The sequence below is a fragment of the Streptomyces sp. NPDC045022 genome, from assembly GCF_056432605.1.
The window spans coordinates 1-57,671 of record NZ_JBWKIR010000017.1 but is presented as its reverse complement, the minus strand read 5'-3'; the positions used below and the strand labels follow the sequence as shown (position 1 = coordinate 57,671).

Here is a 57,671-nt window from a genome sequence, read left to right as displayed (position 1 = left end):
CATACGACGATGATCCGAGCGGGCCCCCCGCACGGTCCGATCGCACGTACGCCGGCACTGCTCCCCGGGGTACGGCACCCGCCCGGCGCCGTACCCACGCCTCAGCGCACCGGCTCCAGGAAGCCCTGCTCGACCAGCAGACGGATCTGAGCGGGCGTCTCGGCGCGGAGCAGCACCGGATCCTCGCCGACGAGCTGGGCGATGGCGTCCAGGATGCGGCCGGCGCTCAGCGTGCCGTCGCAGACACCCGCGAACCCGGCGCCGACGGTGTCCACCTTCGTGGCCCGGCGCATCCCGCGGTGCTGGCGCAGCACCACGTGCTCCGGGTCCTCGGCGCCGGGCAGTCCCACCTGCTCCTGGACCACTTCGGCGGTGAGCCGGAAGCGGCTGTCCAGCAGCGCCGCGTCGTCGTGCTCCCGGAGATAGTCCAGGCGCTCGAAGTGGGCCCGGATCGTCTCCCCGAGGGGCTGCTCGACCGGGTGGGGCCACTCCTCTACGGTGACGGTGGGTTCGGCGGACCCGGTCCTGCGCAGGGTGATCCAGCCGAAGCCGACCGCCCTGACCTTGCGCGCCTCGAACTCGTCGAGCCAGGCGTCGTAGCGCGTCTGGTACTCCGCCGGGTCCCCGTGGTGGTCACCGGAGTCCCTGAGCCACAGTTCGGCGTACTGCGTCACGTCCTGCACCTCGCGCTGCACGATCCAGGCATCGCACCCGCGCGGCACCCACGACCTGAGTCTGTCCTGCCAGTCCTCCCCTGCCACGTGCTGCCAGTTGGCGAGGAACTGCGCGAACCCGCCCTCGTTCAGCCGTTCCCCCGCCTGCTGAACGAGCGAGCGGCACAGATCGTCCCCGCTCATGCCACCGTCCCGATAGGTCAGCCGGGCGCCCGGGGAGATCACGAAGGGCGGGTTGGAGACGATGAGATCGAACGTCTCGTCGTCCGCGACCGGCTCGAACAGCGAGCCCTCGCGCAGATCAGCGGCGGGCACGCCGGAGAGTGCGAGCGTGAGCGCGGTGATGTGCAGCGCGCGCGGGTTGAGATCGGTCGCCGTCACGCGCGTGGCGTGCTGGGCGGCGTGCAGCGCCTGGATACCGGAGCCGGTGCCGAGGTCCAGGGCGGAGTCGACGGGCGTACGGACCGTGATGCCGGCGAGGGTCGTGGAGGCGCCGCCGACGCCGAGGACGACACCTTCGTCGCGCTGTCCGATGCCGCCCGCGCCGCCGACCGCGCAGCCGAGGTCGGAGACGATGAACCAGTCCTCGCCGCCCGGACCGCCGTAGGGCCGTACGTCCACGGTCGCGGCCACCTCGTCGCCGCCCACGCGCGTGAGCCAGCCCGCCTCCAGGGCCTCCTCCACCGGCAGCACGGCCGCCACGCGCGCGTGGAGCACCGGTTGCTGGAGCAGGAACAGCCGCACGAGCGTCTCCAGCGGCGTGTCACCACGGGTCGCCCTGAGGGCGGGCACGGTCTCGCTGCGGGCCAGCGCCGCATACGCGGGAGCGCCGAGCAGGTCGAGCAGCCCGTCGGCGGTGAAGGAGGCGGCCAGCAGCGCGTCCCGTAGACGCGCTGCGGTCTCGGGCCGGTCGGAAGCGGGCAGGGGGGCGGGTCCGGAGTCAGTCACGCCCCCATTGTGGCCCGGGGCGGCTGCCGAGGGCCGACTCCGCGCGGACCGTCAGCCGGCTGTCTCCTGCGCCGACGCGGACGCCGCGGGGACCTTGCAGCTGGGCTGCTTGGCCATCGCCGCCTTGACGTCGCCCTGCTCCAGCCGCTTCAGCGCTTGCGTGCCGCTGCTGCTCTGCTTGCCGACGTCCTGCGCCTGGGTGGCGGCGACGTCCTTCAGGCCCTTGGCGAACTTGCCCTGGTCCTTGGTGTCGAGCCCGTCGACCTTCTTCTTCAGGCCGACGTACGACGCGGAAAGACCGGCGAGGTTCTTGGCTGCGTCCTGCTGCCGCTTGGCGCCGTCGTCGACGCCGGGGGGCGCTCCGGCGTCACCGAGAGCGTCGGCGAGCGCCTTGTAGCCGTCGGCCAGGTCCTGGAAGGCCTGCGCGTAGGTCTTCTGGGCGCTCTTCGGCGGGAGGTTGCTGTTCGTGGCGATGGCCGCGATCGACGCGTTGGCCGACCTGATCTTCGCGTCCTGCGCGGGTATCGCGTCGCACACCTTCTTGGCCCAGTCGACCAGCTTGGGGTCGGGCCCCTTGTCACCGCTGCTGGTGCATCCCGACAGCGCCACCACCAGTACCGCACCGCTGGACAGTGCGGCCGCGAGCTTCTTGTTCACCGGATCGGTCCCTTCCATGGCTCTCGGCCCCCGGAATCTACACGGCGGACGGTCTCCCCCCACCTACCGGATGACCCATGGGTGTGTTTTTGTGACTCTTCGCACCATGGGAGAGAAGGCTCACGGCGTGGCCGGGGCCCGCACGAGGAAGCGGGCGGGCGGCACGTCATCACGCGCCGCCCGCCCGCCCGTTGACCAGGCCGTCTCGCTGTGGCCTAGGAAGCCACCGCCGCGTCCGGCGAGTTGGCGACCCGCTCGGCGCTCTCGTCCTCACCGACGGTGATCCCCCGCCGCTTGGAGATGTACACGGCGACGACGATCACCAGCAGCGAGAGGATCGCGACCCCGATCCGTACGCCGAGGTTCTTGTCGTTGCCGTAGGAAAACTTGATCACCGCGGGGGCGATGAGCAGCGACACCAGGTTCATGACCTTCAGCAGCGGGTTGATCGCCGGTCCGGCGGTGTCCTTGAAGGGGTCGCCGACCGTGTCGCCGATCACCGTGGCGGCGTGGGCCTCGCTGCCCTTGCCGCCGTGGTGGCCGTCCTCCACCAGCTTCTTGGCGTTGTCCCAGGCACCCCCGGAGTTGGCGAGGAACACCGCCATCAGCGTGCCCGCGCCGATCGCGCCGGCGAGGTAGGAGCCGAGTGCGCCGACGCCGAGCGTGAACCCGATGAAGATCGGCGCCATGACGGCGAGGAGACCGGGCGTGGCCAGCTCCCGCAGGGCGTCCCTGGTGCAGATGTCGACGACCTTCCCGTACTCCGGTTTCTCGGTGTAGTCCATGATCCCGGGGTGCTCGCGGAACTGCCGCCGCACCTCGAACACCACGGAACCCGCCGACCGCGACACGGCGTTGATGGCGAGTCCGGAGAAGAGGAAGACGACCGCGGCGCCCGCGATGAGCCCGACGAGGTTGTTGGGCTGCGAGATGTCCATGGACAGGCTCATCGGCGAGCCGGGCCCGCTGAGTGTCGCCCCGACGTCCCGCACGTTGGTGGTGATCGCGTCGCGGTACGACCCGAACAGCGCCGACGCGGCGAGGACGGCGGTGGCGATGGCGATGCCCTTGGTGATGGCCTTCGTGGTGTTGCCGACCGCGTCCAGGTTGGTGAGCACCTGCGCGCCCGCGCCCTGGACGTCGCCGGACATCTCTGCGATGCCCTGCGCGTTGTCGGAGACCGGCCCGAAGGTGTCCATGGCGACGATCACGCCGACCGTGGTGAGCAGGCCGGTGCCGGCCAGCGCCACCGCGAACAGCGCCAGCATGATCGACGTACCGCCGAGCAGGAACGCGCCGTACACGCCGAGCCCGATGAGCAGCGCGGTGTAGACGGCCGACTCCAGACCCACCGAGATGCCGGAGAGGATGACGGTGGCCGGTCCCGTGAGGGAGGTCTTGCCGATGTCCCGGACCGGGCGGCGGTTGGTCTCGGTGAAGTAGCCGGTCAACTGCTGGATGACGGCGGCGAGCAGGATGCCGATGGCCACCGCGACCAGCGCGAGGATCCGCGGGTCGCCGTCCTTGCCCTTGATCGCCGCGTCGGTGACGCCGTCGAGGTCGGAGTACTTCGCCGGCAGATAGACGAAGACAGCGATCGCGACCAGCGCGAGGGAGATCACCGCGGAGATGAAGAAGCCGCGGTTGATCGCCGTCATTCCGCTGCGGTCCGCGCGCCGCGGGGCGACCGAGAAGATGCCGATCATCGCCGTGAGCACACCGATGGCGGGCACCAGCAGCGGGAAGGCCAGTCCCGCGTCGCCGAAGGCGGCCTTGCCGAGGATCAGCGCGGCCACGAGGGTGACGGCGTACGACTCGAACAGGTCGGCCGCCATGCCCGCACAGTCGCCGACGTTGTCGCCCACGTTGTCGGCGATGGTCGCGGCATTGCGCGGGTCGTCCTCCGGAATGCCCTGTTCGACCTTGCCGACCAGGTCGGCGCCGACGTCGGCGGCCTTGGTGAAGATGCCGCCGCCCACCCGCATGAACATCGCGATCAGGGCGGCACCGAGGCCGAAGCCCTCCAGCACCTTCGGCGCGTCGGCCGCGTACACCAGCACGACACAGGAGGCGCCCAGCAGGCCGAGCCCCACCGTGAACATGCCGACGACGCCGCCCGTGCGAAATGCGATCTTCATCGCGGTGTGCGAGACGGTGGTGAGATCCTTTTCGGGTTCGCCCGCGGCGGGAGTGGCTTCCCGGGCCGCGGCGGCGACGCGCACATTGCTGCGCACGGCGAGCCACATGCCGATATAGCCGGTGGCCGCCGAGAACACGGCTCCGATCAGGAAGAACACCGAGCGTCCGGCACGCTGATTCCAGTCGTCCGCGGGCAGCAGCATGAGCAGGAAGAAGACGACAACGGCGAATACGCCGAGCGTGCGCAGCTGCCGGGCGAGATACGCCTTGGCACCTTCCTGGACCGCCTCGGCGATCCGTTTCATGCTGTCGGTGCCCTCGCCCGCTGCCAGCACCTGGCGCACCAGGATGCCCGCGACCACCAGCGCGGCCAGGGCGACCGCCGCGATGACGGCCACCATGATCCGGTTGTCGTCGGTCAGAACCGCGGCTGCGAGGGTTGTGGGATGACCCAACTGATGAGGGGTAGAAAGCCCCGCCATTCGTCCTCCTTGACGCTTGGGCTGAGCTCAAGATGTGGACGGATTGTAGGTACCCGGGAGTGATCTAAACAGGGGACGGTAAACGGAATTGGCCTGCTTGCGCCCTTCAGTAAACGATCGAGGTCACGCCATCCAACCCGAAAGTGGTAATGCCTCAAAGGCATTGACGACCGCATTGGCGCTTGATCAAATTATCGGGGTATCGATCGTGAATTCCTTCACGAATTCCGCAGGGGGCCGGAAAATACGACAAGGGCCCTGCTCAGCAGGGCCCTTGTGAGATGGCGGGACGGCTCAGACAACCACCGCGGCCGGTGGTGTGGTCGGCCAGGTCATGCGGATCAGGCCGCCGTCCTGCCCGGTGGTGACCTCCACGTCGTCGACGAGGCCGCTGATGACCGCGAGGCCCATCTCGTCCTCCTCGACCTCCGCCTCGCTGGGCGCGCCGGGCGTGTCGCCGCCGGAAACGGCGTGCGGGGCCTCGTCACCGACCTCGATGGAGAACTGTTTCTCCTCCTCGATCAGCGACACCTTCACCGGCGCCGTGATGCCGCTGCTCCGGTGGAGACCGACAGCACGGGAGCAGGCCTCGCCCACGGCGAGCCGGACCTCGTCGAGGACGGCCTCGTCCACTCCGGCCCTGCGTGCCACCGCTGCCGCCACCAGCCGGGCGGTCCGGACGTGCTCGGGCAGCGCGCTGAAGCGGAGTTCGACGGTGGCCATGCATCCCCCTCGCGACTACGGGCGTGCGGTCGGGGGCGGGGCGCCGAGGGCCCGCACCCCCTGGTGTGCTTGTGTGCCCCGGGCCGCTTCGTCTTCATCGGCCCAGGACGGGACCGGCCGGCGTCCGGGCTCCCGCAGGAACCCGGCGCCGGCGACCGGTCCAGGGTCAGTCGGTGGCCGCCACCGCTTCCTCGACCGAGGTGTGGATCGGGAACACCTTGGTGAGGCCGGTGATGCGGAAGATCTTGAGAATGCGCTCCTGGTTGCAGACCAGGCGCAGCGAGCCCTCGTGGGCACGCACTCGCTTCAGACCGCCGACCAGCACGCCGAGCCCGGTGGAGTCGAGGAAGTCCACGCCCTCCATGTCGACGACGAGGTGGAAATTGCCGTCGTTCACCAGCTCGACCAGCTGCTCGCGCAGCTTGGGCGCGGTGTATACATCGATTTCGCCACCGACCTCGACGACCGTACGATCGCCGACGGTACGGGTCGACAGGGACAGGTCCACGGATCCTCCAGCACCTTGCTATCGAGCGGTCGCCCCTCGGGCACCCGGCTTGCGGCCCCCGGGACGCATCGCCAGCCGCGATGGCATTCAATCACTTACCGGCAGGCGTGCACGACGCCTTGGCTCCATTGTCCGTCACTCCAGTGACACACTCGGTGCCGATGGCCAAGAATCACCGATCCGATCGAACCCTGGTGGGCCCGACGTCCCGCCCGTCTCCGGGCACGGTCCTGGACCGGCTCGCCTCCGGGCCGAGCCGGTCTGCGCGCATCACTCATACGGAGCACTTGCCCCCGCGCGCGGGCCGCCATGCCGTCTGGCCCGACCGGATTCGCTCAGAGGTGATCGCGGCCGTTCAGGCGTGCGGCATCGAGCATCCCTGGGCCCACCAGGCGCTGGTCGCGGAGCACGCCCTGGAGGGTGACTCGGTGGTCGTCGCGACCGGCACCGCCTCCGGCAAGTCCCTCGCCTACCTCGTACCGGTCCTGTCCACCCTTCTGGACGGCGCCGAGGCCCCGAACGGGCGCGGCGCCACCACCCTGTACCTGGCCCCCACCAAGGCGCTCGCGGCGGACCAGTGCCGAGCGGTGAAGGAACTTTCACAACCTTTGGGCACCGCCGTACGCCCAGCCGTGTACGACGGCGACACCCCGGTCGAGGAACGCGAGTGGATCCGCCAGTACGCGAACTACGTCCTCACCAACCCCGACATGCTGCACCGCGGGATACTCCCGTCCCACCCCCGCTGGTCCTCCTTCCTGAAATCGCTCGAGTACGTCGTCATCGACGAGTGCCACACCTACCGGGGCGTCTTCGGCTCGCACGTCGCCCAGGTGCTGCGCCGGCTACGCCGTCTGTGCGCGCGCTACGGCTCCTCGCCCGTCTTCCTGCTGGCCTCGGCGACCGCCGCCGAACCCGCCGTCGCCGCCCGCCGGCTGACCGGCCTGCCGGTGGTCGAGGTCGCCGACGACGCCTCCCCTCGCGGGGAACTGGTCTTCGCCCTCTGGGAGCCCCCGCTCACCGAGCTGCACGGCGAGAAGGGCGCACCGGTACGGCGTACCGCCACCGCCGAGACCGCCGACCTGCTGACCGACCTCACCGTGCAGGGCGTGCGCTCGGTGGCCTTCGTACGGTCCCGGCGCGGCGCCGAGCTGATCTCGGTGATCGCCCGGGAGAAACTGGCCGAAGTCGACCGGTCCCTCGTTGGGCGTGTCGCGGCCTACCGCGGCGGCTACCTTCCCGAGGAGCGCCGCGCCCTGGAACGCGCCCTGCACTCCGGCGAGCTCCTCGGCCTCGCCGCCACAACCGCCCTTGAGCTGGGCGTGGACGTCTCCGGCCTGGACGCGGTGGTGATCGCCGGCTACCCGGGCACGCGCGCCTCCCTGTGGCAGCAGGCGGGCCGCGCGGGCCGCTCCGGACAGGGCGCCCTGGCGGTCCTCGTCGCCCGGGACGACCCGCTGGACACCTTCCTCGTCCACCATCCCGAGGCCCTGTTCGACCAACCGGTGGAATCGACGGTCCTCGACCCCGACAACCCGTACGTCCTCGCCCCGCACCTGTGCGCCGCCGCCGCGGAGCTCCCGCTGACCGAGGAGGACCTGGACCTCTTCGGTCCCGCCTGCGCGGACGTGCTTCCGCAGCTGGAGGCCGCGAAGCTGCTGCGCCGGCGAACGAAGGCCTGGCACTGGACCCGCCGGGAACGGGCCGCCGACCTCACCGACATCCGTGGCGCGGGCGGCCGTCCCGTGCAGATCGTCGAGGCCGGCACCGGCCGGCTCCTCGGCACGGTCGACGCGGGCGCCGCGCACTCCACGGTCCACGAGGGCGCCGTCCACCTGCACCAGGGCCGCACCTACCTGGTCCGCGCCCTGGACCTGGAGGACTCGGTCGCCCTGGTCGAACAGGCCGACCCGCCGTACTCGACGGTCGCCCGCGACACCACCTCGATCTCCGTCCTCGAGACGGACACCGAGATCCCGTGGGGCGCCGGCCGCCTGTGCTACGGCTCCGTCGAGGTCACCAACCAGGTGGTCTCCTACCTCCGCAGACGCCTCATCACAGGGGAAGTGCTGGGCGAGACGAAACTCGACCTCCCTCCTCGTACGCTGCGCACGCGCGCGGTGTGGTGGACGGTCACCGAGGACCAGCTGGACGAGGCCCGGATCATCCCGGAGATCCTCGGCGGCTCCCTGCACGCCGCCGAGCACGCCTCGATCGGCATGCTGCCCCTCTTCGCGACCTGCGACCGCTGGGACATCGGCGGGGTCTCGGTCCCCCTCCACCCCGACACCCTCCTCCCGACGGTCTTCGTCTACGACGGTCACCCCGGCGGCGCGGGCTTCGCCGAACGTGCCTTCCACACCGCCCGGGCCTGGCTCACCGCCACCCGCGAGGCCATCGCGTCCTGCGAGTGCGAGGCCGGCTGCCCGTCCTGCATCCAGTCCCCCAAGTGCGGCAACGGCAACGACCCGCTGCACAAGAGGGGGGCGGTACGGCTCCTCACCGTGCTGTTGCGAGGTGCGCCGCAGGAGAAGACGGCAGAACAGGCGGAGGACCGGGAAGCCGGCTAGGAGACGAGCCGAGCACCTGCGGAATCGCCTGCGCCTCAGGGGTCAGCGACCGGGCGGCTCGGCATCACCCGGCGCCGCGGTCGGGGGGCCGCCCGGGACGGCTGGTGGGACCGGGCCCACCGGCCCCGCTCTCGCCCTCACCTCCGCCGCGAACGGCCCTCTTCCCGAGGCCGCCGTCACGTCCGAGGTCTCGCCCGCGATCGCGCACCGCACGAGCCGTACCCCCTGTTCCGCCGCCAGCCGCTCGGCCCGGGCGCAGGCCTCCGCACCGCCCTCGGCCCAGTGGTCCGCCGCAGCGAGCGCCGCCAGATCCGCGCCCCCGGCCGCCCGGTGCCGGACGACGACGGCCTGCCCCAGCACGAGCACGGCACCGAACACCACGCACAGCAAGGCGATCACCCCCAGGCTCCAGACGGTGGCCGACCCTCGGTCCGAGCGCGCACGGTCGGAGCGCCCGTGGTTGGAGCGCCCCCGACCGGAGTGCACCCGGACGGGGTTCCGCCGACCGGAGTGTCCTCGGGCGGAGCACTGCCGGCCCGCACACTGCTGACCGGAGCACTGCGGGCCGGAGCACTGCGGGCCGGAACACCGCTGACCGGAACACCACTGGCCGAAACACCGCTGCCCGGAACACTGCTGGCCGGAGTGCCGTCGGTCGTTCGCCTCACCTCCCTTCACGGCCCCTCCCCCGTCGCCGCCCCCACCGTCTCCTCGGCCAGTGCCACGGCCTCCTCGCGCACCTCGAAGGGCAGCCCCCCGAGCACCGGCGGCCTGGCCACCACCGTCACCCGGACCTGGTCGCCCTCGCGCCCCACGGTCACCCGTGCCCCGCGCGGCGCCGCCTCCCGGGTCACCGTCACCACCGCGTCGGCCGGGTCCTGGCGGGCGGCGGCCCGGGCGCCCGTGCGGGCGGCGTCCACGCACTGAATCTGTGCCGCCACCACGAGCAGCCCCCAGACCAGCGCCATGGTGAACGCCACCAGCACGGACAGCACCACGGCCGCCTCCGCGGTCACGAACCCGCGGTCCGTTCCTCGCTCACATCCGCGCACTGAGGGCCTTCTTCACGATGGCCTGCAGCTCCGCCCTGACCTGGCCGCTGGTCACGACCTCGTAGAGCAGCAACGCGAAGCCGACGGCCGCGATGATTCCCATCGCGTACTCGGACGTCACCATCCCGGCGTCCCGACGGCGCCCGCGGCACATCCCCCGAAGCCGTGCCACCGCTTCCTTGATCTTCCTGTGCATCTCAACTCCCCTGACGTCCATGCCTGTTGTCGTTCTCCGTGCTCCGTGTCCCACGCTCAGCCGCTCTCGTACGGCTCACCTCCCTCCCACCACCCCGCCCGCCAGTCCGATCACGACGGGCAGCACGCCGATCGCGATGAACGCGGGCAGGAAGCACAGACCGACCGGCGCGGAGATCAGCACGGCCGCCCGACGCGCCCGAGCCGTCACGGTGCGAGCCCACTCCGCGCGGGCGTCCGAGGCGAGCCGGGTGACCGGGCCGGCCGCGGGCAGCCCGGACTCGTCGGCCCGCTCCAGCAGCCGCGCCAGCGATCCGGCACCAGGCAGCGTGGCCAACCTCCGCCAGGCAGTGGCCGGTTCACCGCCGAGCCGTACCTCCGCCGCGCCGCGCGCCAGCGCTTCCCCGACGGGTCCGCCGAGAGCCTCCCCCACTGCCTGCGCGGCGACCACCGGGCCGGCGCCGGCCGCGATACAGGCCGCCAGCAGATCTGCGGCGAGCGGAAGTTGGCGCGCGGCTCCGTCAGTGTCGGCCGCTTCCACCCGGCCGGCTGCCGCCTGGCGCTCCCGCCACCGCCACAGCACCACCCCCGCGCCGAGCCCCAGCAGAACCCCACCGACCCCGCCGATCAGCACCCAGGCGCCACCGGCCGCCCCGCCCACCGGCAGCCACCGCCGTACCACGCCCGGGACCTCGAACGACGTCTTGGCCATGGGGACTTCCAGGCCGAGCAGCTCGGCCACCCGGCGCCGCGCCCGGTGCCGCCGCCGTGCCCTCTCCAGTCGCCGAACGCCCCAGCCGAGTGCGATCACCGCGACCCCGGCCATCCCCAGCCTGTGGACGACTTCCCCGCTCATACCGTCCGCCCCCTCCTCACGATCCGGTCCGTTCCGCCGATTCCAGCTACTCCGGCCCCCCGTCCCGGCGGCCGCAGCCACCCCTGCCACCACCCCCGCCTGCGACCACCGCAGCCACCACCACCCGGCCACTCCGGCCACCGCCCCAGCGCCCTCACACCGCCTCCGCTCCCCGCACGATCCGCATCGCCCACCACATGCCTGCCGTCTCGAACGCCGCTCCGGCCACCAGGCAGCCGAGTCCGGCTCCGGTGTGCAGGAGCACGTGCAGCGGGTCGGCGCCCATGGCGGCGCCGAGGAGCAGGCCGAGGGCGGGGAGTGCGGCGAGCAGCACCGCGGTAGCCCGGGCACCCGACAACTGAGCGCGAAGATCGGCGCGCTGGTCCCGCTCGGCGCGCAGGGCAGCCTCCAACCGGTCCAGGCCGGCCGCGAGTCCCGCGCCCTGGTCCACGGCCACCCGCCAGCACGCGGCGAGTCCCAGCAGGCCCTCGGCGCCCGGCTGCCGGGCCGCCGCGGCAAGCGCGCCGGGCACGTCCCCGCCGAACCGCGCGGCCGCGACCACGGCCGCCTGCCCGTCGCCGAGTCCGCCGGAGTCGTCTGCGGCGCGCAGCAGCGCCTCACCGGGCTGCCGTCCCGCGCGTACCTCCCCGGCGAGGGCGCCGCACAGGGCGATCACGGTCTTCGCCCGCTGCTCCCGGGTGCGCCTGGCCTGCCGGGCTCGCCGCAGCCGTCGCAGCACCGGCACCCCGGCCGCCCCCGCGACGACCGGAATCACCGAGGTGCCCAGCAGCGCGAGCAGCAGCCCGGCCACGAGCGCCCACCACTCGGCCCCCAACCGGGCTTGCAGCCGCCGTAGTTCACCGATGACCCGCTCACTGGAGGGCGGCCCGGTGGCCACCACTCCGCCGCCCGCGAGCAGCAGCCGCGCCCGCCGCATCCCGTAGTGCCGTCCGCCCAGCAGCCAGACCATCGTGCCCAGGCAGATCAGCGCGGCTCCCATGGACGTCTCACCGATCACTTCCGTCACCTCTCTCGCTCGTTCCCACACCGACCGAACCGCCGAGCAGTTGCTCCAGTCGCTCCCAGCCGCGCTCCCGCCAAAAGGCCCGCTCGCCCCAGCGCAATGCCGGCACCGTCCGCACCAGCCCGGTGGCGTCCCGCTCCAGCACGTGCACCTCGGCGATCCGGCGCCGTCCGGTCCGGTCCCGTGCGAGGTGCAGCACCACGGAGAGAGCGGCCGCCAACTGGCTGTGCAGCGCCGCCCGGTCGAGCCCGGCGGCCGTGGCCAGCGCCTCCAGACGGGCCGGCACGTCCGCGGCGGCATTGGCGTGGACCGTGCAACAGCCGCCCTCATGGCCGGTATTGAGCGCCGCGAGCAGATGCACGACCTCTGGTCCCCGCACCTCTCCGACGACCAGCCGGTCGGGCCGCATCCGCAGCGCCTGCCGGACGAGGTCCTCCAGGGCGACCAGGCCGGCGCCCTCCTGATTGGCGGGCCGCGTCTCCAGCCGGACCACGTGCGGGTGGTCCGGTCGCAGCTCGGCCGAGTCCTCGGCGAGCACCAGCCGTTCGCCCGGCCCGACCAGGCCCAGCAGGGCGCTGAGCAGGGTCGTCTTGCCGCTTCCGGTGCCACCGCTGACGAGGAAGGAGAGCCGGGCCGCCAGCAGAGCCCGCAGGACCCGGTCACCGCCCGGCGGCACCGTGCCGGCCTCCACCAGCTCCTCCAGCGTGAACGCCCGGGGACGTACCACTCGCAGCGACAGGCAGGTGCAGCCGACGGCGACCGGAGGCAGCACCGCGTGCAGCCGGGTTCCGTCGGGCAGCCGGGCGTCCGCCCAGGGCCGGGCGTCGTCCAACCGGCGCCCGGCCACGGCGGCCAGCCGCTGCGCGAGGCGTCGTACGGCCGCCGCGTCCGGGAAGGTCACCGGTGTCAGTTCCAGGCCGCCGCCGCGGTCCACCCACACCCGGTCCGGTGCGGACACCAGGACGTCGGTGACCTGCGGGTCGGCGAGCAGCGGTTCCAAGGGGCCGGTGCCGACGAGTTCGGACCGCAGCTGCCGGGCCGCACCGAGGACTTCGGCGTCACCGAGCACCCGGCCCTGTTCCCGCAGTGCCTGGGCCACGCGCGCGGGGGTGGGTTCGGCCCCGCTCTCGGCGAGCCGGCGCCGCACGCCGTCGAGCAGGGCCGCGCCGTCGGCCCGGCCGAGTCCGGGCAATGTCATCGGGTGCCTCCCGCCTCGACCAGGGCCCGCTCCCAGAAGTTGACGCAGAAGCGGGCGAGCGGACCGCGTCCGGTCGCCGCGGGTGGTTCGGCGCCGCCCTGCGGGCGCAGCAGTACCGGTTCGACGGGCACCTCGCCGGCCAGCGGCAGGCCGAGCAGCCGGGCCACCTCGCGGTCGTCCAGGCCGGGTGCGTACGGCCCGCGGACCGCGACCCGGACATCGCGTACGACCATCCCGACGGCGGACGCGACGCGTCCGGCGGCCGCGACCGCCCGCAGTTCGGCTGGGACGACGAGCAGGGCCAGGTCGAGCTGGGCGAGGGCTTCGGCGACGCCGTCGTCGAGGCGGCGGGGCAGGTCGACCACGACGGTGCCGCCGCGCCGCCGGGCGGCGGCGAGCACCGCGCGCACCGCCTGGGGAGAGATGGCGACGCAGTCACCGCGGTCCCAGCTGAGCACCCGCAGGGCGTGCAGTTCCGGCAACGACTCCTCCAGTGCGCCACCGCCGAGCCGGCCGCGGGAGGCGGCGAAGGCGGGCCAGCGCAGCCCGTCGGCGCTCTCGCCGCCGAGGAGTACGTCGAGTCCGCCGCCGAGCGGATCGGCGTCGACGAGGAGGGTGCGCAGTCCCTCCCGCGCGGAGGTGACGGCGAGGGCGCAGGCGAGTGTGGACGCGCCTGCTCCGCCCCGGCCGCCGATCACCCCGACGGTGAGGGCCGGGCGGCCGACTCCCTCGGCCACGTCGGCGATGCGGTCGACCAGCCACTGCTCGCCGTCGGGGAGCATCAGGACATGGTCGGCACCGATCCGTACGGCTCGTTTCCACACCCCCGAGTCGTCCTGGTCCCGGCCGACCAGCACCACTCCGCGCCGCCGCGTGGTCCCGCGGACCCGGCGGGCGGCATCGTCGCCGACCAGCACGAGCGGGGCCGCTTCCCAGCCGTCGCCGTGTTCCGGTACACCGTGGTGGACCTCGGGCGTGGCGCCGGCGGCGGCGCACAGGCGCAGCAGATCGTCCAGAAGTTCGGCGTCCTCGGTGAGGATGAGCGGCCGTCCGGGCCGGCCTGCGCCGGCGGGCGGCGGGTCGTGGGTGATGGTTCCGGTCACGCGAGTTCCCCCTTCGCTGCGTGTGCCGCGCAGCCCCTGCGGCCACGCGATTCCCAAAGATGTGAAGAACCGGCAAGCGGCCTCCATATGAACGGCCGATAGGAACCGGCCATACGCGCTCCGGCAATCGGAACCGCGGCCATGAACTCGCCGCGGCCGGAGGCGCTGGAATCACGGTGCAGCGATCCTCGAAATCTCGTGGATCTTGGTCAAAAACGGTGGACAACTCGGGGGCTGTGAATATCGCCGTCACCCACACCGGTGATCCCCTCCAGGACCCCTGGACAACTTCCACAGCGCATCCTGATGATTACCGACGGTGACGAATCACGGGCACACGGAAGAAGCGGCCGGAGCGTCGCCGCACCGGCCGCGCGGCCGCGTCAAGAAGGGGGGAGGGATGCGAAAACGCACCGGGACATGCGACGACCCCCGCCGGGGGGGAGAGCGGGGGTCGTCCCCACGGCCGACTCGGGGGGGGGAGGAGTCGGGCCGGGTTAGCACGGTCGCGAACGATCCGTGACTTCCATGGTGTACCCGAGAGCCCTCTCAGGCAAACCCACGCGCCACACCTTACGCCGAATGGTGGGCACATATGCTCAGCGACGTGGAAAACCGCTCCTTGCCCCGCGCAGCAGCCTTCTTCGACCTGGACAAGACGGTCATTGCGAAGTCGAGCACGCTCACCTTCAGCAAGTCCTTCTATCAAGGCGGCCTGATCAACCGCAGGGCCGCACTGCGTACCGCATATGCCCAGTTCGTCTTCCTGGTCGGTGGCCTCGACCACGACCAGATGGAGCGCATGCGCGAGTATCTGTCCACCCTGTGCCGCGGCTGGAACGTCCAGCAGGTACGGGAGATCGTCGCCGAGACGCTGCACGACCTGATCGACCCGATCATCTATGACGAGGCCGCCTCCCTCATCGAGGAACACCACACGGCCGGGCGGGACGTGGTGATCGTGTCCACCTCGGGCGCCGAGGTGGTCGAGCCGATCGGTGACCTGCTGGGCGCGGACCGAGTGGTGGCCACCCGCATGGTCGTCGGCGCGGACGGCTGCTTCACCGGGGAGGTGGAGTACTACGCCTACGGCCCGACCAAGGCCGAGGCGATCAGGGAGCTGGCCGCCTCCGAGGGCTACGACCTCGAGCGCTGCTACGCCTACAGCGACTCCGCGACCGATCTGCCGATGCTCCAGGAGGTCGGGCACCCGCACGCCGTGAATCCGGACCGCACGCTGCGCCGCGAGGCACTCGCGCGAGGGTGGCCGATCCTGGCGTTCCGCCGCCCGGTTCCGCTCAAGAAGCGGCTGCCCACGCTCTCCGTACCACCCCGCCCGGCGCTGGTCGCGGCGGCGGCCGTGGGAGCGGCGGCCGCGACCGCCGGCCTCGTCTGGTACGCCACCCGACGCCGCGGCACCGCCTGACCTGCGTCCGTTTCACCCCTGTTCGAGCCTGAAAGTAAAGAAGTACAGGTAAGGGTTCCGCTTACTCTCGGCTCGCGGTACAAAGAACTCAGGCCCGCGAGACCAGAGGACATCCGAGAGGATCACCTACCACTACGCACTTGGCCCCACGGACCCCGCATGAACACCGGGCACCCACGCGACGTCGACCCGTCGATTACGGGCCAGCCGCACCAGGTGACGGGCAAAGCATCCCGACCTGATGGGCAAATATCGAGGACGCTTGGTAACGCGGTGCGCATGCCAGCGGCGGGTACGAGGACTCGTACCCGCCGCAACCCTGTCCAGCCCCCCGCTGAGGGGCCTTCCCGTTGTCCGCCGCCGCGCTTCTCAGGCCGCGCCGCGCTGCAGCGCCTCGCACACCGCCGTCGACTCACGGGCACCCAGCTCGATCGCCTTGCCGCAGTGAGCGATCCAGGCCGCCACACCCTCGGGGGTGCCGGAGACATATCCGTCCAGTGCGGCCAGATAAGCGGCGCGACCCAGTTCGGCGTGGCCGACCTCGGCCGGGCAGACCGACTTCGGGTCCAGGCCACTGCCGATCAGCACGATCCGCTCGGCCGCGCGCGCGACCAGGCCGTTGTGGGACACGAAGGGGCGTAGCGCCAGCAGCTCGCCGTGCACCACGGCGGCCGTCACCAGCGCGGGCGCGGACGACCCCGCGATGATCAGGTCCGCCAGCCCCTCAAGACGGCCGGAGACCTCCCGGGCGTCCGGCAGCGACAACTCGATCAGCGGCTCGTCCACCGCCTCGCCGGCCTGGCGCGGCCTGCCGACCTGCTCGTCCTTGCTCGCCGCGGCCACCAGGTGCAGCCGGGCCAGCACCCGGAGGGGCGACTGCCGCCAGATGGACAGCAGCTGCCCCGCCTCGGCCGACAGCCGCAGGGCCGCGCCCACGACCCGCGCCTCGGCGTCGGCGCCGAAGTCGGTGCGCCGCCGCACCTCCTCCAGGGCCCAGTCCGCGCCGGACAGCGCCGCCGAGCCGCGGGAACCCCGCAGGGCCGCCTCAGCGGTGATCGCATTGCTGCGGCGCCGCATGATCCGGTGCCCGTAGACCCGGTCCACGGCTTTGCGCACGGACTCCACGGACTCGGCCACGCCGGGCAGCGAGCCCAGGGCCGCGAGCGGATCGGCGGACGCGCCTGTCGTACTCATGAGTACGACAGTACGCACCCCACCGGCCGACCCCACGAAGGAGTGGTCTTCTTCACTTCCCCATGACACACACAGCTAGCATTCGACTACGCTCGGTGAACATGAAAATTGCTTTCGTCGGGAAGGGCGGCAGCGGCAAGACCACGCTGTCCTCCCTCTTCATCCGCCACCTCGCGGCCGCCGGGGCCCCGGTCGTCGCCATCGACGCGGACATCAACCAGCACCTCGGTCCCGCGCTCGGCCTCGACGATGCGGAGGCGGCCGCGCTGCCCGCCATGGGCGAACGGCTGCCACTGATCAAGGACTACCTGCGCGGCGGCAATCCGCGCGTCACCTCCGCCGCGACGATGATCAAGACGACCCCACCCGGGGAGGGCTCGCGCCTGGTCCGGGTGCGGGAGCCCAATCCGATCTACGACGCCTGCGCACGTCCGGTGGAACTCGACGGCGGCGCCGTCCGTTTGATGGTCACCGGCCCCTTTACGGAGGCCGACCTGGGAGTCGCCTGCTACCACTCCAAGACGGGAGCGGTGGAGCTGTTCCTGAACCACCTCGTCGACGGCCCCGACGAGTACGTCGTGGTCGACATGACGGCCGGTTCGGACTCCTTCGCCTCCGGCATGTTCACCCGCTTCGACATGACGTTCGTCGTCGCCGAGCCGACCTGGAAGGGGGTCTCCGTCTACCGCCAGTACAAGGACTACGCCTGCGACTTCGGCGTCGCCCTGAAGGTCGTCGGCAACAAGATCCAGGAACAGGACGACATCGACTTCCTGCGCGCGGAGACCGGTGACGACCTGCTCGTGACGGTCGGGCGCTCGGACTGGGTGCGTGCCATGGAGAAGGGCCGGCCGCCGAGGTTCGACCTGCTCGAAGAGGCCAACTCGCGCGCCCTCAAAACCCTCAGGGCCACCGTGGACGCCACGTACGAGCAGCGCGACTGGGAGCGGTACACACGTCAGATGGTGCACTTCCATCTCAAGAACGCCGAGGCCTGGGGCAACGAGCGCACCGGGGCCGACCTGGCGGCGCAGATCGACCCCGGGTTCGTGCTCGGCGCGGGTGTGGCAACGCCCGCGTGACGCTTACGGCTTGACCGCCGGCGCCCCGGGGACGCCCTTGGGCGCCGGGGCCGGACGGCCGGAGAGGAAGGACGCCCAGCCCTGCCGGGGGGCTTCGCCCACCTGAAGGGTGCGCAGCCTCTTCAGGGTCCCCGGGTCCTGGGCGTCCAGCCAGTCGACCAGCTGGTGGAAGGAGACGCAGCGCACCTCGGGCTTGTTGCACACCTCCTGCACCACCTCGTCGATGGCGCGCATGTAGGTGCCGCCGTTCCAGGACTCGAAGTGGTTGCCGATGATCAGAGGAGCCCGGTTGCCGTCGTAGGCGCGGTAGAAGCCCTTGATCAGGCCGTCGCGCATCTGGTCGCCCCAGTAGTCGAACTTGTCGGGGTCGCCCTGGGTTTCGGTGCCGGACTGGTTGACCATGAAGTTGTAGTCCATGGTCAGCTGCTCATAGGTGTGGCCGGGGAACGGCACCAGCTGCATCGACACGTCCCACAGGCCCTGCTTCTTCTTGGGCCAGACCTGGTCGTTGACGCCGCTGGAGTCGTAGCGGAAGCCCAGCTCGCGAGCGGCCTTCATGAAGTTCTTCTGCCCTTCGAGGCAGGGGGTGCGGGCGCCGATCAGCTCCTTGTCGTAGTCGAAGGGCAGCGGGCCCGCCTTGGTCATGCCGGTGTTGGTCTTCCAGGTCTTCACGAACTGCTTGGCCTGGGCGATCTCGCTCTTCCACTCCTTCACCGACCACTCCCCGACCCCGCCGTCGGGGCCGCAGAAGTGGCCGTTGAAGTGGGTGCCGATCTCGTTGCCCTCGAGCCAGGCCAGCCGCACCTGCTTGAGGGTGTCGGCGATGCCCTGCTCGTCGTTGAAGCCGATCTCCGAGCTGCCCCGTGCGTGCTGCGGCGGTTTGTAGAGGTCGCGCTTCTCCTCCGGCAGCATGTACACGCCGCTGAGGAAGTACGTCATCGTCGCGTTGTTCTCCTTGGCGACCTTACGGAAGTGGGAGAACAGTTTCTGGCTGTCCTCGCCCGCGCCGTCCCAGGAGAACACCACGAACTGGGGGGGCTTCTCACCGGGCTTGAGCCGCTCGGGCGTGGGCAGGTGTGGCTGCCCACCGGTGTACGCGGTGGAGCCGTCTCCGATCAGACGGAGCGCACTGTTGGGCGCCGGCGCCCCCTGGCGCGCGCCGGACGCCCCTTCCTTCGAGCCGGGGGAGTCGGTCGCACAACCGGCGAGCGACGTGGCACAGGCCGCGGCGACCATGGCACCGACGGCGATTCTCTGGGTGGCGGCCATGTTCCGCCCACCTTCTTCCTTCTCTCAGACGAACGCTGACGAGGGACTTTGTGGTGATGTGCCGGGCTTGCACCGACAGCGCCGCCAAGATCGCATGGGACCGCGAGGGAATTAATACGACAAGCCGATGAAATGCTCGCTTCATCCAAGTAGGTGATCGACTAGGCCATTTGCTCTGGAAAGTTATGCATTGTCTTTACTCTGCATTACGGTTCATTTACCGAGCGTTGATTCATCCCGCCACTGCACGCCGTGACCCACGGCCGCGACCGAGCCCGCCCATCGACGCGGGTCCCACCCAGTCCGCGACCGCGCCGCCCCGGAGGAGACGGGAACATGCCGACAACCTGCGCACCCCCGCACGCCAACCACTCCCACCCGCCGCACAGCCCCACATCAGGTCGCCGCCGCCGCTTCCCCGTCGAGGGCGCCGATGTCTCCGCCGCCGTCGCGGTCTTCCTGATCGCTCTGCCGTTGTCCCTGGGCATCGCCCTCGCCACCGGCGCCCCGCTCCAGGCGGGCCTCGTGGCCGCCGCCGTGGGCGGAGTCGTCGCCGGCCGGCTCGGCGGCTGCCCGTTGCAGGTCAGCGGGCCGGCCGCCGGACTCACCGTGATCACCGCCGATTTGATCCACCGTTACGGCTGGCGGGCGACCTGCGCCATCACCGTCCTCGCCGGTCTCGCCCAGCTCGGCCTCGGCTGTCTGCGGGTGGCACGCGGCGCCCTCGCGGTCAGCCCGGCCGTGGTGCACGGCATGCTGGCCGGCATCGGCATCACCATCGCCGTCGCCCAGCTGCACATCGTCCTCGGCGGCAGCCCGGACAGCTCCGTCCTCGCCAATCTGCGTGCTCTACCCGCCCAGTTGGCTCATGTGCACCCGGCCGCCGTGTCCATGAGCACCCTGACCCTGGCCCTGCTGCTGGCCTGGCCGCGTCTCCCGGGCCGTGTCGGCCAGGGACTGCGCAAGGCGCCGGCCGCCCTCGTCGCCGTCGCCGGGGCCACCGCGACCGCCGCCCTGGCCGGGCTGACCCTGCCCCGGGTCGACCTGCCGTCCTGGCGCAGTCATGCGCTGGCCGGACTGCCCGAGGGCCCGGTGCTCGGCGTCGTGGCCGCCGTGCTCACCACCACCCTGGTGTGCAGCGTGCAGTCACTGCTCGGCGCGGTGGCCGTGGACAAGCTGGTCGCCGCACGGCCCGGCACGCAGTCCCGCGTCGGCCGCTCCGGCCTGGACCGGGAACTGCTGGGCCAGGGCGCCGCCAACATCGTCTCCGGAGCGCTCGGCGGTCTGCCCGTGGCCGGCGTGGCCGTGCGCAGCACCGCGAATGTGAACTCGGGTGCCGTGAGCCGGAACTCCACGATGCTGCACGGCGTTCTCGTAGTAGTCGCCGCGTTGCTGATGGTCCCGATCCTGGAGGCGATCCCGCTCGCCTCCCTCGCCGCCCTGGTGATGGCCGTCGGCATCCAGATGGTGTCCCTGCACCACATCCGCACGGTGACACGCCACCGCGAGGTGCTGGTCTACGCCGCGACCACCCTCGGCGTGGTGCTCCTCGGCGTCCTGGAGGGCGTGCTCCTCGGGGTCGCCATGGCGGTGGCCGTCGCCCTGCACCGCCTCACCCGCACCCGCATCACTCATGAGGACAAGGAGGGAGTCCATCACGTACATGTCCGAGGCCAGCTGACGTTTCTCGCGGTGCCCCAGCTCAGCAGAACCCTGCATCTCGTACCCCAAGGCGCCCACGCCGTCGTGGAGTTGGACGGGTCGTTCATGGATCACGCGGCGTACGAGTCGCTGCAGGACTGGCGCAGCTCCCACACCGCCCGGGGCGGCACGGCCGAGCTGTCGGGCCGGCGCGGCGGATCCCGCACCGCCGACCCCGCCGCGCCCACCGCGCCCACCGAGCCCGCCGCGTCCGCCGCGTCCGCAGACTGCCGGTGCCGGCCCTGGACACCCTGGCGCAACCACCAGTCCTGCCTCGCGGGAGTTCCCGCGGCCCCGGCAGGCCGGGAGCCGGCGCAGGAACTGGCCCGTGGCATCAGCTCCTTCCAGCGCAACACCGCGCCGCTGGTGCGGGAAGAGCTGGCACGGCTCGCCCGGGAGGGCCAGCGGCCCTCACAGCTCTTCCTCACCTGTGCCGACTCCCGGCTCGTCACGTCGATGATCACCGCCAGTGGTCCCGGCGACCTGTTCGTCGTCCGCAACGTCGGCAACCTGGTGCCACTGCCGGCCGAGGAGCACGGCGACGACTCGGTGGCGGCCGCCATCGAGTACGCGGTGGACGTGCTCGGGGTGCGCTCCATCACGGTGTGCGGGCACTCCGGGTGCGGGGCGATGCAGGCGCTGCTGGCCGCGGAGGGCACGGGCGGGGACACCCCGTTGCGGCGGTGGCTGCGGCACGGGCTGCCGAGCCTCGCACGGATGGCCGACGCCCGATGCACCTGGCCCCGGCTGTCCGGGCTGGCGCCCGCGGACGCGGTGGAGCAGTTGTGCCTGACCAATGTGGTCCAGCAGCTGGATCACCTGCGGGCGCACGGCTCGGTCGCGCGGTCGCTGGCCAGGGGCGAATTGGAACTGCACGGCATGTACTTCCACGTCGGTGAGGCGCAGGCGTACCTGCTCGCACGAACGGAAGGAGGCGCTGTCTTCGAGGACGTCACGGGGCGCTTCATGGAAGGCGTCACCCAAGAAGAGGGGGCACGCAGTGCGGTATGAACGGTCGACCTTCGAACAGGTCTAAACCAATTTTCGGGTCGACCCTTGTCATCGGCCCCCCGCGTCTGATGAGCTGTGGCCTGGGACACAACGGACACCCTTGGAAAGGGAGATGTCGTGAGCAACGAGAGCCTGGCCAACCTGCTCAAGGAAGAACGCAGGTTCGCGCCCCCCGCCGACCTGGCCGCGCACGCCAATGTCACCGCGGAGGCGTATGAACAGGCCAAGGCTGACCGGCTCGGCTTCTGGGCCGAGCAGGCCCGCCGGCTGAGCTGGGCCAAGGCGCCGACCGAGACGCTGGACTGGTCGAACCCGCCGTTCGCCAAGTGGTTCAAGGACGGCGAGCTGAACGTCGCGTACAACTGCGTGGACCGGCATGTGGAGGCCGGGCACGGGGACCGGGTCGCCATCCACTTCGAGGGTGAGCCCGGCGACAGCCGCTCGATCACCTACGCGGAGCTGAAGGACGAGGTCTCCAGGGCCGCCAACGCCCTGCTGGAGCTGGGTGTCCGCAAGGGCGACCGGGTCGCCATCTACATGCCGATGATCCCGGAGACCGCGATCGCGATGCTGGCCTCGGCCCGGATCGGCGCCGCGCACTCCGTCGTCTTCGGCGGCTTCTCGGCGGACGCGCTCGCGACCCGTATCCAGGACGCGGACGCCAAGGTCGTGATCACGTCCGACGGCGGCTACCGGCGCGGCAAGCCGTCCGCGCTCAAGCCGGCCGTGGACGAGGCGGTCGACAAGGCGGGCAACGTCGAGCACGTGCTCGTGGTGCGCCGTACCGGGCAGGACGTGGCCTGGAGCGGCGAGCGCGACATCTGGTGGCACGAACTGGTCGGGCGGCAGTCCGCCGAGCACACCCCGGAGGCGTTCGAGGCGGAGCACCCGCTGTTCATCCTCTACACCTCGGGGACGACGGGTAAGCCGAAGGGCATCCTGCACACCTCCGGCGGCTACCTCACCCAGTCGGCGTACACCCACTGGGCGGTCTTCGACCTCAAGCCGGAGACGGACGTGTACTGGTGCACGGCCGACGTCGGCTGGGTCACCGGCCACTCGTACATCGTCTACGGCCCGCTGGCCAACGGCGCGACGCAGGTCATGTACGAGGGCACGCCGGACACCCCGCACCAGGGCCGGTTCTGGGAGATCGTGCAGAAGTACAAGGTCACGATCCTCTACACCGCGCCGACCGCGATCCGGACCTTCATGAAGTGGGGCGACGACATCCCCGCCAAGTTCGACCTCAGCAGCCTCAGGGTCCTGGGGTCGGTCGGCGAGCCCATCAACCCCGAGGCGTGGATCTGGTACCGCAAGCACATCGGTGCCGACCGGACCCCCGTCGTGGACACCTGGTGGCAGACCGAGACCGGCGCGATGATGATCTCGCCGCTGCCGGGCGTGACCCAGGCCAAGCCCGGTTCGGCGCAGTGTCCGCTGCCCGGCATCAGCGCGACCGTCGTGGACGACGAGGCGCGCGAGGTACCCGACGGCGGCGGTGGCTACCTGGTGCTGACCGAGCCGTGGCCGTCCATGCTGCGCACCATCTGGGGCGACGACCAGCGGTTCATCGACACCTACTGGTCCCGCTTCGAGGGCAAGTACTTCGCCGGTGACGGCGCCAAGAAGGACGACGACGGGGACATCTGGCTGCTGGGCCGGGTGGACGACGTCATGCTCGTGTCCGGGCACAACATCTCCACCACCGAGGTGGAGTCGGCGCTGGTCTCGCACCCGTCGGTCGCCGAGGCGGCCGTCGTCGGCGCCGCCGACGAGACCACCGGCCAGGCGATCGTCGCCTTCGTGATCCTGCGCGGTACGGCATCGGAGACCGAGGCGCTCATCACCGGGCTGCGCGACCACGTGGGCGCCACGCTCGGCCCGATCGCCAAGCCCAAGCGGATCCTGCCGGTGGCGGAGCTGCCGAAGACCCGCTCCGGCAAGATCATGCGCCGGCTGCTGCGGGACGTGGCCGAGAACCGTCAGCTCGGTGACGTCACCACGCTGACCGACTCCACGGTCATGGACCTCATCCAGACCAAGCTCCCGGCGGCGCCGAGCGAGGACTGACCCGCACGGCAGGACCCGGAGGGGGCACCCGCACGACGACGCGCCGGTGCCCCCTTCTGCGTCTAGCGTGAGGATCACCGGTCCCGGCCGCCCCCGTTGGGTAAGGTAATAAAAGCGTCAAGGACGCGACAAGATCCACAGGTGCGCCGGGAAGTCTGGTCGGCATGTGAGCCGTCCTGTCCAGCCACCGGAGGTCCCGCCGTGACCGCGCCCCGCACCCCGATGTCCCCTCGCCGGATCCTCGGACGCCTGTCCCTGCCCGAGCGGACCTTCGTCGCGGACGCGCTGCGCACCGAGACCGTCGGCGGCGTCCTGCTGCTGATCGCCGCCGTCGCGGCGCTCGCCTGGGCGAACATCCCCGCCCTGCACCACAGCTACGAGACGGTGAGCCACCTCCACTTCGGCCCCAGCGCGCTCGGTCTGCACCTCTCCCTCGCCCACTGGGCCGCCGACGGCCTCCTCGCCGTGTTCTTCTTCGTCGCCGGCATCGAGCTCAAACGAGAGCTGGTCGCCGGCGACCTGCGCGACCCGAAGGCGGCCGCGCTGCCCGTGGTGGCCGCGCTGTGCGGCATGGCCGTACCGGCGCTCGTCTACACCCTGACCAACCTCGCCGGGAACGGCTCCACGCAGGGCTGGGCGGTGCCCACCGCCACCGACATCGCCTTCGCGCTCGCCGTCCTCGCGGTCATCGGCACCGCGCTGCCCAGCGCCCTGCGCGCCTTCCTGCTCACCCTCGCGGTCGTCGACGACCTCTTCGCGATCCTGATCATCGCGGTCTTCTTCACCGACCGGCTGGACTTCGCCGCGCTCGGCGGCGCCGCCGCGGGCCTCGTGGTCTTCTGGCTGCTGCTGCGCAAGGGCGTGCGCGGCTGGTACGTGTACGTGCCGCTCGCCGTGGTGATCTGGGCACTGATGTACAACAGCGGCGTGCACGCCACCATCGCCGGCGTGGCGATGGGCCTGATGCTGCGCTGCACCACCCGGGAGGACGAGGAGCACTCCCCGGGCGAGAGGATCGAGCACCTGGTGCGGCCCCTGTCGGCCGGGCTCGCCGTACCGCTGTTCGCGCTGTTCAGCGCCGGAGTGGCGGTCTCCGGCGGGACGCTCGGGGATGTGTTCACCAAGCCGGAGACGCTCGGCGTCGTCCTCGGCCTGGTCGTCGGCAAGACGCTCGGCATCTTCGGCGGCACCTGGCTGACCGCCCGCTTCACCCGGGCCTCGCTCAGCGACGACCTCGCCTGGGCGGACGTCTTCGCGGTGGCCTCCCTCGCCGGGATCGGATTCACGGTGTCGCTGCTCATCGGCGAACTGGCCTTCGACGGCGATCCCGTCCTCACCGACGAGGTGAAGGCGGCGGTACTCACCGGATCGCTGATCGCGGCGGTGTGCACGACGGTGCTGCTGAAGATCCGCAACGCCAGGTACCGCCGGCTGTGCGAGGAAGAGGAACGCGACGAGGACCTCGACGGCATCCCGGACGTCTACGAGCAGGACGACCCGGCGTACCACCTGCGCATGGCCCGGATCCACGAGCAGAAGGCCGCCGAACACCGGCGGATCGCCGCCGAGCGGGCGGCCGAAGCGCGCCACGGGCTTGCGGAAGTACCGGGTGGGGCAGGCGAGGAGGGCGACCGTCCGGCATGATCTGACGAGACGGTACAAAACAAGACGGCCGTACGAGCACGGCGGCCCCACCGACGGCCACCCGAGCGCGGCGGCCACCCACGGCCGTACGAGCACGGCGGCCGCCCGGCACGGCACACTTGCGACACGAGAAACCTCAGAGGGAGAACGCGATGAGCGCACCCGACGGCAGCCCGGTCGGCACCGAACGCAGCATCGGCCAGCTGTTCGCCTCGGCGACGACCGAAATGTCGGCGCTGGTGCACGACGAGATCGCGCTGGCCAAGGCCCAGCTCAAGCAGGACGTGAAGCGCGGCGCGGTGAGCGGCGGCGCCTTCTCGGTGGCGGGCGCGGTGCTGCTGTTCTCCCTGCCCATGCTCAACTTCGCCCTCGCCTACGGCATCCGTACCTGGACCCACTGGAACCTGGCCATCTGCTTCGTGCTGTCCTTCGCGGCCAACGTGCTGGTCGCCGGCCTCCTCGCGCTGATCGGCACGGCGTTCGCGAAGAAGGCCAAGAAGGGCCAGGGCCCGCAGAAGGTGGCCGCCTCGATGAAGGAGACGGCGGGCGTCCTGCAGAACGCCAAGCCGCACCCGCGCCCCGAACTGCCCGAGGACCGGGCGCCCGCGGCCATCGAGGCTGTGGCACGCTCGTCGTCATGACCGAACCCGCCCCCTCGGCCGTCCGGATCGAACTGCCCCACGGGCAGAAGGTGACGCACCGGGACGTCGCCGCGAACGGCGCCCGGTTCCACATCGCCGAACTCGGCGACGGTCCCCTGGTGCTGCTGTTGCACGGCTTCCCGCAGTTCTGGTGGACCTGGCGGCACCAGCTGGTCGCGCTCGCGGACGCGGGCTACCGGGCGGTGGCGATGGACCTGCGGGGTGTCGGCGGCAGCGACCGCACGCCCCGCGGGTACGACCCCGCCAACCTCGCCCTGGACGTCACCGGGGTGATCCGCTCGCTGGGCGAGCCGGACGCCGCGCTGGTCGGACACGACCTGGGCGGCTACCTGGCGTGGACGGCGGCCGCGATGCGGCCCAAGCTCGTCAGGCGCCTCGCCGTGGTGTCGATGCCGCATCCGCGGCGCTGGCGCGCGGCGATGCTGCGGGACGCCCGGCAGACGGCCGCCAACTCCTACATCTGGGGATTCCAGCGGCCGTGGCTTCCGGAGCGTCAACTCACCGCGGACGGCGGGGCGCTGGTGGGCCGTCTGATCCGGGACTGGTCCGGGCCGCGGCTGCCGGAGGACGACACCGTGGAGACGTACCAGCGGGCCATGTGCATCCCGTCCACGGCACATTGCGCGATCGAGCCGTACCGCTGGCTGGTGCGCTCGCTGGCCCGCCCGGACGGCGTCCAGTTCTACCGCAGGATGAAGCGGCCGGTGCGGGTGCCCACGCTGCATCTGCACGGCTCACTGGATCCGGTGAGCCGCACACGCAGTGCGGCCGGATCGGGCGAGTACGTCGAAGCGCCGTACCGCTGGCGGCTGTTCGACGGGCTCGGGCACTTCCCGCACGAGGAGGATCCGGCGGCGTTCTCCACCGAGCTGGTCAACTGGCTGAAGGATCCCGAGCCCGACCGGTGATCGAGCGAGCCGGGCGGCGACTGCCGGACGAGCCCGGCAGGTGACCGTATTGTGACGGGTTCGACGCGCCGAGTATCCGGATCGTGAACAGTTGTCCTTCGAACGGCCACATGCCTGCCGCATAGGCCAATTGGGGGGCGTGGAGGCGGTTATCGACCTTGGGTCGGGGGCACACGTCGGGGTATGGGCTGGACGCACGACTACAGTGACGCACCCCGCAACCGCCGCTCGGCCGCCGGCCTGAGCACGCCTCAGCGAGGCACCCCGCAACTGGCGGAAGCGGACCTGCGGGTGGGGATTCCGCGCATCCTGCGCCGCCGGGCCCGCTGGGTCTCCGTGCGTCTGCGTCACCCACGCGGCTGAACGCCCGTTCCGGGGATCACAGCGCGCAGCTGTCCGTACCGACCTGCTCGTTGGCCGTACGTCCCTGGTCGATGTCACGCTGGATCTCGTCCGCGGTCAGCGCGTAGCCGGTGTCCGCGTCGTCGAGGGACTTGGCGAAGACCACGCCGTACACCTTGCCGTCGGGCGTGAGCAGCGGGCCGCCGGAGTTGCCCTGGCGGACGGTCGTGTACAGCGAGTAGACGTCACGGCGCACCGTGCCGCGGTGGTAGATGTCCGGACCGTTCGCGGTGATGCGCCCGCGCACGCGCGCGGCGCGCACGTCGTACGCGCCGTTCTCCGGGAAGCCCGCGACGATCGCGCCGTCACCGCCGGACGCGTCCCGCCTGGTGAACTTGAGGGTGGTCGCCTTCAGGTCCGGTACGTCGAGGACGGCGATGTCGCGCTTCCAGTCGTACAGGACGACCTTGGCGTCGTACTTGCGGCCCTCGCCGCCTATCTGCACACTCGGCGCGTCGACTCCGCCGACGACGTGCGCGTTGGTCATGACCCGGCGGTCGGCGAAGACGAAGCCGCTGCCCTCCAGGACCTTGCCGCAGCTCTGCGCGGTGCCGGTGACCTTGACGATGGAGCGCTGGGCACGGGTGGCGGCCGCGCTCCTCGCCAGGGCCGGGTCGGGCGGCTGGACGTCCTTGATCGGTTCGGTGGAGAACGGGCTGAAGACCTGCGGGAAGCCGTTCTGCGCGAGGACGGAGGAGAAGTCCGCGAACCAGGTGTCGGCCTGCGCGGGCAGCGCCCGGGAGACGCCGAGGAGCACCTTGGAGCCGCGCACCTCCTTGCCGAGCGTCGGCAGGGTCGTACCGGCGAGAGCGGAGCCGATCAGCCAGGCGACCAGCAGCATCGCGACGACGTTGACCAGCGCGCCGCCGGTGGCGTCCAGGGCGCGGGCGGGGGACCAGATGATGTGCCGGCGCAGTTTGTTGCCGAGGTGGGTGGTCAGGGCCTGGCCGATCGAGGCGCACACGATGACGACGACCACGGCGACGACGGCGGCGGTGGCGCCGACCTCCGCGTTGTCGGTGACGGCGTCCCAGATGACGGGCAGCGTGTACACGGCGACGAGGCCGCCGCCCAGGAACCCGATCACCGACAGGATGCCGACGACGAAGCCCTGGCGATAGCCCACGACCGCGAACCACACGGACGCGATCAGCAACAGGATGTCCAGCACGTTCACCGCTTCAGGCCTCGCCTCTTCACTCCGCTCCCAGCAGCTCGGCCGGGGGCCGGCCCGCCACGCAGTGGCTGTGGGACACAGCGTCCCCCCGGGGATACAGCACGGGGTTCACCCTGTCATGCGCGCCAGTCGAGGGGGACCTGCTGCTCCCGGTCCCAGGGGCGCTCCCAGCCCGCGTAGTGCAGCAGGCGGTCGATCACTCCGGCCGTGAAACCCCAGACCAGGGCCGATTCGACCAGGAATGCCGGACCTCGGTGTCCACTGGGGTGGACGGCGGTGGCGCGGTTGGCGGGGTCCGTGAGATCGGCCACGGGGACGGTGAAGACGCGGGCGGTCTCGTTCGGGTCGACGACGCCGACCGGGCTGGGCTCGCGCCACCAGCCGAGCACCGGTGTGACGACGAAACCGCTGACCGGGATATAGAGGGCGGGCAGGACGCCGAAGAGCTGGACGCCGGACGGATCGAGGCCGGTCTCCTCCTCGGCCTCGCGCAGCGCGGCCCGCAGCGGGCCGTCGCCCTGCGGATCACCGTCCTCGGGGTCGAGGGCGCCGCCCGGGAAGGACGGCTGCCCGGCGTGCGACCGCAGGGAGCCGGCCCGCTCCATGAGCAGCAGCTCGGGGCCGCGCTCGCCCTCGCCGAACAGGATCAGCACCGCGGACTGCCGTCCCGAGCCGTTCTCCGGCGGCAGGAAGCGGCTGAGCTGGAGCGGCTCGACCGTCTCGGCGGCCCGTACGACCGGGTCGAGCCAGTCCGGCAGCCCTTCCTTGCTGAGCGCCACCGCACCGCCCCGCGTCTCACTGGCCCTCGTCATCGCCACCCCCGTCGCTCTGCCTGTCCAACGCCCGAGGGCCCCGAGATCGTTCCGTCACGCGGCCCCCAGTGGCGGCGCCGGCCTGCCGCCCGCTTCGAGGTAGGCCTGCGGCGGGTTGAGCCGCTGGCCGGGGAAGCCGCCCTTCTCGTACTTCAGGAGCTTCGTCGCCTTCTCCGGGTCGGTCTCGCCCTCGCCGTAGGCCGGGCAGAGCGGGGCGATCGGGCAGGCGCCGCAGGCGGGCTTGCGGGCGTGGCAGATGCGGCGGCCGTGCCAGATGACATGGTGGGACAGATCGGTCCACTCGCTCTTCGGGAACAACGCGCCGACGGCGGCCTCGATCTTGTCCGGGTCGCTCTCCTCGGTCCACCGCCAGCGCCGCACCAGCCGCTGGAAGTGGGTGTCCACGGTGATCCCGGGCCTGCCGAAGGCGTTGCCGAGGACGACGAAGGCGGTCTTGCGGCCGACGCCGGGCAGCTTGACGAGGTCCTCCAGCCTGCCCGGCACGTCACCGCCGAAGCCCTCCACGAGCGCCTTGGACAGCCCTATGACCGACCGGGTCTTGGCCCTGAAGAAGCCGCAGGGGCGCAGGATCTCCTCGACCTCCTCCGGGTTGGCGGCGGCCAGGTCCTCGGGGGCCGGGTACTTGGCGAACAGCGCCGGGGTGGTCTGGTTGACCCGCAGGTCCGTGGTCTGGGCCGACAGCACGGTGGCGACCAGCAGTTGGAAGGGGTTCTCGAAGTCCAGCTCGGGGTGGGCGTACGGGTACACCTCGGCGAGTTCGCGGTTGATCTTGCGTGCCCGTCGAACGAGCCCCGTCCGCGACTCCGGCTTCCATGGCTTCACCGCCTCGGTCACCGCCGTCGCCACCTTGCGCGCCTTGCTCACTGCCATGCACGAAGGCTACGCCGACGCGACTGGCACGGGTGGCCGATCATCGCGACGACCGGCCCTTCGGACGACCGCTCCCCGGGCAGGCGCCGAGCGACCGCAGCCGCGCGTCTGATTCATCCGGTTTGTTGCACCCGCCGGAGACTGTTCGCCCACAGCGGAATCACGAGCCTCGACCACTTGAACAGCCTCCGACAACCCCGTGTGCCGTGCTCTCACCGGCGACTTGGGCACCCGGCCCGCGTCGCGGCCGGGCGGCGGCCACCGCCCCTGATGCGGAAGATCGGCCCCCGATTGGACCCCTGCCGCGTACCTCGGGACACCTGTGCGGCATCCTTGTGACAGATCACACTGTTTGGACCGCCCGGCAAAATGGGGAACACGGTCCCCTGGCAACGGGGGAGCAAGATCCCCTGAGCAGGTCGACAAGGGAGAGAACTCGTGGACGACGTTCTGCGGCGCAACCCGCTCTTCGCGGCGCTCGACGACGAGCAGGCCGCGGAGCTCCGCGCCTCCATGAGTGAGGTGACCCTCGCACGCGGTGACTCGCTGTTCCACGAGGGCGACCCCGGTGACCGGCTGTATGTCGTCACCGAGGGCAAGGTCAAGCTGCACCGCACCTCCCCCGACGGCCGCGAGAACATGCTCGCCGTCGTCGGCCCCAGCGAGCTGATCGGCGAGCTGTCGCTGTTCGACCCGGGCCCGCGTACGGCGACCGCGACCGCGCTGACCGAGGTGAAGCTGCTCGGCCTCGGCCACGGTGACCTACAGCCCTGGCTGAACGTGCGGCCCGAGGTGGCCGGCGCCCTGCTGCGCGCCGTCGCCCGCCGGCTGCGCAAGACCAACGACGCCATGTCGGACCTGGTCTTCTCCGACGTCCCGGGCCGTGTCGCCCGAGCCCTGCTGGACCTCTCGCGCCGCTTCGGCGTGCAGTCCGAGGAGGGCATCCACGTCGTCCACGACCTCACCCAGGAGGAGCTGGCCCAGCTGGTCGGCGCCTCCCGCGAGACCGTGAACAAGGCCCTCGCGGACTTCGCCCAGCGCGGCTGGCTCCGCCTGGAGGCGCGGGCCGTGATCCTGCTGGACGTCGAGCGCCTGGCCAAGCGGTCCCGCTGACGCCGGCCCCGCCCGTACGGCATCGGGGTCCCGCTTCCCGGAAGCAGGGCCCCGCTGTCGCGACCGCCGTTCCCGGGGGCCGCGGCCCGCAGGCTCCTGCTTCCTCCCGAACGGCCTCGAGCGCCGGACGGGCTGTCGTCGCTGCGTCCGTGCTCGAAGATCGGCTGTCCGAGGCAGGCGTGCGCGGCACAGTGAGCACATGACCGAAACGGTTCGCCGTCCCGGACTCGACGCCCAGGGCTATCTCGCCCGCGAAGGCTCCCTCGCGCGCGTGCCCGGCGCCTTCCGCCCGGTCGTGGCCGCCGCCCGCGACCGGCTCGCGGACGCCTTCGGCGCACGCCTGCACAGCGCTTACCTCTACGGCTCGGTCCCGCGCGGCACCGCGCGCGTGGGTCGCAGCGACCTGGATCTGCTCGTCGCCCTCGGCGAGGAGCCGGCCGATGCCGACCGGGAGACGGTCCGGGCCCTCGGCGAGGCCGTCGACAAGGAATTCCCGCAGATCGACGGCGTCGGCACGCTGCTCTACGGCCGGGACCGGCTGCTGAGCGACCTGGAGCGGTACGACCTGGGCTGGTTCGTCGCCTGCCTGTGCACCCCGCTGCTCGGCGACGACCTCGCCGCGTACCTGCCCCGCTACCGCCCCGACTCCCTGCTGGCCCGCGAGACCAACGGCGACCTCGCCCGGTGGCTGCCGCGCTGGCGGGAGCGGATCGAGCACGCCGAGGACACCGAGGAGGCCCGCCGGCCGCTCGTGCGCTTCATGTCCCGGCACCTCGTCCGCACCGGCTTCACGCTCGTCATGCCCCGCTGGCAGGGCTGGACGAGCGAGCTGCGGGAGATGGCCGAGGCGTTCGGCACGTACTATCCCGGGCGGGCCGCGCAGATGCGTACGGCGGCGGATCACGGCTACGAGCCCGTCGGCGACCCGGACACGCTTCGGGCCTACGTCGACGACCTCGGCCGCTGGCTCGCCGACGAGTACACGCGCGTGCACGGCGTCAAGACCGCCCGGCCGGACTGACGAGCGTCTTCCGGATCAGGCCGGCGGATCGGTGCCGGCGTGAACCGGGCCGCCATGGTCCGGGCCGCCATGGTCCGGGCCCGCGTGAGCCGTGCCCGCGTGAGCCGGGCCGACATGGTCCGGGACCGCGTGAGCCGTGGCCGCATGAGCCGTGCCCGCATGAGCCGGACGGCAGCCCCTAGATCAGCCCGTGGTCGCTCAGGTAGTCCATCTGGGCCCGCACCGACAGTTCCGCCGCCGGCCACAGCGAGCGGTCCACGTCGGCGTAGACATGGGCGACGACCTCGGCCGCGGTGCGGTAGCCGTCCTCGACCGCCGTCTCCACCTGGGCGAGCCGGTGGGCGCGGTGGGCCAGGTAGAACTCGACGGCGCCCTGGGCGTCCTCCAGGACCGGCCCGTGGCCCGGCAGGACGGTGTGCACGCCGTCGTCCACCGTGAGGGACCTCAGCCGACGCAGCGAGTCCAGATAGTCGCCGAGCCGCCCGTCGGGATGCGCCACGACCGTCGTCCCGCGCCCGAGGATGGTGTCGCCGGTCAGCACCGCCCGGTCGGCCGGGAGATGGAAGCACAGCGAGTCCGCGGTGTGCCCGGGGGTCGGTACGACCCTCAACTCCAGTCCGCCGACGGCGATCACGTCTCCGGCGGCCAGGCCCTCGTCGCCGAGCCGCAGCGCAGGATCGAGGGCACGCACGCGCGTGCCGGTCAGCTCGGCGAACCGGGCGGCGCCCGCGGCGTGGTCGGGATGGCCGTGGGTGAGCAGGGTCAGGGCTATGCGCTTGCCGGCCTTCTCCGCCGTGGCCACGACGGTGCGCAGGTGACCGTCGTCCATCGGGCCCGGGTCGATCACCACGGCCAGGTCGGAGTCGGGCTCGGCGACGATCCAGGTGTTGGTGCCGTCCAGGGTCATCGCGGAGGCGTTCGGCGCGAGGACGTTGACGGCCCGTTCGGTGGCGGGACCCGAGAGGACGGTGTCCCGGGGCCGGCCCGGCAGGGCTGCTGCGTCGGTCATGCGGGACCTCCACCGGTCGTCGTCGGCGTGGTGGTCCCAGCGGGCGTCACCGTGGTCGTCCCGGCCGTCGGGATGTGCTTGGTGAACTCGTCGTGCCCCGGCCAGGACAGGACGATCTCGCCGTCCTGGAGGCGGGCGCTCGCCAGCACCGCCGTCATGTCGCGCGCGGGGGCGGCCGCCAGCGCCTCGGCCGCCGTGGCGTACGGCAGCAGCTGGCGCAGCGTGGCGATGGTGGGCGGCATCATCAGCAGCTCGCCCTTGTCGTAGCCGCCGGCGGCCTCCTCGGGTCGGATCCACACCGTGCGGTCGGCCTCCGTGGACGCGTTCCGGGTGCGCTGCCCCTCGGGGAGGGCGGCCACGAAGAACCAGGTGTCGTAGCGGCGGGCCTCGAACTCGGGGGTGATCCAGCGGGTCCAGGCGCCCAGCAGGTCCGAGCGCAGCACCAGGCCGCGCCGGTCCAGGAACTCGGCGAAGGACAGCTCACGCGCGACCAGGGCGGCCCGGTCCGCCTCCCAGTCGTCGCCCGTGGTGTCGCCGACGACCGAGTCCGGGTCGGGCCCGGCGAGCAGCACACCGGCCTCCTCGTACGTCTCCCGCACGGCCGCGCAGACGATGGCCTGGGCGCCGCTCTCGTCCACTCCCAGCCGTTCGGCCCACCACGCGCGCGCGGGGCCCGCCCAGCGGACCTGGCGGTCGTCGTCGCGCGGGTCGACACCGCCACCGGGATACGCGTACGCGCCTCCGGCGAAGGCCATGGAGGCGCGTCTGCGCAGCATGTGGACGACCGGGCCGTCGGGGGTGTCCTTCAGGAGCAGCACCGTGGCCGCGCGCCTGGGGGTCACGGGGGTGAGGGTGCCGTCCGCGAGCGCGCGGATGCGGTCCGGCCACTCCGGGGGGTACCACTGACCGTTCGCCATGGCCGGAGGCTATCCCGTATAGGGCGAATGTTCGAGAGGTGCCCGAGGTCAGCGGGGCGGCAGTGGGTTACCGGGTGAGCTCCACCTGGATCTCGACCTCGACCGGCGCGTCGAGCGGCAGCACCGCGACGCCGACCGCGCTGCGGGCGTGCACGCCCTTGTCGCCCAGGACCTCACCGAGCAGTTCACTGGCGCCGTTGACGACACCGGGCTGCCCGGTGAAGTCGGCCGCCGAGGCGACGAAGCCGACCACCTTCACCACGCGCGCGATGCGGTCCAGGTCGCCGGTGACGGACTTCACGGCGGCCAGCGCGTTCAGCGCGCAGACGCGGGCCAGCTCCTTGGCCTCCTCCGGCGTGACCTCCGCGCCCACCTTGCCGGTGACCGGCAGCTTGCCCTGCACCATCGGCAGCTGGCCGGCGGTGTACACATACACACCGGACTGCACGGCCGGCTGGTACGAGGCCAGCGGCGGTACGACCTCCGGCAGGGCCAGGCCCATTTCGGCCAGTTTGGTCTCGACCGCGCTCACGCCTGCTTCTCCCGCTTCAGGTAGGCCACGAGCTGCTCGGGGTTGTTGGGCCCCGGCACGACCTGGACGAGTTCCCAGCCGTCCTCGCCCCAGGTGTCCAGAATCTGCTTCGTGGCATGGACGAGCAGCGGCACGGTCGCGTATTCCCACTTCTTGGTCATGAGGCCGACTGTAGCCGCTGCGGTCACAGGGGCAGATGGCCGACCGCGGCGGCCGCCGTCGACCGAACACGTGGCCGACTATCACCGCCGTTATCCACAGCCTCCCGCGTGACTTTCGCCGGGACTGGTTAGTCTCGAAGGCGTGAGCAGGCTCCAGGTCGTCAGCGGCAAGGGCGGGACCGGAAAGACGACGGTCGCCGCCGCCCTCGCGCTGGCCCTCGCGACCGAGGGGAAGCGGACGCTTCTCGTGGAGGTCGAGGGCCGGCAGGGCATCGCACAGCTCTTCGAAACGGAGGCGTTGCCGTATGAGGAGCGCAAGATCGCGGTGGCTCCGGGGGGCGGTGAGGTGCATGCCCTCGCCATAGATCCGGAACTCGCCCTTCTGGACTACCTCCAGATGTTCTACAAACTGGGCGGGGCGGGCAGAGCCCTGAAGAAGCTCGGCGCCATCGACTTCGCCACCACCATCGCACCCGGCATCAGGGACGTCCTGCTGACCGGCAAGGCGTGCGAGGCGGTGCGCCGCAAGGACAAGAGAGGCCGGTTCGCCTACGACCACGTCGTCATGGACGCCCCGCCGACCGGCCGTATCACCCGCTTCCTGAACGTCAACGACGAGGTGGCGGGCCTCGCGAAGATCGGCCCGATACACAACCAGGCGCAGGCGGTGATGCGGGTGCTCAAGTCGCCGGAGACGGCGGTGCACCTGGTCACACTGCTGGAGGAGATGCCGGTGCAGGAGACCGCCGACGGCATCGCCGAACTCCGCGCGGCAGGGCTGCCGGTGGGCCGGGTCATCGTGAACATGGTCCGGCCGCAGGTGTTGGACGCGGCCGACCTGGAACTCGTACGGACCGTGGAGCGTTCATCGGTCGCACAGGCGCTCTCGACCGCGGGGCTCGGCGGGGCCCGGCGGGGCGGGAACGCCGAGAAGCTGGTGGATCCGCTGCTGGCACAGGCAGCCGAGTACGCCGAGCGGTACGCGCTGGAGCAGGAGCAGCGCGCGGTCCTCGGCGAGCTGAGCCTGCCGTTGAACGAACTGCCGCTGCTCGCCGAGGGCATGGACCTCGCGGGCCTGTACGAACTCGCCACCGAGTTGCGGAAGCAGGGGTTGTCATGAGTCCGGACCCGGCCGAGGCACAGGACACGGCCCGCCCCCTCTCCCCCACGCGTGCGCTCGAGGTCGATCCGCTGCTGGACGACCCCGGGACGCGGATCGTGGTGTGCTGCGGTTCGGGCGGGGTCGGCAAGACGACGACCGCGGCGGCCCTCGGGCTCCGGGCGGCCGAGCGGGGCCGCAAGGTGGTCGTCCTGACCATCGACCCGGCCAAGCGGCTGGCCCAGTCGATGGGCATCGACTCCCTCGACAATGTGCCGCGCCGGGTGAAGGGCACCGAGGGCGACGGCGAACTGCACGCCATGATGCTCGACATGAAGCGCACCTTCGACGAGGTCGTGGAGGCGCACACGGACCCCGGGCGGGCGGCCGTGATCCTGGCGAACCCCTTCTACCAGTCGCTCTCGGCGGGCTTCGCGGGCACGCAGGAGTACATGGCGATGGAGAAGCTGGGCCAGCTGCGGGCGAAGGAGGAGTGGGACCTGATCGTGGTCGACACCCCGCCGTCCCGCTCGGCGCTGGACTTCCTGGACGCGCCCAAGCGGCTCGGCTCGTTCCTGGACGGCCGGCTGATCCGCCTGCTCACCGCGCCGGCCAAGCTGGGCGGCCGCGCGGGGATGGCCTTCCTGAACGTCGGCATGTCGATGATGACCGGCACACTGGGCAAGCTGCTGGGCGGTCAGCTGCTGAAGGACGTGCAGACGTTCGTGGCCGCGATGGACACCACCTTCGGTGGTTTCCGTACGCGCGCGGACGCCACGTACAAGCTGCTCCAGGCGCCCGGCACGGCGTTCCTGGTCGTGGCGGCCCCGGAGCGGGACGCGTTGCGCGAGGCCGCGTACTTCGTGGAGCGGCTGGCCGCGGAGAGCATGCCGCTGGTCGGACTGGTGCTGAACCGGGTCCACGGCAGCGGCGCCGGCCGGCTGTCGGCCGAGCGAGCACTCGCCGCTGCGGAAAATCTTGAGGACCCCCGCATTGTGGATCAGGGGGACGGGAAAGCTGGACTTCGTAACTCTCCCGACACGTACGGCAGTTCACGAACTTCCGCATCCGAGGCCGCAGCCGGTGACACCACTTCCGAGGCCGAGGCCGCAGCCGGAGACACCGCTTCCGAGGAAGGCTCCCCCGCCGACACGGAACGCCCCGTCGACCAGCTCACCGCGGGCCTGTTGAGGCTGCACGCCGAGCGCATGCGGCTGCTCTCGCGCGAGCAGCGCACGCGTGACCGGTTCACCGCCCGCCACCCCGAGGTGGCGGTGGTCGACGTACCCGCGCTGCCCGGTGACGTCCACGACCTCACGGGTCTGCGTGACATCGGCGCCCGGCTGGCCGCGGGTGCGGCAGGGCGGACGGAGCCGACGTAGCGCCCATCCGCGGGCGGCTACGCGGAGTCGTACGCTCCTGAGCACGTACGCGCGTACCGGCGCGAAGTCGGTGCCGACCACGCGCAGGCATGCGCGTGCGGTCGCAGGCGCGGCCGGGGCGGGGCCGTGGGCCGATCGCGGCTTCCCAGGCGTAGGCCCGATCGGTGCCTCTCGCGCCCCATGACAGGCCGACCTCACCCCGGGCATATGCCCTAGCCATGCGTCCCTGGCTCCGCCTGAAGCTTCCCGTGGCGTATGCCGGGTGCGGGTGATGCGCCCCCGGGTGTGCCGGATGGTGATGCCCTCAACTCACCGCCGCGTAGTTCTCGTACACCTCGTCGTCGTCGAGGGGCACGATCCCGATACCGCGCTCGTATTCCGAGCGAGCGGTTTCCAGCAGCCTTCGCCAGGAGGTCACGGTGGGCCGCCGGCGCAGCAGTGCGCGGCGCTCCCGCTCCGTCATGCCTCCCCACACGCCGAATTCGACGCGGTTGTCCAGCGCGTCGGCCAGGCATTCGGTGCGTACCGGGCATCCGGTGCACACCGCCTTGGCCCTGTTCTGCGCTGCTCCCTGAACGAACAGTTCATCCGGATCGGTAGTGCGGCAGGCAGCCTGCGCACTCCAGTCGGTTACCCAGCCCATACCGGCGCCGTCCTCTCCCGAATCGAGGCTCCCCCACGGCGGCAGCGGCATATTCACCGCCGCCAGTTGAGGACGTTACGGAAGGTGGGCACAACGCAACACCCCCTTCGGGCCCAATCTTGAATGGCCCGAACGGACTATGGGTAAGCGGCAGATCACCCGCGGGAGTGAGCTGGCGACGTATGCGACTATCCCGGCAATCCGGGACAGCTGTGGTGCGCCACACCGGGCGCCAGGTGACACACGAGGCGGATTCGGACACGTTCCCTGCAGAAAAACGGGGCACGACCGGAACGATTCGGGGTCGCCGGACGTATTGATACGTGGCCGCACTGCCGTGACAGTCGAGAGCAGCTTAGGCCAAGGCCTGCGCGCCTGTCCGGAAAATGGGAACGTAGGCACCTTGCTTCGTCGCGCCGTGCCGCGGACCGGCGCACTCCGGCGCAGTCCGCCCGTACGTCACGATCCGGCACCCGAACATCCCGACAGGGAGCCGGTCCCTCGGAACGCTCATAGGTACGGATTAGGCTGCCCCCATGCCAAAGAAGCGCTCGGGCGGTGGCCTGTCGACGACGCAGCAGGCCGCCAAGTTCCTCGGTGTCAGTGTGCTCGCGGGAGCCGTCATGGCGGGCATCGCGCTGCCCGCGGCCGGAGCGCTGGGCCTCGCGGCCAAGGGCTCGGTCAAGAGCTTCGACGAGACCCCGGCCAATCTGAAGAGTCCCCAGCTGAGTCAGCGCACGACGATCCTGGACGACCGGGGCCACCAGATCGCGACCGTCTACTCCCGCGACCGTACGGTGGTCGACCTCAAGGACATCTCGCCGTACATGCAGAAGGCGATCGTCGCGATCGAGGACTCGCGCTTCTACAAGCACGGCGCGATCGACCTCAAGGGCGTGCTGCGCGCTGTGAACAAGAACGCGCAGGAGGGCGGGGTCGCCCAGGGCGCCTCCACGCTCACCCAGCAGCTGGTGAAGAACTACTTCATCGAGGAGGCCGGCGACGACCCGACGAAGGTCGCCCAGGCCACCCAGCAGACCCTCGGCCGCAAGATCCGCGAGCTGAAGTACGCGATCCAGATCGAGGAACAGCTCGGCAAGAAGAAGATCCTCGAGAACTACCTGAACATCACCTTCTTCGGTGAGCAGGCCTACGGCGTCGAGGCCGCCGCCCAGCGCTACTTCTCCAAGCACGCCAAGGACCTGAACGTGCAGGAGGCCGCGCTGCTGGCCGGCATCGTGCAGTCCCCGAGCCGCTACGACCCGGTCAACGACGAGGCCGAGGCCACCAAGCGGCGCAACATCGTCCTGCAGCGGATGGCGGAGCTCGGCAACATCTCCCAGAAGGAGGCCGACCAGGCCAAGGAGAAGCCGCTCGGACTGCACCCCAGCCGGGCCAAGAACGGCTGCATCACCGCGGTGAAGGGCGCCGGCTTCTTCTGTGACTACGTGCGCCAGGTCGTCCTGACCGACCCTTCCTTCGGCAAGACCAAGGAGGCCCGGGCGAAGCTCTGGAACCAGGGCGGCCTGACGATCCGTACGACGCTCGACCCGCAGGCGCAGCGGTCCGTGCAGGCCTCCGTCAAGCAGCACGTCTACAAGAGCGACGCCGTCGCCACCGCCGCGACCATCGTCGAGCCCGGCACCGGCAGGATCCTCGCCATGGGGCAGTCCCGCCCCTACGGCGTCAACACCAAGGACCACGAGACGTCGATCAACCTGTCCGTGAACCAGGACATGGGCGGCGGCGCGGGTTACCAGCCCGGTTCGACGTTCAAGCCGATCGTGGCGGCGGCCGCGATCGAGGGCGGCAAGCCCGCGACACAGCAGTACTCGTCGCCGTACGAGATGACGTACCCGAGCCCGGTGGCGAGGTGCGACGGCAAGTTCTGGCGCGACGACCCGCGCAAGCCGACCAAGCTGACCAACGAGAACGAGTCGGAACACGGCCCGTACGGCATGAAGGAGGCGACCGCCAAGTCGGTCAACACCTACTACGTGCAGCTGATCAGCGACATCGGCATCTGCCCCGTCACCGACATGGCCAAGAAGATGGGGGTGGCGCGCGCGGACGGCCGCAAGATCCAGCAGGCCCCCTCCATCGCGCTGGGCACCCAGGAGATGTCCCCGCTGACGATGGCGAGCGCGTACGCCACCTTCGCCTCGCGCGGTATGTACTGCACCCCGGTCGCCATCGAGTCGATCACCCAGAAGCTCGGCAGCGAGCAGAAGTCCCTCCCGGTGCCGAAGTCGACCTGCTCGCGCGCGATGTCCGAGACGACCGCCGACACGGTCAGCACGCTCCTCAAGGGCGTGGTCGAGGACGGTACGGGTCAGGAGGCCGGTCTCGACGGCCGCGCGAGCGCGGGCAAGACGGGTACGACGGACGAGCGCTTCGCGGCCTGGTTCGTCGGCTACACCCCGAACATGGCCGGCGCGGTCTGGGTCGGTGACCCGCAGCACAAGCGCAAGATGATCGACATCACCATCGGCGGCGTCCCGCACGACAAGGTGTTCGGTGGTGAGGTCCCGGGCCCCATCTGGCGCGACATGATGACCGGCGCCCTGGAGGGCAAACCCGCGCCGGACTTCAACCTGGTCGACATCCCCGACGAGGACTCCGGGGACGGCCAGGGAAAAGGCGACAGGGGGGCGGACGAGGGGACCAACGGGGACACGGGACAGGTGATCGGCGGACTGATCGGCGGACTGACGGACGGGGGCACCACTGACGGCGCCACCACGGGTGACACCACCGCCGGCGCCATCGGCGGCACCCTCCCGACCCCCACCTTCTCGCTCCCCGGGAACTTCATCCAGGGCCAGGGCAACGGCGGCCCCAACGGGCACGGCAACGGCGGACAGCGGGGCTAGAGCCACAGGTACGACGGCGGGGCCGCACCCACATGGAGGGTGCGGCCCCGCCGCCGTATCCGCGCTGCCGGTACGTCCGTACGTCCCCGTATCTCCGTACTTGGCGGTGTGCCCGGTCGCTCAGTCGCTCAGCCCTGGAGGAGCTTCTTCACCGCGGCGGCCACACGCCCGCCCTCGGCCTGGCCGGCCACCTTGGGGTTCACGATCTTCATGACGGCGCCCATCGCCCGCGGCCCCTCGGCGCCGGCCGCCTTCGCCTCTTCCACGGCCTGGGCGACGATCGCGTTCAGCTGCTCGTCGGACAGCTGCTTGGGCAGGTACTCGGCGAGCAGCTCACCCTCCGCCTTCTCCCGCTCGGCCTGCTCGGCACGACCACCCTGCGCGAAGGCGTCCGCGGCCTCCCGGCGCTTCTTCGCCTCACGGGTGATCACCTTGAGGACCTCGTCGTCGGAGAGCTCCCGCTTCTCCTTGCCCGCGACCTCCTCCTTGGTGATCGCGGCGAGCGTCAGCCGGAGCGTCGAGGAACGCAGCTCGTCGCGCTCCTTGATCGCGGCGTTGAGGTCGTCGTGCAGCTTCGACTTGAGCGTGGTGGTCATGCGGTCGATTGTCGCAGGTGTGCCGGCCCGAACGCCCGCTGATTTAGCGGCCGCCGGTCTCGTCGTCCTGCCGGGGTCTGACACGATGGTCGTATGCGCGCGCGATACGGAGTACCCCTGGGAATCATGGCGGCAGGCGCCGCCGGACTGGCGTACGCGGCGGGCTTCGAGGCCCGCTCCTTCCGCCTCCGACGAGTGACGGTCCCGGTCCTCCCGCCGGGCATGCGCCCGCTGCGCCTGCTGCAGGTCTCCGACATCCACATGGTGAGCGGCCAGCGCAAGAAGCAGCGCTGGCTGCAGTCGCTGGCAGGCCTGCGTCCGGACTTCGTGATCAACACGGGTGACAACCTGTCGGATCCGCGGGGCGTGCCGGAGGTCATGGACGCGCTCGGCCCCCTGATGGAGTTCCCGGGCGCCTACGTCTTCGGCTCCAACGACTACTACGGCCCCAAACTCCGCAACCCGGCCCGCTACCTGCTGGAGAAGACGAGCGGCCGCCACGGCCTGAACGGCAACCCGCCGGCGGTGGGCGCGATCCACAACCCGTGGGAAGACCTCCGCGACGGCTTCGACGCGGCGGGCTGGCTGAACCTGACAAACACGCGGGGCGTCCTGAAGATCGAGGGCGTGTCGATCGAACTGACCGGCCTGGACGACCCGCACATCAAGCGCGACCGCTACGCACGGGTGGCGGGCGGCCCCTCCGGGACCTACGACTTCTCGATGGGCGTCGTCCACGCCCCGTACCTGCGCACCCTGGACGCCTTCACGGCGGACGGCTACCCCCTGATCCTGGCCGGCCACACACACGGCGGCCAGCTGTGCATCCCCTTCTACGGCGCCCTGGTCACCAACTGCGACCTGGACACGGACCGGGTGAAGGGCCTCTCCACCCACACGGCCGAGGGCCACACCTCCTACCTCCACGTCTCCGCGGGCTGCGGCACCAACCGCTACACCCCGGTCCGCTTCGCGTGCCCGCCGGAGGCGACCCTGCTGACGCTGGTGGGGCGGGACTGACCCGGCTGACGCCGGTGGGGAGGTGAGGGGGAGCAAGGAGGGCCACCGCCCCTCTACCGCTCCCACCTCCCCCTCCCACCTGGGCGTAACCCACCTGGGCTAGCCCGCATGGCCCCGGTCCTCCCCCGCTCCTAGCGTGAGGGCATGACCGCTCCGATACCCAGGGAGATCCCGGACCTGCCCGCGGTCCCGGGCCCACCCCTGCTGCTCCCCGCCCCGGTGCCGGCCACGGCGGTGGTGGCCCCCGCCCACCGCCCCCTGACAGGGATCTTCCGTCTGCTGATCGCCCTGGCGGCCGCCGCGGGCGTCACCCTGCAACTCCTGCTGGGCACCCCCGCCCGCACCCTCAGCTACTTCAGCGTCCAGGCCAATGTGCTGCTGGCGGTGGTCATGCTGCTGTCGGCGAGCAGGGCCTGGCGGGCCCGCCGCCCGCTCCCGTCCGCCGTGACGGGCGCCGCACTCCTCTACGTCCTGATCGCCGCACTGGTCTACCACCTGCTGCTGGCCCACACGACGCCCCCGTTCTCCATGACGGGCGCCACGGCGCCCCCGGAGCGCTGGCACGCCCAGTGGGCGGCACTCCAGAGCCTGCACACCCTGGTCCCGGCGGCGGCCCTGCTGGACTGGCTGCTCCTCACCCCCGCGGCCCGCCTGCGCCTTCGCCAGGCCGCGACCTGGCTCCTCTACCCCCTGGCCTACCTGGCGTTCTCCCTCGCCCGGGCGGCCTTCCTCCCACCCTCCAACCCCTCCCGCTACCTCTACCCCTTCCTGGACGCGGCCGCCCACGGCTACCGCAGCACCCTGGCCAACGCCCTCCTTCTGGGCCTCGCGATCTACGCCCTGGCCGTCCTCCTCGTGGCCCTGGACCACACCCGCCCGACCCCGGTCCGCCATCGCGTCTAAACCGGATTTCGTCTACAGCCAGCAGTGGGCTAAAGTAAACGTCGTCGCCGCGACAAGCAGCGACATCGGGGTGTAGCGCAGCTTGGCAGCGCGCTTCGTTCGGGACGAAGAGGTCGTGGGTTCAAATCCCGCCACCCCGACGCCGTAATACCAGGTCAGGGGCCTGATCCGCATCGCGGGTCGGGCCCCTGAGTGGCTCCGGGGGCCGTTTTGGGAGCGGTTTGGGAGCCAACGTCGGAACCCGGCTCCCCTGGTCGCTCCCCTTCCTCCCCACCATGGCAGCGCCCGACATGTCACGGAGTCCCGTTGATGCGTTCTACCGCGACAGCGGACTCGGGCAGGCTTACGTCTCAGCGTCGTTGGACGACGGGTCCTGCCGCTTCAGTCGCTTCAGCACGCGCGATGTCGCGGGCACGGCAGTCTCAGACCACCAGCGTCGCGTGTGCGGAGCCGCGGAGTTCCCCGGCGACGCGGCCGGCCGGCGCGCACTGTGGCGTCTGGTGTCCGTCACACCGGACGAGGTCTCCAGCACAGTGCTGACCTACGGGCTGCGGCCCGTCGGCAGCGGCTGGCGGGAACGTGCCCTGCGAGAGCGGGCCGACCATCACGCCGAAGCCCATCTCACGCCACGCGATCTGCACGACCTGCAGCTGCGACTACCCGCTGGAACAGTGATCCACATCTGTGAGAATCCGCGTGTAGTGGAAGCTGCAGCGGACGCTGCCTGCATCCACCCCCTGGTGTGCACATCCGGCAGCGCCGCCACGGTGGTCCTCACACTCCTCGACGCCCTCGCCGCCACCGGCTGCCGTTTCGCGTACCACGGAGACTTCGACTGGCCGGGCATCGCTCTGGCGAACCGGATCATCCGCCGTTACGAAGCCCAGCCATGGCGCATGGGCGCCGAGGACTACGAGCACCTGACCGCTCGCAGCCAGGCCGAGGGAACCCCCCAGCTGCCGCTCGACGGCCAGCCCGTCAGCGCGGCCTGGGACCCGGGTCTCGCCCCTGCGATGACCGCTCTCGGGGGCGCGCTCCATGAGAAGGTCACCCTCGACCTTCTGGTGGACGACCTGCCGGGTCAGGCGCAGGAACGTCTTGGGACACGCGGCAGGCGCTCAGGGGGCCGTCCCCGCCGCAACCCGGAGTCGCCATTCGCCGACCGCGGCTACGATCACGACGTCTACCGTGACCAGGCCCGCGAGCGAGGCATCGTGCCTGCGATCGCCCGCCGCGGCGCAGGGCTGGGCACCTACCGGTGAGTGGTCGAGAGGACCTTCGCCTGGCTCCACGGCTTCCGGCGCCTGCGCATCCGCTAGGGAACGGCGGGCCGACATCCACGAAGCGTTCCTCAAACTCGCCTGCTGCCTCATCCCCCACAGGCAGCTCGGTCATTGCGCTAGCCGTTGTTAACCTTGCCGAACTTCATGGTCGCCATCGGATCAGGGCAGGCATGGCGGCATGATCGGTGCCTTCCATTGTCACGATGACCTCCCGGCCCGTCGCCGCTCCCAGCCAGGTCACGAAGGCGCGAACGGGCGCGAAGGTCGCCTCGTCGACCACGTCGGAAGGATCGAAGCTGAACTCGATCTCATCGAGGTCGAAGAAGTAGCAGGTGAACCACACACCATCAACGTCGATGGCCAGGCTCGCCGATTCCTCCGAATCCTCCCCGAGTCGGGACCACACGGCAGATGCGTCCAAGGCGCCGCTCTCCGTCGTACCGGAGAGCGTCCAGGTAAGGACATAGCGCCCCGGGACTGCGCGCAGTCCGTCGAACATGCGCCGCCAGTCGTCGATCGTAGCGTCGAGGACGCAGACGTCCCGCAGTGCTCCGTCTGCGACGAAGTCCGCTTCCCGGTACGTCGGTTCGGTCTCGTGTTGCCTCGCCATCACAGGAATCCTTCGAAAGTGAGCTGGCCCCCACGCCAACTTCAGCGGGCGCCCCAGGCTCCTGTCGGCAGCTTCAGCTCGTGAGCCGCGTCAAGGCATCGTCGTACCCCAGGGCGTTCTCAGGAAGCAGCTCTTTCATCCTTGTGAAGAATTCTGTGCCGGACCGCTGCAAGGCGTCCACGAGTTCCCGTTCCCCGACGGAAACGGTCCGCTTGACGTCATCATAGGTGAGCGACACGAGGACGAGTCCACCACCCAGGCGTTTGAACGACAAGCGGATCGGCTGATCCGGGAAGTAGGTCGACGCTTCGCCCTCGTTCGCGAGTTTCCGGAGCATGTCGCCGATATACGCCCATAGTTCATCGACATAGTCCCAGAGCACCTGGTCCAGGATCCGTACGCCGTTGATGGTCATATCGATAGCCCCCTCGACATACGAAGGATCCGCAGGAGGAGAGCCTGCCTCCGCCACGTCGACGAACGATCCCGACTTGGTGCGCAGGTAGGACGTGATGTCGATCATATAGCCAGCCTACTTGTCGAGGGTTCCGGGATAAAATTGTCCGACGCGGCCATTCTTGATACCGAGGACGTAGTCCACGCCGTTTACTCGACCCTCGATCTGATACATGCCCATCGGACCGCGCGAGACGAGTTTGTCCCGGTTCTGCTTCAGCGTCTCCGTGATGGCATCTTGCACATCCTGGACGGACATTTTTCCGTCGAGGAACGACTGCTTTGCTTTGACAGACCCGTCCCAGTATTCCGGGTGATGCCTTTCCAGGACATGCGCCATGCCCTTCTTGTCGAGCACGAACTCATTGCTACCGAACTGGTATTTCCGGCTCTGCCAGCTCTTGAGCGCGTTCTCGACCTTGCACGTGAACAGGCCCAGCGGATCCGACTCGCTCCCCGGGTTGCCGACATAGGCATGAGGGTTGGGGCCAGGCAGGAGGCCCATTGGGTCCGATGTGAGGTATCCGCCCGTTTCGGGGTCGTAGTAACGCAACAGGTTGTAGTCGAGGCCCGTCTCGCCGTCGGCGTACTGCCCCGGGAACCGAAGCCGGCAGTCCACAGTCTCCTCAGAGTCCGCGGCTGAGGGGAACTTGGTGCCCCAGAGTGTGGTGCGGGACTGCCACGCAAGTTCGGCGGAGAGGGAGACCAGTTCCATGGGCGTGCCGACGGCGTCCGTGATCACGGCGTGGAAACGTGGCCTCATGTCAGGGCTGCTCTCCTCGGCCAGTCGGGCGAGGAAGGAAGTCTCGGCTGACGACGCCCGCCGGTCGGTCTGCGCGACTGGGCGATGGGTCCCTGGCTCATAGTCCCAGGTGGTGATCCTTCCGTCCGTATCGATCTGTTCCGCAAGGCGCGTGTCGTCCCACGAGAAGTCGATGCGATCCGCTGCTGAACCGTCCTCGTCGACACGATGTTTGGAGATGCGCCGACCCATCGGGTCATAGCGGTAGAGCCAGTGGTCACCGTCAGGTGTGACCACCTCTTTCAGCCGGTCCTCGGCATCCCATGCATACATCCAGAGGCGCTTCTGCCCGTTGAGTAGCCTGCGCGTCCGGCGGACCAGGCGCCCCTGTGCGTCGTACTCGAACGTCGTGCGTCCCGCCTGGCGGACGAGTGTGCCCTCGAACTTGCGCCCGCCTTCTGAGGCGTGGCCGGGGGCCGACGCTTGGAGCAGGTTGCCGGCCGCGTCGTAAGCATAGGTTTCGGTCCATCCGTGTGCTCGTACCCCCGTGACCCGGCCCAGGGCGTCCAGGTCGTAGCGACGCGTACCGGAGGTCAGTTCGCGGATCTCCGTGAGATGTCCGTCGGCCCGGTGAGCGTACGTGCGGTGCTGGAGCAGGCGCTCCGGCCCCGCACCTGTCAGAGTCGACACCAATGACTGATCACTCAACCGCCCGGTCGGACTCCAGCTCTGGGTCAGCCTCACCGCCTCACCCAATCGTCGCTCGGTCTCACGCCCCGCCTCGTCGTAGGTGAAAGCGACCGAGCCCGCCTCCGAGCGCAGCATTATTGGGCGTCCAGCCGCGTCGTACGCCCATTCCGATGCCAGACCGGAGGGTGTCACGCGGCGAGTACGACGACCGGCGGCGTCGTACTCGAAGATCGATGGCCGACCGTTGACTGTTTCCAACAGGATTCGCCCCAGCGCGTCCCGCTCGAACGTCACGTCGGCGTCCGCATTGACCGCGCGTCGGAGGCCACCGTCCAGCCCGTATTCGTACGTCGTGATCTCACCGGAGTCGTCTTGCCGAGTGATGACCCGGCCGCACGCGTCCAGCGTGAAGCGCATGACCTCGCCGGTGCCGTTGGTCCGGGCGATCAGTTCTCCCGCAGCGTTGTGCGTGTACGTCAGCGTGCGCCCGTTGAAGTCCGTCTCCGCGATCAGCCGGCCGACCTCGTCGTAGATGTACGACCAGGTCCGCCCATCGGGGTTGGTGACACCGGTCAGGCGCAGTTCGGTGTCGTACGTGAATGCATACCGGGAGCCGTCCGGGTCAGTGCGGGTAGCCGGGAGGTCGAAGGGCGCGGCTGTCTGACGAGTGGTGTTGCCCGCTGGATCAGTGTGGGTGACGAGATTGCCCTCGGCGTCCCATGTCCAGGACTCGCGGGTGCCGTCGGCCAGTTCACGCCAGGACGGCTTGCCCTCCGTGGTCCAGCCCAGGCGGCTGACGTGGCCAAGAGGGTCGGTCACCTCGATGACCCGGCCGAAGGGGTCGCGGCGGATTGTCGTCGTATGGCCCAGTTCGTCTGTCACAGCGATGGGCAGGCCCGCAGCGTCATACGCCACCGTGCGGGTGTGGCCCAGAGCGTTGGTGATCGCCGTCGGACGGCCCTTGTCATCCAGGGCGTACCGTGTCTCAGCCCCGAGCGGGTCGACGGTCTTCAGCAGGTTTCCCCGCTCGTCATAGGTGTGCTGCCAGACAGCGCCGCCCGGTTCGATCACCTCAGTCGGTAGACCGAGCCCGTTGTAAGCAGCCCGGGCCACCTTGCCATCAGGATGGGCGAGTTCAACCAGGTTTCCGGCGCGGTCGTAGGCGTAGCCGGTCCTGCGGCCGACGGGGTCCGTGACCGTCAGTGGCTTGTCGCCGTACTCGTCCCATTCCGTGCGGGTGACGTGCCCGAGCGGATCGGTCTCTTCCACCACCAGGCCCTCGGCGTTGTAGCGGTGGACCGAGACGTGGCCCTGGGAGTTTGTGTACGTCGTCGTGCGTGCGGTGTCGTCGTAGGTCAGGGTGCCGGAGAGGATGCCGTCGACGCCCTCGGTACGGGTCACCCGGCCGCGGTCGTCGTAGACGTAACCGAACCAGGTGTCGTTGCGGTCGGTCCAGCGGGTGACGCGGCCCTCGGTGTCGTAGGTGAAGCGCAGGGGTTCGCCGCTGGAGTTGATGACCTCGGTGAGGTTGCCGGCGGTGTCGTAGGCATAGCGCATCACCACCGTGCCCTCGTCGGTCGCGGGGTTCGGGTGGTAGCGGGAGGGCGGCTCGTCCAGGAGGCGCAGGGCGGTGATGCGGGGGCCCTGGGTGTCGACGGCGACGTAGTAGCCGCCGGAGTGGCGGATGCCGAACGGGATGCCTTCGTCGTCGCGTTCGACGTCGATGCGGTTGCCGTTGAGGTCGGCCCAGGAGTCCAACGCGAGGTGGAAGACGCCGAAGGTGGGTGAGGGGACGGGGGCGGCGAAGGTGCGGGTCACGCCGGTGGCCGGGTCAGTGACCGTCATCGCGCTGTCCGGTTTGCCGTCCCACTCCAGCGGCCAGCGCGGGCCCTTCACCGGCATGGTCGCCACGCCCGGTTCCGGTACCGGGTAGACCAGGCGCATGCCGTCCGCCGCGGCGAAGACGACACCTTCGCCGTCGATCTGGAGGCACTCGTCCAGGGTGGAGATCCAGGTCGGGCCGAAGCAGACGCCTCCCCGGTAGGAGGAGAGGTGGGTGCGGGTGAACTCCAGGGGCAGGCTGCCGGGCAGGGTCAGGTCGGTCTGCGTCATCAGCATGGCGCCGGTCGCCACGTCGATCGGCTCGCCGACACACGGGGTGCGTTCGGCGTTGCGGGCCGCCGGGCCCAGCTCGACCAGGTCGGGGCGGAGGGAGGGCGGGCGCAGCAGCAGGGGGGTGGTGTCGGCGAGGCCACCTTCCATGCTCGCCTTGAGCAGGCCGCCGCCCGCTCCCAGCGCGCCGCCGAAGATCATGCCATCCTTGGCGGCCTGGTTGACCTCGTCCAGGCTGAAGCCCTGCTGGAGGCCAGCGGCCATCTTCAGCGGCTGGGCCACGGCGAGGTCCACGGTGACCGACTCGACCCCGCCGAACGCGGCGGCGACCAGGGTGCCGGCGGCGATCTCGGCCACCGTGGTGGAGACGGCGACGCCCATCGTGGCGCCGAACTCGATGACCGCGTCCGCCGCAGCGACGGCCGCCCCTGAAGCCAGGCCCGCGGTGAAGAAGGCCAGCGCCACCCCGCCCGCGATCACAGCCGCGTCGATGCCGATCTGCGTCCAGAGCTTGTTGATCGCGTCGTCGATGGCGTCGGCGAACTTCTCCAGCGCCTTGGCCATCTCCCGCGAGGACTTGGCGAGGTCGCTCAGCCAGCCGCCATCCTGGTCCTTGGCGTAGCGGCCCCAGAACTTGTCGAACGCCTCGATCGAATCACCGGTGTTGTGGTGGATGACCGAGGACGCGCTGCGGTGCACGGGGGTACGGACGTCGTCCACCGAGTCGGCGAAGGCACTCCAGGCCTTCGCCGCCGCCCGCAGCTTGTCGGCGTCGGCCTCGGGCCACCACATACCCAGCTTGAGAAGAATGTGGCGGGCTTTGTCCTCAACGCTCACCGGCACCGTCGCTCTGCTTGTCGCTCTTCACTTGCGTGAACATCCCGGCGATGAGCTGATCGTTGTCCACGTGCCCGTCCGACAGGTCCACCAACGCCTCGTGAATACTCGTCAGGCCGAGCACCAGCACCCCGGCCGCGCTCTCGATCTTCTTCTGCTGCGGCTTGTAGGCGTTGCCGAACTTGTCGCCCTGCTCGTCGTGGCCCCAGGGCTCACCCAGCCCGTCCAACGTCTGGATCAGCGTGGTCAGCGCCTTGCTCAGATCGATGGCTCCCTGATGGAAGGCCGGAGCCGCTGCCTTGATGTCGGCGGTCTTGATATCCAGGACCTTGCCGGGCACCTTGCCGTCACCCACCGATGAACCCCCGTTCGCAGTCGCGGCTTCCGACCATAGGGCAGACGGGTAAAGGAAGTGTCATGCCGGCAGCCTGCGCGTGTAATGGTGCCCGTCCAGAGTCGTCTCCGAGTCCTCCTGCTGGCTGGCCGTGATGGCGTTCCCAGGAGCGGGTGGGTGATCGCCTCGTTGGCCGGGAGATGACGTCGCGACTCCCTGCCGGCCGAATCTCTGCTGATCGGCTCCGAGGCGGCCTCGGTCGAGCAGATCGCCCCCGGAACGGTTCAAGTCGCCTTCGGCGACACGGTCCTGGACGCCGATCTGGTGGTGGCGGCCGACGGCATCGGCAGCAAAGTGCGCAGCCGTCTCTTCCCCGGCCACCCCGGCCCAGTCCACAGCGGCTCGACGGTGCTGCGCGCCATCACCGAGCATGCGGTCGACCTGCGCACCGACTTCGAGCTGACCTGGGGCCGAGGCGCGGAGTTCGGGCACATCGCCTTCCTGGACGGGCGGGCCGAGTGGCACGCCGTCCTCAACCTCCCTGCCGGAACGCGATTCGCCGACCCACTGGCCGAACTGCGCCGCCGGTTCCACGCCTGGCACGACCCCATCCCCGCCCTGCTCGACGCGACCCGGCCCGACGCTGTTCTCCACCACGACGTCAACGAACTCCACACACCGCTCCCCTCGTATGCGGTCGGACGGATCGCGCTGCTCGGCGACGCGGCACACGCGATGACCCCCAACCTCGGACAGGGCGCCTGCCAGGCACTGGAGGACGCGGTCACCCTGGCCGCCGCCCTCGGCACCGGGCCCACCATCGAAGCCGCGCTCGCCCGCTACAACGCCGAGCGCCGGCCGCGCAGCCAAGCTGTCGCGCAGGCTGCCCGGCAGGCCGGGCGCATGGGCCAGCAGCTCTCCCATCCACTGGCCGTCACGCTGCGGAACACGGCGATGCGGCTGACACCGTCCCGCATGGCAACGCGCATGATCCTTCGACACCACGCCTGGGTCCCGCCACAGCTGAACTGATCCGGTTCGCGCCCTGCCAACTCACCACGGACACCTGCCGGGACAAGTCGAGCTAAGGGTCTTGCCGTCGGCGGTCACGGCGGGCAGGGTGTCCGCGTGCCTGCTCTTGTTCCGGACGACCTCACGCAGGGCCGAATTACCAGCTACCTCGCAGAGACGGCCTAGATCTCGAAGGTGGCCGCGCGGTGGTGGCGCTGGGGCCCCGAAATAGGCGAGGCGGCCGGCGCCCTGAGAGAGGCCGGGCTTCCTGTCGATCTGGCGGAGCATCAGCCACGGTCAGGAGCCGATGGAATGACCTCAGGGACACGTCCTTGAGCATCTCCGACGCGCTCGAACGCCTGCATGGCACCCCGGACGGCGAGCCTGACTAGACCGTCCGCCCGCCCCGCCTGGGGCGAGACGGGCGGCCCGGATCGGTCGGTGCCCGGGTCTGCCGGCTACGGGTTGAAGTTGAACGTGAAGTCCGGGGCGGTCACGGTGAACTCCAGCATGAGGATCGTCCGCGAGCTCGAGTCCGAGACGTTCGAACACCACTCGAAGGCACTGCGCGGGACCGTCTCCTGGTATTTGTCCCGCCACTCGGTGCTGTCGCCCGCGTAGGCGTAGCAGTACCAGACCGGGTTGACGGCTTGTGCGTCACCGCCGTAGACGACGGCGGTCTCCCCGGGGCCGATCCGCCACCAGCCCTCCTTCCGCCAGTTGCTGCTGGCCGAGCAGTTGGGCTGGTACCGCTCGACCATCGCCCAGATTTCGCGCTCGTAATTGTTCTTGAACCTCAGCGCCACGGCGCGCCTCCTACTCCCCGCTCGGCTGCCTGCGGGCAGCCGGGCTTCCGTCGGACCGGGTCAGAGCGTTTTGCGGGATCGGATTGTCGGTCCCACCGGGGGGAGCGCCGGACCGGCCCGCTGCGATGGCACGCTCCAGTGCCTCTTCGTCCGCATCGGTTTTCGGATCGACCGCCTCGGCAGCCTCCTGAGACATGGGATCTCCTATCTCCGTCGGTCAGTGCAGCGGAGAGGTTCCCGGGAGAAGGCGCGGCGTACCGCAGCGGGGTGGGGGGGTGCCTCGTACGGGGCCTCGGCACAGGGCCCGATCAGGCTAAATAGCCTGCCGCCGCCCGCATCATCTTGATGATGGCCTCCGCGACGCCCCGCACCACGACATCGGGCTCACGGGGTCCGTGTACGGCCATGGGCAACCCACGCCGTACGAAGCCCCGCCGCGCCCACTCCTATATCCGTCTCAGCGTTGTCCCCGACCATCCCCCCTCCGGCGCTGAGCCGGACGCCGCACAGCGCGGCGGTAGCCTCGAAGTGCTCGTACGCCGGTTTCCTGGCTCCGATCTCCTCCGAGACACAGATGCCGTCGAAGTGCGACGCAAGCCCGGTCGCGGCGAGATTGGCCCGTTTAATGTCCCCCGCTTCGTTCGTCGCGATGCCGAGCGTCCACCGCGCACCGCACAGCGCTTCGAGTCCTTCCCGCACCTCCGGGAGGCAGCGCACCGACCGCGCGACGCCGTCGACGTACTCGCGCCAGAGGTCGCCCGGGTCGTCGCCGAGCCCGAGCGCCTCCCGCAGATGGACGAAGTCCGCCGGATAGGCTCGCTCCCAGAGCCGTTCACAGAGGACGGACTCCGATCCCCCAGGCAGTCGCCGCGATCGCGCGAAGCCACGGGCCCAGTCCTCCAGGCCCCCGTCGGTCGATCAGGGCCAGGTCGAAGAATGCAAGCACACGGCGACGCTACGCGACCGACGGCGGGCGCTTCACGGCCGTTCCAGGAAGCTCCCACGGGGGACAAAAGGTGGCCAAACGCAACAGCCCGCACCGCACCGTCGCGGACAACCACGGACGGAACACGGGCCGTTGGACCTGGCCAATCACTCGCCCACAAGGTCAACTACCCCCGAAATCGCGTTCGGGACGAAGAGGTCATGGGTTCAAATCCCGCCACCCCGACAGCTAAGTAGCAGGTCAGAGGGCCCTACCGAATCGGTAAGGGCCCTCTGACGTTGCTGCGTGTCTAACTGCGTGACTATCGATTCTGAGTGTCTACGAACCTCGCGGGTTGGTGCCGAAGATCCCGTCCATGACGACGGCCCCTGTCTGGATCACGGACCGGATCTGCTTCCGGTACACCTCCTCGGTCACAGCGGTTCCAGAGTGCCCGACGAGCCGCGAAATCTCCTCCAGCGGGACCCCCCGGTCGGAGAGCAGGGACACGAAGCTCTGCCGCAGCTCCCGCGGAGTCCACTCATCGGCGTTGATCCCGTCGATGCCCTTGAGCGCCTGGCGGAAGGCGCGGCGAACGTTGGCAGCGTCGAGCGGCTTGCCCACGGCCGAGGAGAAGACGAGGCCGTGTTCCTCCCAGTCGTCACCAGCGGCGAGCCGGTCCCATCCCTGATCTTCGAACTGCTGCCAGAGGGCATCGACGCAGCGCGCCGGCAGAGCAAGTGTGCGCCGGGACTTGCGAGTCTTCGTGTCCCCGCTCCGCCGGACCGACCGCCAGACGGCGATGTGCGGAGGCTGAGGCGAGTCGAGGTCCGGCCGGCCTTCAGGAAGACACCTCGTCGAGCAGTTCGGCCGGGAAGGAGACTGAGCGAACCCCGGCCGCGGACTTCGGCGCCTTGTCGAAGAGTCGGCCGTCCTGCAGCTCGGCCTGAGCCCGGCGCACGGTGACCGTCAGCCCCTCCAGGTCGATATCCCGGCGCCGCAGAGCAGCCAGTTCCCCCGAACCGCAGAGTGGTGAAGGCCGCCAGGAACACGAGCCTGATGCGTCGAAGGTCGCGCTGTACCGGCGATCCGCCGGGATCACCGGACAGGCATGTCGCCGCGGGCGCTTCAGCGCACGCACAATGTGACCTGGAGGACGGTCCGACGGGCTCTGGGCGGGCAGTGGCCGCAGCCGCGGAAGAAGCAGCGGCGCGAGGAGTCCCGGCTCGATCCCTACACGTCACTGATTGACGGCATGCTGCGGGCTGACCTGGACACTTCTCCCGAACAGCGGCACGCTGCCCAGCGCATCCATGACTGCTTGGTGGAGAGCCATCGGCTTGTCGCTTGTCACCCGCGGCGCGCCCCTGGGTGATGTAGCGGTAGAGCAGATTGAGTCTGCCGCTGTATACGAGCTCGCGCGCCGCTCCGTCCCCGCCCGTGGGTGAACGAGGTCTCCACCCCGAAGGCCGATTGAGTGACTGGAGCGTCACCCTCCGTGCACGGACACGCAATGTGTGGTGCGCTGCCCACGTCAAATCCGGTTGTCGGGCTCGGACAGCGACGCCCGCCTTGGATCCGTGGACGATTGAAGGGAAACCCATGGTGCTCCGCGCACTGGCGGCGACTGGTGTCGCCACATCATTGTTCGGCTGGTCCGCCTTCGGCGCCAGCGCGGCTCCGCTCCCGCCGCCGGACCGGATCGTCATCGACAGCGTGGCGGCCAACGGTACCGGCTGCCCGCCGGGGACGGCCTCCGTGGCCACCTCCCCTGACAACACCGCCTTCAGCGTCACCTACAGTGACTACCTCGCGCAGGTGGGGCCCGGCTCCGCGCCGACCGACTTCCGGAAGAACTGTCAGCTCAACCTGCGCGTGCACGTCCCCGGTGGCTTCACCTACGCGATCGCGTCCGCCGACTACCGCGGCTTCGCGTCACTGGCGCCGGGTGCGTCCGGGACCCAGCGGGCCAGCTACCACTTCCAGGGCAACGCCACCACCACCAAGACCCATCGCTTCCAGGGCGGGTTCACCGGCAACTGGCAGACGACCGACACCGTGCCCGTCGCCGCCCTGGTCTTCGCCCCCTGCGGGGAGGAGCGCAACCTCGACATCAACACTGAACTACGGGTCGACCCCGGCACCTCGAGCCCGAGCGCCACCAGCTTCATGGCCATGGACTCGACGGACGGCACGATCAAAACCGTGTACCACGTGGCCTTGAAGCAGTGTCAGTGATCTCCTGGCGCTGCGATCGGCGGGTGCGTCCAGGCCAACGGCTCTCGTAATCGGTGGTAGCACCACGTGGTGATCATTGGAGGAGGATGCGCTGGCGGAGCAGGGGTAACTCGGCTCGCCCGCGCATCTCCCTCTTGCGGCACGCGAGCTGCCGGGTGACATCAAAAGTCAGCAACTTTGATCAAGCACCCGTCGTCGCTTCGCTCCTCCGGGCGGGCGCGGGCGGCCGGCGGCGCCCACCCCTGTAGCCGAGAGGCGCCAGCTCTATGTCCATCACCTCGCCCTGCGAGCAGATCTCGCTTCCGCGGGGCGTGTCAGCAGACGGACAGCGCCTCAGCGAAGTCGAGTGGTCTGCTGCTTGATGAGCCACCCAGATGATCTCTCGCGGCGGGCCAGCCCGCCCAGCACAGGTGTCAATCCGGCGCCGCCGCTTGTCCTGCGGTCCCGAGCGGGCGAACTGGACCTCAGCGGAGTTGGCCCTGGCCCGGCTCTCCCAGGCGAGCGCGTACGCCACGCGCTCGGGTGTGCGGCCGTACGGTGGCACTCGCGTGCCCTCATCACTGCCAGGGCGAGGTCGAATTGTTCCCTAAGGGAACGCCGATGGGCGTCAGGTCTGGGTCCGGCGCGCCAGATCAACGCGAAGGGCTACGCCCCCGGAGTAGATCGCCGTGCCGCGGCAGTTCGCCGAAGCAGGCACCCGCATGCAGCCCCGTCGGCCTTCTCCTGGCCGGACCGTGCGGTGAACCGCGCAGCGATCACGGGATGTAGATCTCTCGCGCCGGATGAAGATGATGACGTGCTTCCTGTCCGTCGGGGCGACGATGAGCCGGTGCCCTGTTGATCGACGATCTCGGTTGCCCCCTCAGCTCGCGTCGCCCCAAACGGCTTGCAGGTCCTCGCAGCGGACGGTGATCGACGCGTCAGTGAGGGCGATCTCGTGCACGCAACCCCCGTCCTCGCCCGGGAGGATCTCGTCGAGGAGCACGGTGTCGACCAGCATCCAGTCGATTGAGTGCTCATAGTCGATGGAGAAGTGCGTCACTCCTGAGTAGCTGATGCGAAGCCCGGCGTCGTGCTTCCACTGGTTCGGGGAGAATTCCAGGGCAAGCCCTCCGCTTTTGTCGGTAGGCACCCGGATACCAGCCAATTCCAGATCCTTGACACAGCGGCTATTACCGTGCCCCAAAGCGTAATGCGCCGGATCCGACGCGAATTCCCTTGCGCCGGTCGGCAGTTGATCACGAAATTTGGGGAGTTCGGCCAGGTAGCCCCTCGGATCAACGTAGAACCCGCCATCATTCCAGACGGCCGTCACGTACTTCATTTGCAACCTTCCGCGGCGAGAGGCGGTCGCCTCCATTTATCTCCCGAAATGTCCTCAGTACCCTTCGGGCCGATGCGGCCGACTTTCCGCAAATCGTAGATGACCCGTCCCTCGGGGTCGGCGTACTGTCCGGGAAACGCAGCGGGCAGTCGACTGGCGACGTCGCTTCGTCCAGAGCCGGAAAGGGAGTGCCCCACAGGCTGGTACGACGCTGCCGGACCAGATCTCCTGTCGCGGAGACCAGCTCCGTGGATGTACCGAGGGAGTCGGTGACGACTACGTGGAACTGCACGTGCCGAGTGGCGCCGCGCGCAAGCCGTCGCCGACTCTGAGGTGTCTCGTCCGTCAGACAGATGTATCAAGTCGACGGGGACCCACTCGTCCATCGCGCTCCACTTTGTCGGTTGTGTATCCAGAGCTTGCGTGCACGACACGGGCAGAGTCCGACAAGGATGACGTGGACATCATGAAGGTTCGGCCTCCGACTCCCAGTGAATCGCTCCGGGTCTGATGGAGGCTCGATTCCCTGAGAGGATCGAGTCATGGCACGTCCGTCCCCATACCCTGCTGAGCTTCGTGAACGTGCGGTGCGCATGGTCGCGGAGATCCGTCCGAACTACCCGACAGAGTGGGCCGCGATAAAGGCGGTCGCG

The 57,671-nt window shown here is 70.3% G+C and carries 47 protein-coding genes, 1 tRNA gene and 5 pseudogenes; 21 read left to right on the top strand and 32 right to left on the bottom strand.

Translation table 11 applies throughout. The features are described 5' to 3' along the window. Positions 1–101: 101 nt before the first annotated feature. The 5 genes from AC07C1_RS27125 to bldG all read right to left on the bottom strand — a co-directional run bounded on the left by AC07C1_RS27125 (position 102) and on the right by bldG (position 6,131). The gene (locus AC07C1_RS27125) at positions 102–1,622 is read right to left on the bottom strand and encodes a DUF7059 domain-containing protein (protein WP_478943067.1); all 1,521 of its coding nucleotides are present in this window, start codon (positions 1,620–1,622) and stop codon (positions 102–104) included. A gap of 51 nt (positions 1,623–1,673) precedes the next feature. Then, complete coding sequence (locus tag AC07C1_RS27120; protein WP_478943065.1) at positions 1,674–2,279, bottom strand: small secreted protein; 606 nt, start codon at positions 2,277–2,279, stop codon at positions 1,674–1,676. A 215-nt stretch (positions 2,280–2,494) separates the two neighbouring features. Beyond that, positions 2,495–4,900 (bottom strand): sodium-translocating pyrophosphatase, encoded by a 2,406-nt coding sequence (locus AC07C1_RS27115; protein WP_478943063.1) that lies wholly within the window; start codon positions 4,898–4,900, stop codon positions 2,495–2,497. A gap of 294 nt (positions 4,901–5,194) precedes the next feature. Further along, positions 5,195–5,623: an ATP-binding protein gene (locus AC07C1_RS27110; protein ID WP_478943062.1), complete on the bottom strand. Its 429-nt coding sequence runs from the start codon at positions 5,621–5,623 to the stop codon at positions 5,195–5,197. A 166-nt stretch (positions 5,624–5,789) separates the two neighbouring features. Next, the gene (gene bldG / locus AC07C1_RS27105) at positions 5,790–6,131 is read right to left on the bottom strand and encodes an anti-sigma factor antagonist BldG (RefSeq protein ID WP_010986038.1); all 342 of its coding nucleotides are present in this window, start codon (positions 6,129–6,131) and stop codon (positions 5,790–5,792) included. 80 nt (positions 6,132–6,211) lie between these two features. On the opposite strand from bldG, the gene AC07C1_RS27100 reads away from it, so the two are divergent. After that, positions 6,212–8,701 (top strand): DEAD/DEAH box helicase, encoded by a 2,490-nt coding sequence (locus AC07C1_RS27100; RefSeq protein ID WP_478943060.1) that lies wholly within the window; start codon positions 6,212–6,214, stop codon positions 8,699–8,701. Between the two features lie 42 nt (positions 8,702–8,743). Here AC07C1_RS27100 and AC07C1_RS27095 read toward each other — a convergent pair whose 3' ends face one another. From AC07C1_RS27095 to ssd, 7 genes are all read right to left on the bottom strand, one after another. Beyond that, a complete protein-coding gene (locus AC07C1_RS27095) occupies positions 8,744–9,187 on the bottom strand; it encodes an Rv3654c family TadE-like protein (RefSeq protein ID WP_478943059.1) in 444 nt (147 codons plus the stop codon). A gap of 188 nt (positions 9,188–9,375) precedes the next feature. Then, positions 9,376–9,717 (bottom strand): TadE family type IV pilus minor pilin, encoded by a 342-nt coding sequence (locus tag AC07C1_RS27090; protein WP_478943057.1) that lies wholly within the window; start codon positions 9,715–9,717, stop codon positions 9,376–9,378. A gap of 22 nt (positions 9,718–9,739) precedes the next feature. Further along, positions 9,740–9,949, bottom strand: a complete 210-nt coding sequence (locus AC07C1_RS27085) for a DUF4244 domain-containing protein (protein WP_478943055.1) — start codon at positions 9,947–9,949, stop codon at positions 9,740–9,742. A gap of 75 nt (positions 9,950–10,024) precedes the next feature. Continuing rightward, positions 10,025–10,804, bottom strand: coding sequence for a type II secretion system F family protein (locus AC07C1_RS27080; RefSeq protein ID WP_478943053.1), 780 nt, complete (start codon positions 10,802–10,804; stop codon positions 10,025–10,027). Positions 10,805–10,958: 154 nt separating this feature from the next. Beyond that, positions 10,959–11,804: a type II secretion system F family protein gene (locus AC07C1_RS27075; RefSeq protein ID WP_478943218.1), complete on the bottom strand. Its 846-nt coding sequence runs from the start codon at positions 11,802–11,804 to the stop codon at positions 10,959–10,961. 7 nt (positions 11,805–11,811) lie between these two features. Next, entirely contained in the window at positions 11,812–13,026 is a 1,215-nt protein-coding gene (locus tag AC07C1_RS27070; protein WP_478943050.1) for a TadA family conjugal transfer-associated ATPase, read from the bottom strand. Next, entirely contained in the window at positions 13,023–14,129 is a 1,107-nt protein-coding gene (ssd, locus tag AC07C1_RS27065) for a septum site-determining protein Ssd (protein ID WP_478943048.1), read from the bottom strand. The genes AC07C1_RS27070 and ssd overlap by 4 nt, the downstream gene beginning before the upstream one ends. A 595-nt stretch (positions 14,130–14,724) precedes the next feature. On the opposite strand from ssd, the gene AC07C1_RS27060 reads away from it, so the two are divergent. After that, positions 14,725–15,555, top strand: a complete 831-nt coding sequence (locus AC07C1_RS27060) for an HAD family hydrolase (protein ID WP_478943047.1) — start codon at positions 14,725–14,727, stop codon at positions 15,553–15,555. A 369-nt stretch (positions 15,556–15,924) separates the two neighbouring features. On the opposite strand, the gene AC07C1_RS27055 is transcribed toward AC07C1_RS27060, so the two are convergent. Then, positions 15,925–16,749 carry a Fic family protein gene (locus AC07C1_RS27055; protein ID WP_478943045.1) on the bottom strand — a complete coding sequence of 275 codons (825 nt, stop codon included), beginning with the start codon at positions 16,747–16,749 and terminating at the stop codon, positions 15,925–15,927. A gap of 101 nt (positions 16,750–16,850) precedes the next feature. Here AC07C1_RS27055 and AC07C1_RS27050 point away from each other — a divergent pair, with 101 nt between their 5' ends. Continuing rightward, positions 16,851–17,831, top strand: coding sequence for an ATP-binding protein (locus tag AC07C1_RS27050; RefSeq protein ID WP_478943043.1), 981 nt, complete (start codon positions 16,851–16,853; stop codon positions 17,829–17,831). Positions 17,832–17,834: 3 nt separating this feature from the next. Here AC07C1_RS27050 and AC07C1_RS27045 read toward each other — a convergent pair whose 3' ends face one another. Beyond that, positions 17,835–19,100, bottom strand: coding sequence for a polysaccharide deacetylase family protein (locus AC07C1_RS27045; RefSeq protein ID WP_478943041.1), 1,266 nt, complete (start codon positions 19,098–19,100; stop codon positions 17,835–17,837). Between the two features lie 336 nt (positions 19,101–19,436). Between AC07C1_RS27045 and AC07C1_RS27040 the strand changes: the two genes are divergently transcribed. From AC07C1_RS27040 to AC07C1_RS27015, 6 genes are all read left to right on the top strand, one after another. Continuing rightward, positions 19,437–21,812 (top strand): SulP family inorganic anion transporter, encoded by a 2,376-nt coding sequence (locus tag AC07C1_RS27040; protein WP_478943039.1) that lies wholly within the window; start codon positions 19,437–19,439, stop codon positions 21,810–21,812. Positions 21,813–21,929: 117 nt separating this feature from the next. Then, on the top strand, positions 21,930–23,885 hold the full coding sequence (gene acs, locus AC07C1_RS27035; protein ID WP_478943037.1) for an acetate--CoA ligase: 1,956 nt from the start codon (positions 21,930–21,932) through the stop codon (positions 23,883–23,885). A 201-nt stretch (positions 23,886–24,086) separates the two neighbouring features. Next, positions 24,087–25,529: a Na+/H+ antiporter NhaA gene (gene nhaA, locus AC07C1_RS27030; RefSeq protein ID WP_478943035.1), complete on the top strand. Its 1,443-nt coding sequence runs from the start codon at positions 24,087–24,089 to the stop codon at positions 25,527–25,529. A 152-nt stretch (positions 25,530–25,681) separates the two neighbouring features. Further along, positions 25,682–26,170, top strand: coding sequence for a phage holin family protein (locus tag AC07C1_RS27025; RefSeq protein ID WP_478943033.1), 489 nt, complete (start codon positions 25,682–25,684; stop codon positions 26,168–26,170). Next, entirely contained in the window at positions 26,167–27,099 is a 933-nt protein-coding gene (locus AC07C1_RS27020) for an alpha/beta fold hydrolase (RefSeq protein WP_478943031.1), read from the top strand. Before AC07C1_RS27025 ends, AC07C1_RS27020 begins: the two co-directional genes overlap by 4 nt. Before the next feature lie 183 nt (positions 27,100–27,282). Further along, positions 27,283–27,462, top strand: coding sequence for a hypothetical protein (locus tag AC07C1_RS27015; protein WP_053656296.1), 180 nt, complete (start codon positions 27,283–27,285; stop codon positions 27,460–27,462). 16 nt (positions 27,463–27,478) lie between these two features. Here the strand turns inward: AC07C1_RS27015 and AC07C1_RS27010 are convergent, their stop codons facing one another. The 3 genes from AC07C1_RS27010 to nth form a co-directional block, all read right to left on the bottom strand. Further along, positions 27,479–28,678 (bottom strand): MarP family serine protease, encoded by a 1,200-nt coding sequence (locus AC07C1_RS27010; protein ID WP_478943029.1) that lies wholly within the window; start codon positions 28,676–28,678, stop codon positions 27,479–27,481. A gap of 116 nt (positions 28,679–28,794) precedes the next feature. Beyond that, positions 28,795–29,490, bottom strand: coding sequence for an NUDIX hydrolase (locus AC07C1_RS27005; protein WP_478943028.1), 696 nt, complete (start codon positions 29,488–29,490; stop codon positions 28,795–28,797). 54 nt (positions 29,491–29,544) lie between these two features. Next, a complete protein-coding gene (gene nth / locus AC07C1_RS27000; RefSeq protein ID WP_478943026.1) occupies positions 29,545–30,381 on the bottom strand; it encodes an endonuclease III in 837 nt (278 codons plus the stop codon). Between the two features lie 438 nt (positions 30,382–30,819). On the opposite strand from nth, the gene AC07C1_RS26995 reads away from it, so the two are divergent. Further along, on the top strand, positions 30,820–31,494 hold the full coding sequence (locus AC07C1_RS26995; protein ID WP_094218401.1) for a Crp/Fnr family transcriptional regulator: 675 nt from the start codon (positions 30,820–30,822) through the stop codon (positions 31,492–31,494). 199 nt (positions 31,495–31,693) lie between these two features. Then, positions 31,694–32,515, top strand: a complete 822-nt coding sequence (locus AC07C1_RS26990) for a nucleotidyltransferase domain-containing protein (RefSeq protein ID WP_478943024.1) — start codon at positions 31,694–31,696, stop codon at positions 32,513–32,515. Positions 32,516–32,693: 178 nt separating this feature from the next. On the opposite strand, the gene AC07C1_RS26985 is transcribed toward AC07C1_RS26990, so the two are convergent. The 4 genes from AC07C1_RS26985 to AC07C1_RS26970 form a co-directional block, all read right to left on the bottom strand. Further along, the gene (locus AC07C1_RS26985; protein WP_478943022.1) at positions 32,694–33,524 is read right to left on the bottom strand and encodes an MBL fold metallo-hydrolase; all 831 of its coding nucleotides are present in this window, start codon (positions 33,522–33,524) and stop codon (positions 32,694–32,696) included. Continuing rightward, the gene (locus AC07C1_RS26980; protein WP_478943020.1) at positions 33,521–34,441 is read right to left on the bottom strand and encodes an NUDIX hydrolase; all 921 of its coding nucleotides are present in this window, start codon (positions 34,439–34,441) and stop codon (positions 33,521–33,523) included. The genes AC07C1_RS26985 and AC07C1_RS26980 overlap by 4 nt, the downstream gene beginning before the upstream one ends. Before the next feature lie 67 nt (positions 34,442–34,508). Further along, positions 34,509–34,973, bottom strand: coding sequence for a RidA family protein (locus AC07C1_RS26975; protein ID WP_478943018.1), 465 nt, complete (start codon positions 34,971–34,973; stop codon positions 34,509–34,511). Beyond that, positions 34,970–35,134 carry a Sp36 family protein gene (locus tag AC07C1_RS26970; RefSeq protein WP_136744038.1) on the bottom strand — a complete coding sequence of 55 codons (165 nt, stop codon included), beginning with the start codon at positions 35,132–35,134 and terminating at the stop codon, positions 34,970–34,972. The genes AC07C1_RS26975 and AC07C1_RS26970 overlap by 4 nt, the downstream gene beginning before the upstream one ends. A 142-nt stretch (positions 35,135–35,276) precedes the next feature. Between AC07C1_RS26970 and bagA the strand changes: the two genes are divergently transcribed. Together bagA and bagB are read left to right on the top strand one after the other, a co-directional pair. Further along, positions 35,277–36,254, top strand: coding sequence for an ATPase BagA (gene bagA / locus AC07C1_RS26965; RefSeq protein WP_478943016.1), 978 nt, complete (start codon positions 35,277–35,279; stop codon positions 36,252–36,254). Beyond that, the gene (gene bagB, locus AC07C1_RS26960; protein WP_478943014.1) at positions 36,251–37,615 is read left to right on the top strand and encodes an ATPase BagB; all 1,365 of its coding nucleotides are present in this window, start codon (positions 36,251–36,253) and stop codon (positions 37,613–37,615) included. The genes bagA and bagB overlap by 4 nt, the downstream gene beginning before the upstream one ends. 304 nt (positions 37,616–37,919) lie before the next feature. Here bagB and wblA read toward each other — a convergent pair whose 3' ends face one another. Then, positions 37,920–38,258, bottom strand: coding sequence for a transcriptional regulator WblA (gene wblA / locus AC07C1_RS26955; RefSeq protein WP_478943217.1), 339 nt, complete (start codon positions 38,256–38,258; stop codon positions 37,920–37,922). A 536-nt stretch (positions 38,259–38,794) separates the two neighbouring features. Here wblA and AC07C1_RS26950 point away from each other — a divergent pair. Then, on the top strand, positions 38,795–41,131 hold the full coding sequence (locus AC07C1_RS26950; RefSeq protein ID WP_478943012.1) for a transglycosylase domain-containing protein: 2,337 nt from the start codon (positions 38,795–38,797) through the stop codon (positions 41,129–41,131). A gap of 128 nt (positions 41,132–41,259) precedes the next feature. Here AC07C1_RS26950 and AC07C1_RS26945 read toward each other — a convergent pair whose 3' ends face one another. Beyond that, on the bottom strand, positions 41,260–41,727 hold the full coding sequence (locus AC07C1_RS26945; RefSeq protein ID WP_478943010.1) for a GatB/YqeY domain-containing protein: 468 nt from the start codon (positions 41,725–41,727) through the stop codon (positions 41,260–41,262). Between the two features lie 93 nt (positions 41,728–41,820). On the opposite strand from AC07C1_RS26945, the gene AC07C1_RS26940 reads away from it, so the two are divergent. The 5 genes and pseudogenes from AC07C1_RS26940 to AC07C1_RS26920 all read left to right on the top strand — a co-directional run bounded on the left by AC07C1_RS26940 (position 41,821) and on the right by AC07C1_RS26920 (position 45,063). Beyond that, positions 41,821–42,747 carry a metallophosphoesterase gene (locus AC07C1_RS26940; RefSeq protein WP_478943008.1) on the top strand — a complete coding sequence of 309 codons (927 nt, stop codon included), beginning with the start codon at positions 41,821–41,823 and terminating at the stop codon, positions 42,745–42,747. 144 nt (positions 42,748–42,891) lie between these two features. Further along, on the top strand, positions 42,892–43,650 hold the full coding sequence (locus AC07C1_RS26935; protein ID WP_478943006.1) for a Pr6Pr family membrane protein: 759 nt from the start codon (positions 42,892–42,894) through the stop codon (positions 43,648–43,650). A gap of 66 nt (positions 43,651–43,716) precedes the next feature. Then, positions 43,717–43,790, top strand: a tRNA-Pro gene (locus AC07C1_RS26930). A 135-nt stretch (positions 43,791–43,925) separates the two neighbouring features. Continuing rightward, a pseudogene (locus AC07C1_RS26925) lies at positions 43,926–44,195 on the top strand (TIGR02679 domain-containing protein); the annotation flags it as partial. After that, positions 44,184–45,063, top strand: a pseudogene (locus tag AC07C1_RS26920) (DUF2399 domain-containing protein). The pseudogenes AC07C1_RS26925 and AC07C1_RS26920, both read left to right, overlap by 12 nt. A 12-nt stretch (positions 45,064–45,075) precedes the next feature. On the opposite strand, the gene AC07C1_RS26915 reads toward AC07C1_RS26920, so the two are convergent. From AC07C1_RS26915 to AC07C1_RS26900, 4 genes are all read right to left on the bottom strand, one after another. Next, positions 45,076–45,543 (bottom strand): hypothetical protein, encoded by a 468-nt coding sequence (locus tag AC07C1_RS26915; RefSeq protein ID WP_478943004.1) that lies wholly within the window; start codon positions 45,541–45,543, stop codon positions 45,076–45,078. A 73-nt stretch (positions 45,544–45,616) separates the two neighbouring features. Next, positions 45,617–46,066, bottom strand: a complete 450-nt coding sequence (locus tag AC07C1_RS26910; RefSeq protein ID WP_478943002.1) for a hypothetical protein — start codon at positions 46,064–46,066, stop codon at positions 45,617–45,619. Between the two features lie 9 nt (positions 46,067–46,075). Then, the gene (locus AC07C1_RS26905) at positions 46,076–50,386 is read right to left on the bottom strand and encodes a DUF6531 domain-containing protein (RefSeq protein ID WP_478943000.1); all 4,311 of its coding nucleotides are present in this window, start codon (positions 50,384–50,386) and stop codon (positions 46,076–46,078) included. Then, entirely contained in the window at positions 50,370–50,735 is a 366-nt protein-coding gene (locus AC07C1_RS26900; protein ID WP_478942998.1) for a hypothetical protein, read from the bottom strand. The genes AC07C1_RS26905 and AC07C1_RS26900 overlap by 17 nt, the downstream gene beginning before the upstream one ends. 186 nt (positions 50,736–50,921) lie before the next feature. On the opposite strand from AC07C1_RS26900, the pseudogene AC07C1_RS26895 reads away from it, so the two are divergent. Beyond that, positions 50,922–51,746: pseudogene (locus AC07C1_RS26895) on the top strand (FAD-dependent monooxygenase); the annotation flags it as partial. Between the two features lie 437 nt (positions 51,747–52,183). Here AC07C1_RS26895 and AC07C1_RS26890 read toward each other — a convergent pair. The 4 genes and pseudogenes from AC07C1_RS26890 to AC07C1_RS26875 form a co-directional block, all read right to left on the bottom strand. Then, on the bottom strand, positions 52,184–52,531 hold the full coding sequence (locus AC07C1_RS26890; protein ID WP_478942996.1) for a DUF1036 domain-containing protein: 348 nt from the start codon (positions 52,529–52,531) through the stop codon (positions 52,184–52,186). Positions 52,532–52,915: 384 nt separating this feature from the next. Then, on the bottom strand, positions 52,916–53,230 hold the full coding sequence (locus tag AC07C1_RS26885) for an HAD family hydrolase (RefSeq protein WP_478942994.1): 315 nt from the start codon (positions 53,228–53,230) through the stop codon (positions 52,916–52,918). A gap of 565 nt (positions 53,231–53,795) precedes the next feature. Then, positions 53,796–54,299, bottom strand: a pseudogene (locus AC07C1_RS26880) (tyrosine-type recombinase/integrase); the annotation flags it as partial. Between the two features lie 4 nt (positions 54,300–54,303). Beyond that, positions 54,304–54,511: pseudogene (locus tag AC07C1_RS26875) on the bottom strand (site-specific integrase); the annotation flags it as partial. A gap of 547 nt (positions 54,512–55,058) precedes the next feature. Between AC07C1_RS26875 and AC07C1_RS26870 the strand changes: the two are divergent. Continuing rightward, the gene (locus AC07C1_RS26870) at positions 55,059–55,694 is read left to right on the top strand and encodes a DUF4360 domain-containing protein (protein WP_478942993.1); all 636 of its coding nucleotides are present in this window, start codon (positions 55,059–55,061) and stop codon (positions 55,692–55,694) included. Between the two features lie 862 nt (positions 55,695–56,556). On the opposite strand, the gene AC07C1_RS26865 is transcribed toward AC07C1_RS26870, so the two are convergent. Beyond that, a complete protein-coding gene (locus AC07C1_RS26865; protein WP_478942991.1) occupies positions 56,557–57,018 on the bottom strand; it encodes a hypothetical protein in 462 nt (153 codons plus the stop codon). Between the last annotated feature and the right edge of the window lie 653 nt (positions 57,019–57,671).

Bases quoted from the DNA above. Each gene is read 5' to 3' on its own strand.
- AC07C1_RS27115 (WP_478943063.1), bottom strand. From the start codon at position 4,900: ATGGCGGGGCTTTCTACCCCTCATCAGTTGGGTCATCCCACAACCCTC.
- AC07C1_RS27110 (WP_478943062.1), bottom strand. From the start codon at position 5,623: ATGGCCACCGTCGAACTCCGCTTCAGCGCGCTGCCCGAGCACGTCCGG.
- AC07C1_RS27100 (WP_478943060.1), top strand. From the start codon at position 6,212: ATGGCATTCAATCACTTACCGGCAGGCGTGCACGACGCCTTGGCTCCA.
- AC07C1_RS27085 (WP_478943055.1), bottom strand. From the start codon at position 9,949: ATGCACAGGAAGATCAAGGAAGCGGTGGCACGGCTTCGGGGGATGTGC.
- AC07C1_RS27080 (WP_478943053.1), bottom strand. From the start codon at position 10,804: ATGAGCGGGGAAGTCGTCCACAGGCTGGGGATGGCCGGGGTCGCGGTG.
- AC07C1_RS27075 (WP_478943218.1), bottom strand. From the start codon at position 11,804: ATGGGAGCCGCGCTGATCTGCCTGGGCACGATGGTCTGGCTGCTGGGC.
- AC07C1_RS27070 (WP_478943050.1), bottom strand. From the start codon at position 13,026: ATGACATTGCCCGGACTCGGCCGGGCCGACGGCGCGGCCCTGCTCGAC.
- AC07C1_RS27060 (WP_478943047.1), top strand. From the start codon at position 14,725: ATGCTCAGCGACGTGGAAAACCGCTCCTTGCCCCGCGCAGCAGCCTTC.
- AC07C1_RS27055 (WP_478943045.1), bottom strand. From the start codon at position 16,749: ATGAGTACGACAGGCGCGTCCGCCGATCCGCTCGCGGCCCTGGGCTCG.
- AC07C1_RS27050 (WP_478943043.1), top strand. From the start codon at position 16,851: ATGAAAATTGCTTTCGTCGGGAAGGGCGGCAGCGGCAAGACCACGCTG.
- AC07C1_RS27045 (WP_478943041.1), bottom strand. From the start codon at position 19,100: ATGGCCGCCACCCAGAGAATCGCCGTCGGTGCCATGGTCGCCGCGGCC.
- AC07C1_RS27040 (WP_478943039.1), top strand. From the start codon at position 19,437: ATGCCGACAACCTGCGCACCCCCGCACGCCAACCACTCCCACCCGCCG.
- AC07C1_RS27025 (WP_478943033.1), top strand. From the start codon at position 25,682: ATGAGCGCACCCGACGGCAGCCCGGTCGGCACCGAACGCAGCATCGGC.
- AC07C1_RS27020 (WP_478943031.1), top strand. From the start codon at position 26,167: ATGACCGAACCCGCCCCCTCGGCCGTCCGGATCGAACTGCCCCACGGG.
- AC07C1_RS27015 (WP_053656296.1), top strand. From the start codon at position 27,283: ATGGGCTGGACGCACGACTACAGTGACGCACCCCGCAACCGCCGCTCG.
- AC07C1_RS27005 (WP_478943028.1), bottom strand. From the start codon at position 29,490: ATGACGAGGGCCAGTGAGACGCGGGGCGGTGCGGTGGCGCTCAGCAAG.
- nth (WP_478943026.1), bottom strand. From the start codon at position 30,381: ATGGCAGTGAGCAAGGCGCGCAAGGTGGCGACGGCGGTGACCGAGGCG.
- AC07C1_RS26990 (WP_478943024.1), top strand. From the start codon at position 31,694: ATGACCGAAACGGTTCGCCGTCCCGGACTCGACGCCCAGGGCTATCTC.
- AC07C1_RS26985 (WP_478943022.1), bottom strand. From the start codon at position 33,524: ATGACCGACGCAGCAGCCCTGCCGGGCCGGCCCCGGGACACCGTCCTC.
- AC07C1_RS26980 (WP_478943020.1), bottom strand. From the start codon at position 34,441: ATGGCGAACGGTCAGTGGTACCCCCCGGAGTGGCCGGACCGCATCCGC.
- AC07C1_RS26970 (WP_136744038.1), bottom strand. From the start codon at position 35,134: ATGACCAAGAAGTGGGAATACGCGACCGTGCCGCTGCTCGTCCATGCC.
- bagB (WP_478943014.1), top strand. From the start codon at position 36,251: ATGAGTCCGGACCCGGCCGAGGCACAGGACACGGCCCGCCCCCTCTCC.
- wblA (WP_478943217.1), bottom strand. From the start codon at position 38,258: ATGGGCTGGGTAACCGACTGGAGTGCGCAGGCTGCCTGCCGCACTACC.
- AC07C1_RS26950 (WP_478943012.1), top strand. From the start codon at position 38,795: ATGCCAAAGAAGCGCTCGGGCGGTGGCCTGTCGACGACGCAGCAGGCC.
- AC07C1_RS26945 (WP_478943010.1), bottom strand. From the start codon at position 41,727: ATGACCACCACGCTCAAGTCGAAGCTGCACGACGACCTCAACGCCGCG.
- AC07C1_RS26940 (WP_478943008.1), top strand. From the start codon at position 41,821: ATGCGCGCGCGATACGGAGTACCCCTGGGAATCATGGCGGCAGGCGCC.
- AC07C1_RS26935 (WP_478943006.1), top strand. From the start codon at position 42,892: ATGACCGCTCCGATACCCAGGGAGATCCCGGACCTGCCCGCGGTCCCG.
- AC07C1_RS26915 (WP_478943004.1), bottom strand. From the start codon at position 45,543: ATGGCGAGGCAACACGAGACCGAACCGACGTACCGGGAAGCGGACTTC.
- AC07C1_RS26910 (WP_478943002.1), bottom strand. From the start codon at position 46,066: ATGATCGACATCACGTCCTACCTGCGCACCAAGTCGGGATCGTTCGTC.
- AC07C1_RS26870 (WP_478942993.1), top strand. From the start codon at position 55,059: ATGGTGCTCCGCGCACTGGCGGCGACTGGTGTCGCCACATCATTGTTC.
- AC07C1_RS26865 (WP_478942991.1), bottom strand. From the start codon at position 57,018: ATGAAGTACGTGACGGCCGTCTGGAATGATGGCGGGTTCTACGTTGAT.